Origin of the sequence: Rhodanobacter sp. MP1X3 (genome assembly GCF_014207165.1) — a bacterium.
Classification (GTDB): Bacteria; Pseudomonadota; Gammaproteobacteria; order Xanthomonadales; family Rhodanobacteraceae; genus Rhodanobacter.
The window spans coordinates 1-48,883 of record NZ_JACHCO010000012.1 but is presented as its reverse complement, the minus strand read 5'-3'; the positions used below and the strand labels follow the sequence as shown (position 1 = coordinate 48,883).

Here is a 48,883-nt window from a genome sequence, read left to right as displayed (position 1 = left end):
ACGCCCGCTGAGTACGCGAAACAACTCGCGAGCAAAACCGATAAAGTAACCACCGGATTCTAGAGCCGACCGCTACTGAAGCTGGGGGGACGTCGCACGGATGATTAAGCCGTCTCATCCGGCAGCATCAGTTTCAGTCTATGGGACACGAGTCTGTCGTGGACATATGTCATGTAGCGACTGTTGCAATCGCAAGCTTTGACAACGCAAAGGGGGATGCCCGACGAAACCAAAGCACTCGATCCTCGCGTTGAGGATCGGCTTAGGTGTGACCGGCATTGACGCGATTCTGAATTGAAGGTGCTTGAGCATTAATCAACCTGACGAAGGTCTCCATCTAGTCGATGACCTTCGTGAGGCTGTCTCAGTAGCTCATTTACAAACGCAGTAACAGCTAGCGTACCCAGTGACGAGATGGATGCCACTCATTCCGTATGTCGGTATGGGTTGGCTGATGGCAATTCTAAATTCCGAAACTCTATATAGATGTATCAAGGGGAAGACTAGTGAGACTGCATGCTTGTTGGGAATTCCTGGCTTTGAAATGCAGTCTTGCATGCCATAACGTCGGAACCATCTGCGAGGGCTCCATAAAGGCAGACAGATTACGGACGCTCTCTGTGATGCTTCTTGCGCTGCTGGCATTGGCGAGTGCCCGTCACGCTGATGGTCAACAAGTAGAACCGACACTGCCAAGCTCGCAACGCGACACGATCAATCTCGCCGCGGGCATTCCACAGTACATTGGAGACGCAAGCTCGACGTCGAATGCCCCGCAGAATTCCTGGTGGTTCGAGAACACCAATAATTCGACGTCATACTCAACGTCTGGCTTTAACGAGAGTTCCGATACCAGCGCCACCTGGACTCAAGTGGGCTTGCCCTACGATGCCAATATCTCGCGTACCTTCATCAACCAGGACTCTGGCGGCGGTCAGGGGTCCCTGACGGGAAACTACAACTGGTACCGTCTGCACTTCAAAGTGGATCCGAAGTATGCAGGTCAGAAATTCCTGTTGAACATTGAAGGATCGCACACCGGTATCCAGGTCTTTATAAACGGTACGTTGTTGCCCGGTGTCAGCGCGGTAGCTGCCGATGCGCAGGCCACCCATGTGCTGGGTTTCATCCCGGTGGTCGTCGACCTGACGCCGTACATCAAAGCGGATGGCAGTACCGACAATGTCATTGCCATCGATGTCTCACGCGGTGCTTCATGGTTTGAGACGCCGAACTTTTCGGGTGCGTTCCGTTTCGGCCAAGCCATGGCGGGATTGTTCCGCAATGTGAAGCTATACGTCACCAACCCGGTGCATATTCCGCCAAACGTTTATTCGAATCAGAAGACCTGGGGTACCTACGTCGGAACAGTATCGGAGGTTCCGGCTGCGCAAGGCACTGCCACCGCCACCTCGGCGGTCGTCGAGGTACAAACCAATGTGCTCAATGAGACGACTACGACACAGCAAGTCACGCTAACGACACAGATCGTCGACGCAAAGGGCAATGTGGTTGTCACTGCACCACCGATTACGCAAGCCGTGCCGGCGATGACGCCAAGCACGTTTCCCTCCGGCGCGACGCCGATGTTCGATCAGTCGATTACAGTGCCCAATCCAACGCTTTGGTATCCGAACAACGCGACATGTGGAACGCCGCCGGTATCGTGCGGATCGCCATACCTATACAAGGTCTATCACATTGTCAGCGTGAACGGAGTCGTGGTCGATTCGACTCAGGACACGCTGGGCATTCGCACGATTACGTGGGATGCGAACTTTCCTTACTTCAATGGCCATGCTGTCTATCTGTGGGGAGGGTCGAGCCGTTACGACTATCCGGCGCTGGGCTCTTCGGTTCCCGACGAACAGTGGTGGCGTGACATGGCGCAGATCGCAGCGCAAGGAGGCAACATTTGGCGACCCGGCCACTCGACCAGCAGTGAAGAGATGGTGGAAGCCGCGGATGCCTACGGCATCATGATCGACCAGCCTAGCGGTGATGGCGAGGGTTACTGGAATGCCAGTTCCAATCCGACAGCTGACGACCTGCAGCTAAAGCAGGAAGTGCATCGCGACATGATCATCCGCGATCGCAGCCATCCGTCCATTCTCGATTGGGAGAGAGATAACGGTGGCATGAATCCGCTGCTTGCCGGTGAGCTTGGGACCATCGAGACGACATGGGATAGCGTCAATCCGCGCATGAGCGCCGATCGCACGTACAGTTCCTCATACGGTTTCATCGATGAGTGCGACGGCGCCGGTTGCGAGGTCGGAAACAAGCAGCAGAACCCGAACAATCCAGCCTTTGGCGCCGAGTATTGGGACAACATGGGCACCGGTCGCGGCCTGGCCTACGACTATGAACTCGCGTTTGCGGCGCCGTATCTTGATGATTGGCGGCGGGGAAGGGCAGCCAATGCCTTTGGCATGGCGCAATGGTATTTCGCGGAGTCTCCTGGCGAGGACAGCCTTTGGGCCGAATATCAGACTCAGCCCAACATGGTGAGCTTCGTGCGCTCGTTGGGTTACTCATCGACCGATGCGAATCGTTTCCCCCGATTGCTCTACTACATCTATCAGGCCAACTGGATGCCGTATTCGGTCAATCCAGTCGTTCACCTAGCGCACCACTGGAACCGTGCCTACGAATACACCGCAGGAACTCCGCTCCAGGAGAATGCCTTCAGCAACTGTCCGTCGGTGCGCCTGCTCATCAACGGCGTTCCCAACGATCCGGTCACGGGCACGCTGCTTCAGGATCAGACGCCCAATCCATGGAGCGTCAATTCCAGCACGAATCTGACCCAGAACACCACGGTCATGCCAGGGCAGGTTCACTGGATGGTGAACTGGGCTCCTGGCACGGTCACCGCGCAATGCCTGGATGCGAATGGCAACCCGGTTTCGGGCGTGAGCGATACGCGTACGACAGCGGGAGCAGAGAACCAGATTGTTCTCAGCGTTGTTCCTGAAGTGACCAAACCGGATGGCACAAGTTTTCAGTGGACCGCCAATGGTTCGGATGCCGCCTTTGTGGTTGCACAGGTGGAGGACGCCGCTGGCAACCTTGTGCCGACGGCAGCGGACAACGTCACGTTCTCCGTCACCGGACCTGCCACCTATATGGGCGGCACGCAGCAGCTGGTTGCCGACCCGTCGTGGACCAATTATTACCAGGACACGTTTTCCAAGGCGAACAGCAATGTGATTCAAGGCGTGCCCTATGCCTTCTTCCACTCGCCTGGCGATCCGGAACTGAACTTCGAAGGCGGATTGCAGAAGATCGCCCTGCGCAGCACATTTGCGCCCGGAACCGTGACCGTGACGGCGAGTGCGCCTGGTCTCGTTAGCGGCAGTGTTACGTTGACCTCGGTAGCACCGCCGGCTCTTTCGCAATCGCAGCTTCCGGCCATTATCGTTCCTCCAGTAAGCGAGGCAACCACGTCGGGCTTCCCGGCCACCTTCAGCGTTGTAGCTTCAGGCTCGGGCACACTGATCTATCAATGGTCTGACTCGAGCGGCCCGATCGCCGGCGCAACCAGCGCCACGTACACCACGCCTGCGACGACCGCCGCAAATAACGGCGACACCTTTACGGTGACGGTTGCCAGCAGCTTCGGTACCGTGACATCAACGCCAGTCACTCTGAGCGTCGATGCGCCGGCCAACGTTGTCATCACCACGCAGCCGGCTTCCCAGTCTGTGGTGGATGGCGAATCGGCCACCCTGACAGTGGCGGCGACGGGTTCGCCGACACTCACCTATCAGTGGTATCAAGTTGGCTCAGGCGTCATTGCCGGCGCTAATCAAGCGTCGTACACCACGCCTGTCTTTACAGCGGCTGGAAGCACAAGTTTCTATGCGGTGGTCACGAACGCACTCGGCTCGGTTCAATCCTCTACCGCAGTAGTGACGGTTGATGCTGCAACACCGGTGTCCATTGCCACGCAACCGGCCAGCACCATCGCGCCTGTCAACGAGCCCGTTCAATTTACGGCTGTCGTGGCCGGGTCTGCGCCGTTCGCTTATCAATGGCAGTTCACGCCTGCGGGAGGCACCGCCACCATTCTCACCAGCGGAACGCAACAGTCGAATACGCTGACTTATACGATTCCGGCGGTGAGTGCTGCGAATGTCGGCGCTTATACGGTTACGGTGAACAATGCGGCCGGCGCGCCTGCTACCAGCAACGCAGCACAAATCACGCTCGCGCCGCCCGGCGTCAACGTGGCCTTGAACGCGGCCGCGACTTCAAGCAGTACGCAGAACGCGTGCACCGACGGAACGACAACGCCACCGTACACAGGCACGGGATGCCTGGGGCCGGAGAATGCCGTCGACGGCAATCTTTCCACGCGATGGGGATCGGCGGTCGCCGGCGCACCACCGACGCCGGCGGTTCCCGGCGTCGATCCCTCGTGGCTGCAGGTCGACCTGGGCTCGGCGCAGTCCTTCAATACGGTAATCATCAATTGGGAAAACGCCTATGCGGCCCAGTATCAAATCCTCTATACCAACGCCGACCCTGCGACCAATCCGACCTGGAACGTGGCCTACACCAACAACGCTGGCGTGGGCGGAACGGAAACGCTCAACTTCCCGACGGTCACCGGGCGTTATATCCGCTTGAACGGGATACAGCGCGCGACGCAGTATGGCTACTCGGTCTATGAGTTCCAGGTCTACAACGTGCCGCAATGTTGCAGCGCCACGGATCGATATACCGTCAACGCGTCGAACACCGGCCTGGTGACGGATAATCTGACGGGCTTGACCTGGACGCGCACCGTGATGACAGATACGGAGCCCGGTTCGCAGTTCACCGGCGTGAATGCGCAGAACGCTTGCGCGGGCATCAATATGCGTCTGCCCACACAATCGGAAGCGCTAAGCATCGGCGGCGTCAATAACAACACCACCGCCTTTTCAGGAACCTGGAGTACGTGGACGTCAACGGTCGATCCGAATGATTCCACGAAAACCGCGGTGGTGAGCTTCGACGGCACGTCGGCCTACCAGGTTACCGACAACTATCCTGGTGCCACGCTGTGTGTCTCCGGCACCGACGCCGGGACAGTGCCTGTCATTACGGCGCAACCAGCTAGCGTGGCCGTAGCTGTGGGACAGCCGGCAACCTTCAGCGTGACGGCGACCGGCCTCGGCAGCTTGAGCTATCAGTGGTCTGAAAACGGAACGGCCATCACCGGGGCAACGTCATCCAGCTACACGACACCGGCTACCACGACGGCCAACAATGGCGCGGTCTTCAGCGTGGCTGTCGGCGACGTGTTTGGCACAACCGCGAGTAGCGCGGCCACACTCGCCGTACAACAGAACAACTGCAATGCTGTTCCCAGCACGCCGGGCACACTCGCTGCAGGCGCAAGCGCTTCCAGCCAGGTGAGCCTGACGTGGGGCGCGAGTACGGCGGGAAGTAGTTGCACTGTCAGCTACACCGTCTATCGCAGCAGCGCTGCCGGGTTCACACCGTCCAGCGCGAACCAGATTGCTACGACGTCCGGAACCACCTATTCAGATACCGGCGTGGCTGCTGCCGCTACCTATTACTACATCGTCGAAGCCACTGATGGGGCAGGTGCCTCACCGGCCTCCAACACTGCCACGGTGACGACGCCCGTCTCAACCTGCACGACGAACTGCAGCAGTTCGGATGCCATTGCGATCAGTGCGGGTGGGCCTACGGCAGGCAGCTTCGCCACCGATGAAGATTTCGTAGGCGGCACGGCATCGGGCACCAATGCAACGATCAACATCAACGGGGTGACCAATCCCGCTCCGCAGTCGGTCTACCAGAATCAACGCTTCGGCAACTTCACCTATACGCTTCCCGGTCTGACGCCAGGAACCAACTACGTGGTGCGCCTGCACTTTGACGAGTTCTACTGGACGCAAGCAGGGCAGCGTGTCTTCAACGTCAGCATCAATGGCACACAGGTGCTGACCAACTTCGATATCTTCGCAGCCGCGGGTGGGCAGGACATTGCGATCGTCGAGCAGTTTGCCGCGACGGCCAATGCGCAAGGGCAAGTCGTCCTTCAGTTCGTCTCGGTCAAAGACAATGCCGAGATCAACGGCATCGAAGTTGAAACGCCAACTGCGACGAATACGCCACCCAACGCACCGTCGAATCTGGCGGCAACAGTGGCTTCCTCCAGCCAGATCAACCTGAGCTGGACGGCCCCGACGACTTCGGGAGTGACGTATACGGTGTTCCGCAACGGAACCGCAGTGGCCACTGGCCTGACCGCAACGACCTATAACGATAGCAGTCTTGCATCCACCACCACGTACTCCTATACGGTCAAGGCGATCGATTCGGCGGGTACCTCGATGGCGTCCAACACAGCCACGGCAACCACGTTCGATGTCAACTGCGGCGCTTCTGGGTGTGGCTCGGATGTGCTTGCGATCAGCGCAGGCGGTCCTGCAGCGGGTACTTACGTCGCCGATGAAGACTTCAACGGCGGAGCAGCATCCGGTACAGGCGCGACGATCAATATCTCTGGGGTGACGAATCCTGCGCCGCAGTCGGTCTACCAGAACCAGCGTGTCGGCAACAACTTCAGCTATACGCTTCCCGGCCTGACCGCCGGCGCCAGTTACGTAGTACGTCTGCACTTCGACGAGTTCTACTGGACCAAGCCGGGACAGCGCGTGTTTGATGTCAGCATCAACGGCACGCAGGTGTTGAGCAACTTCGACGTCCTCGCGACCGCTGGGGGACAGGACATAGCGATCGCTGAGCCCTTTACGGCGACTGCCAATGCGCAAGGGCAGATCGTGCTTCAGTTCACCGCGATCACCGATAACGCCGTGGTCAACGGCGTCGAAGTGATCTCGGCCCCCATCGGCTCACCGAGCAACCTGACCGCGACATCCGTTTCCGCCAGTCAGATCAACTTGAGCTGGACGGCCTCGTCAGCGCCTGGCGTGGTCTACGACGTCTTTCGCAGCACGACGACCGGCTTTACGCCTTCCAGCGTAAATCAAATTGCTACAGCAACCGGTACCAGCTATTCGGATACGGGCCTTGCGACGAATGTGACCGACTACTATGTGGTCGAGGCGTCCAATGTTTCCGGCACGTCGGCCCCAACCGCGCAAGCCAGCGCTACCACGATCGCCATTCCACTCGCGCCTTCGAACCTGACGGCAACAGCGGCGTCCTCGAGCGCGGTCAATCTGAGCTGGGTAGCATCAGCGACGCCGGGGGTGACGTATACGGTCACTCGCAATGGTGTCGCCATCGCGAATGGCGGGGCAGGGACCACTTACGTCGATAGTGGCCTGACGGCCTCGACCTCGTACACCTACACCGTCGAGGCAGTTGACGCGGCCGGCACGTCGCCAGCTTCCAACACTGCCATCACGACGACATCGGCGACGTCGACGGTAACGGCGCCTGCCATTACCACGTCGCCAACAAGTCAAACCGTCACGATCGGGCGGACGGCTACCTTCTCCGTTGCCGCCAACGGCGGCTCACTGGCTTATCAGTGGTACAAGAATGGCGCGGCCATTACAGGGGCAACCAGCGCAAGCTACACCACGCCGGGAACCACGGCCGCGGATAACACCAGTAGCTTCACGGTCGCGGTCAGCAACTCCGCAGGGTCAACGACATCTTCGGCGGCAACGCTGAGCGTCAACGTTTCGCCCAGCTACACGGTCGATCCCGGCTTCATTGTCACCGACCTCAATAACAACACCAACGGCGCATGGGCAGACAGCCAGATCTATGTCGAGATCCTCGGTAATGATCCGGTCACCGGTGCGCTCTCCTGGGTTAACTACAACGGCACTGTCACACCAGCCAACGTATCGGACAACACGGCTTCAAACGCACTTGTCGCGCCGAACGGACAGACATATCCCAACTACGCGTTCACGCTTGCCCAGAGCCATCAACTCACGCTGCCGCCGCTGACTTCGGGACGTATCTATATTTCGGAGGGTAGCCCGCTTTATATGTCGATCGTGGCTGGCGCGAACGGTGGCAACAATGGATACGCCGGACCCAATCCGCTCAATACCACCGATCCCAATATCAACGTCCACTACGATTGGTACGAGTTTAACTACGCTGCGACTGGCGGCATCTTTATCAATACCACCCAGGTCAATCAGTTCGGCTTGCCTCTGTTGCTGGATGTGTGGGGGGCCAACGAGACGTACCACATGCAGGTAGGCATCAACGAGTCGATCGCCAACCTCGATCAGGAATACGTCAGCCAAACGCCGGTAGCGTTCAACACGCCTGCGCCGACCAACCTGCGCATTCTCTCGCCCGCAGAAACCACCTTCAATGCCGGTGGTACCAACGGAAACTATTTTGATAATTTCATCGCAAGCGCGTGGGCTCAGTACAGCGCCACGCCTCTGACTGCGACCCTCAACGGCCGCCAATTCACTGGCATGACCTCCGGAACGACCATTACCTTTAGGGAGGTCAATCCGGCTGCGGCCAACGCTGGCGAGACGTTTGTTGTCCAACAGCCGTCCACGCAGGACATCCTGGAATGTGCCGGGACCATGGCCAATGGCGTTGCGGGAAATACCCCGCAACTCCAGGACGAGAACGCCATACAGCTGCAGTTGGAAAACCAGATCTGCGCGGCGACAAACCGTGGCGTGTTGCTCGCACCCGCGAACTGGGCGAACGCGTCGGCCTACTACTCGTCCTCGCCGGCGAACTTCTACTCGCAGTTCTGGCACCAACACTCGGTCGGAGGGCTGGCATACGGCTTCTCGTATGACGACAACAACAACCAAAGCACGACCATCACAACGCAAAAGCCAGAGCACATGTCATTCGGCATTGGTTGGTAGCATGTCCTCAGCGATCTGATCTGCACCAGATGATGACGGACGGCCTCGGAAATTCAACGAGGCCGTCCGCTATCGAGAAGGACGCTCGCTCGTGTGAGACTCGATGACGCTACTGATCAAGAAGGCGAGCCGTGGAGTTGTTGGTGACACCCCGCTTGGAAGTATCCCACCCTCAGCATGAAGCGCCGCCCCAGTATCTAGCCGTTCGCTGATCTGTTGATCTTAGCGACCCTGCAGTTCTGACGCCGCCATGTTTAGGCGGCGTTTTTATATCGCGCCGTATTTATTACTCGCGATCGGCAGACATAAAAGTGCAATGCCGAATAAGTTAATCTGAGATTTCTGCGAAATATGCAACGGGCTTGAACTGATTAGCCATCCGATACGCGCCTACTGAAATTAGCTAAGGAAGGAAAATGCCGAAAATCAACCTTCTCACGCAGACGTTGGTTCGCGTCCTTCTCGCGACTGTTGCTAGCACCCTGATGAGTTCGTTTGCTCTGGCAACAAGTCTTGCCGGACCCGTTACGTTCGGGTCCCCGGACCAAACGTTCGGTACGAGGCGACCGGTTACGGCGGCAGATCGCGCACTCATAGCGGACTATCGTTCTATGTCGCCGATCTTTGCAACGACATTCTCAAAACCTGACGAGCTTCAGTCGGATTGGACGGCTCAAACAGACGATCTGGCGGCCCTCAAATCGTGCCGCCGACCCGGTAACGTGGAGGCATCGAACGTCGGGGCGAGATTCAAAACTTTGGTCGCCGCCGATTGTCATGCCCGCTGGTCTACCGGTTCAATATTTACCAAGGCGCAGTATCCCTACGGCTTCTTTGAGGCCAGGATGAAAATCGCTGACATCAAGGGCATGAACAACGCTTTCTGGCTGACCACTCAAGATCACTATGAGATTGATGTGGGTGAAGTCGAATATCCCAATTACAGCCACCTCGGACTGCAATACTGGCCCACGAGCAAGAGTGAAAAACATGCGGGCGTTGGATTCGGCGCGAAGTTCACCGATAACCTTTCTTATGGCTTCCATGATTACGGCGTTTTGTGGATGCCGAGAGAGCTAATCTTCGAAGTCGACGGAGAACCTATTGCAGCCCTGAAAACCAACGGCACTATCAAAGGTCCGGCGAATGTCTGGTTCTCCGCCGCGCTCGCTGACTGGGCAAACGGTCCCGTGCCGAACCATCCCGAAGGTCACGGCATGGTTGTCCAATCGCTGCGCTTCACCGCACTCAAGTCCAGCGACCGCTGACAGGCAGCGAGCTTGGTCTGTCACGTGCGTCCTGAAACACACGGTCTCTGATTATTTCCGGAGAAATTCATGTCCGTAACGAAGCAATGTCGCTTGCTCACAGTTCTGGGCTTTCTTCTGGTTCTTTCCCTTTTCAGTGGAGCGGCGTATGCGCAGAACGTCATTCGCGGTGTCAACTTCGTTCACCCGTTGCAGTTCGGCGTGGCGGATCAAAATGCAGCCCTCGTTAATCTGAAGACTGCTGGCATCCAGGTCATTCGCTTTGGTATGTATGAGCAGGACCTCGACAAAAGCATCGATTTCATCAGGAGAGCGAATGCTCAAGGCATTGCGACTGTCTTGATCCTGCATGGGAAATACGCGCCCAATGCTCCAATACGCCCCTACCGCCCACGTGAATTTCCGGGGATATGGGCGGGGTCTCCATTTTCATCTTTGAGCCCCGAACTATCCGGACAGTATTTCCAGACGGTGATGGATAAGCTCGACGCTGACGGAATGGTTCTTGCCGGGATCGAATTTGAAAATGAGATCAATATGGCTGGCAACAACCCCGACTTCAGCTTGCCGGGAGAGGGAAGAGTCCTTGGCCTGAACGATCTTTATCATGATCCGGAAGGACAGCAAGTCGCGAAGGGTTACCTGCAATATCTCAAAGCATTGGCTGCGCTAAAGCAGGCACGGGATCATTCGAAACTTAATCGAAAGACGCCACTGCTTCCGACCAGTCTTGTCGATATCGTGCAAGAAGGACCGTGGCCGACGCCGAAGAAATATGACGGGGTCAGCGTTGGCGCGACGATAGCGTTTTTCCGAGCAAACGGGTTGGACAAGCTCGTTGATGCCTACAACCTTCACACCTATCCTTGGGGTGACGGTCCCGGTAATAAGGTCTCCGCAATCCATCGTTTGCGAAGCTTGCAAGGGTTGGTTATGCCTGTCTGCTCTCCCGTCGGTTCGCCGAATGGCAAGTCTTGCTGGATTACGGAGTGGGGATTTTCGAATGCAAATAAAGGCTGCCCTTCAGATGAGCATTCGCGCAACTTACTGGTGCAGGAAATGATGGGTGACTTTGGTCAATTGATCCATGAGCGGCGTCTCACGGCACTTATCTATTATTCCTGGATCGGTGATCCGCCGTTCGATGTCTATCGTTGTGGCGCTCTAACGGAAAGTGGCCGAGTAGTGATCGAGCCGACACCCACCCATTGATTATCAATGGCGAGATGTAGGTAAGAAAGTCATTTGCGAGAACTGGAGGAGGCTTTATGGTTTGGAATTCGGTACGAACAACTTTCTACGGTCTCCTCGGCTTATTGTCCCTCGCAACAGTGACGATTGCCTGGGGGCAGAATTCAAATGTCCCGGTTCAAGTGGAATCCGTAACGGTCTATCCGGGGCCTTCGGATATTTCCCCCTCGCCGCAGTACTCGGTGCAGGTCATTCAGAATGATCACGCGTACGACTCGTTCGTATATCAGACGCCGAATCCCGGCTTCACGAATGGCCAACTGAACGGGCAACCAACCTCTTCCACGGAGGAGCAATCGACTGCCTGGACGAGTTTCTCATTTGGCGATTCGGTCACCGTCTCCATCACGAATCAGGAGCCCTTTACCGCAGCCCGCGTGCTTCCGAGCCATGAGCGGATCCCGGTCACCGTCGACGGGTCAACGATCCGCTTTACCATTCGCCACCCAGGGCAATACGCCGTGGATTTTTGTACCTCCGGCTCAACCTGCACGGAGTCGAATGTCGATCTGAGAAACCCACTTCTCATTTTCGCCAACCCGCCTGAAGCGGATGTACCGCAACCGAGTAGACCTGGCGTCCATTATTTCGGACCCGGGGTGCATGACCTTGGAGCGACTCCTTACGTGATCCAGTCCGGCGAGGTGGTCTATTTGGCGGGTGGTGCTTACGTCAAAGGATTCTTCCAGGTTGCCAATGGCGCGTCCAACTGGGCGATTCGCGGAAGAGGCATCCTCTCGGGGGAGAATCTTCAGAAAAACGAATGCGATCCGAACTGCCCGCCAATGATCTCCGCTCCGAATGAGACTTTAGGACACGTCGAGGGCGTTACGCTGATTCAGTCCCCGATCTATAACATCGCGCTCGGCGGCTATAACAAGACTTTTAACGATGGCAAAGACAATACCGCCACACGCAACGTTATCGACAACGTTAAGGTCATCGCGTGGCACGGCAACACAGATGGCGTTGCCGCCGCCTATGGCTCGGACGATCGCGGCAGCATCCTTCGCAACAGCTTCTTCAAAGTAGGCGACAGTGCCATCCATTTGAATTCTTCGAACCTGCGGGTCAGTGGCTGTACGATCTGGCAACTACGCACTTCGGCTCCATTCGAGATCTCCGATACGATGGGCGGCAACCTCAACATCAACGTTCATGACGTACTCGTCGAGAATTCGGATGTGATCCGCACCGAACAGGTTTTCGCGAGCATGGAAGGGGCGGTCTTTTCGGCTCACCAGGGTGGCAAGGGAACGCTCCGGCATTATCTGTTCGATGACTTGCGCGTGGAGAACGCCAGCTTCCGGCTCTTCAGCCTGGCTGTGCGGCCGAGCCCCTTCTCCAAAAAGAATGGTGATCTTGCTGGAATCGATGATCTGCTATTCAAAAACATCCAGGTAGTGGATGCGCAAAAACTCCCGAACCTGCTGCAGAGTTACGATCGGCAACATCAGCTTTTACATCTACGCTTCGAGAACGTTGTCGTTGCCGGGGCCGCGCTTCCCGAGCACCCCGCCGTGACCTTCAATGCCAACCGCACGATGAGTCTGAATGGAAACGTCACCTATGATCCGTTGTGGAGAAATACTCAGAACCCGATGGATTTCCTGACACAAATCGTTGAGCCGACTGCCGCTCCCTCGCTCCAATATGAATCCGTATCCCTGCACCAATCGAAGCTGACAGCGGAGTTCAAGGAGGAGGCCATCGGTGACTTTTATGGGGACGGCTACGCCAGCGTTCTGTTCTCCCACGATGGGGAATTGGGAGTCTGGAAGGATCCCGTCCATCTGCAGGAGTTGCCCTCAAGGGCGTATTACTCTCCCATTGGGTATACGTTGAAAGCGGATGACCGGGTAGTTGGGGTCGGCGATTTCAACAACGACGGTCGCTCCGACATTCTCATCTGGAACTTCACGACGCAAATTGGAACGGTATTGCTGATGGACGGCGATCGAATTCTCGACGTCGAAGCTGTTCGTCCGGGGAAGACATCAGACTGGAACACAGCGTGGATCGGAGACTTCGATCAAAATGGTTATTCGGACATCCTGCTGCGCAATCCTGAAGGCGATGTGGAGATCCTCAGTTTTGGAGTCGGCGATATGCAGCGGAGCGCGGACTTCAAGCCGTCCGAGCTCTTTGCGAATTCGACGAGCTATTACGACCAGCACTGGGCTCATGTCTCCGGTACTTTTGATTCCAGCTGGGTCATAGCGGGTGTCGGCGATTCGCGGGGATTGGGTTATGCGAATATCGTCTGGTACAAGCCCACCACTGGCGATCTGGGCATGACGGTTTTCTCGCCCGACTTTCAGAACGAGCCAACCGATCGTATTCAGCTGGGACAGATTTTCCTACGACGTCAGCTGCCGTCCACGGGCCAGGTCATCGTGGCGGGTGATTTCGACGCGGATGGAACATCCGACATTCTGTTACAGAACTCCGCCACCGACTTAGGCCCCATCGTGTATACGAGTGTGTGGCTACCCAATGAGTTCAGCCAGGGCACTGGAACAATCACAGTCAGCGCAAACTGGATGTTGCTGAGATAACTATGGGCGTACGTCGAGCAGACCGATCTCATTGGTAGGGACGTCGTGCTCGTGATGACCGGCAACAGTCGCTACGAGCAGGTCGAAGTCGACGTCTCCGCCATATGTGCATTGATCCAATCCGCGAGACTCTGCGACCGGTGCGCTTCGGCATAGATATAATTTGATGCCCCGAGAATAGCGACGAAGATCTGTGCGTTCCATACAGGTCCGACGCAAGTACAAATTGTTTTTGAGACTTTAAGAAGCGAAGATCGATACAGCTTGGCTCGTGTTGTTTCCACGGTAAGCGCGGTGAGCTTCGTGAGCGTTAGCGTCCAATTTCGCTCGATACGATTTTCGCGTACAAACGGCAAACGTGATATCAAGGCTGCTGATGTCCACACGCAATTCCATCGCCGAGGTGCTGACGATGCCGTCGATGGTGCCGGTGAAGTGACTGTTGCGGACGTCAGCGGGAACGGTCTCTCGTCAACTTGTCGCGCACGTGCTGCAGGTCCAGCGGGGTGTCGACGTCGATGCTGCCGAGCGAGGCAAATCGCTCGACGCGCACGGCTTCCCGCTCGATCAAGTCATGTGCACCACGCGGGCCGGAGCATGACATCAGTGCCGCAAAGCAATCCCGAGGAAACAGCACCGGCGGACCCGATATGCCGTTCTGCTCGCTAACGAGCAGGCGCTCCGGTGTCAGCGCATGTCGCTGGAGCATATGCCCTAGCAACGCCGGATCCAGGAGCGGTTGATCGGCCAGACACAGGAGTAGCGCAGAAGCTTGCGGATATTCGACATCCAGGTAACGAACGCCAGCGGCGAGCGAGCTGCCCATACCCTCGAACCAGCCGTCGAATCGGATCAACCGCAACGGCAAGTCGTCGAGTACGGCCTCGACTTGTTCAGCATAGGCACCCGTCACCACGACGACGGGGATGTCTTGCTCCAGCGCGCTCCGCGCGGCACGGCGCACCATCGGTTCACCCTGGATCTCGACCAGTTGCTTGATGTCGCCAAAACGCAGGCTTTCGCCTGCTGCAAGCAGGAGGATGACAGGCGATGCCGGGTTTTCTACGCGGTGGCTCATCCGTGAATCGCGCCTTCGTTGTCGCGCAGTCGACCACCATCACGTTTGTTGATGACGGCCATGATTTCGGCGGCGATCGCCAATGCGATTTCCTCCGGTGTTTCCGAACCGATGTCCAGCCCAGCTGGTGCGTGCACATGCAACCCGGCAAGCGCGGGGTGGTCGCGCATGCGTCCCACGCGTTCACGCGAACCGAGTGCCCCAAGGTAGGCGACAGGCGCGCCATGCAATGCGGCCAGGTAGGCAATGTCCTGTTCGAGGTTGTGCGTCATCACCACCACCGAGCTTTGCACATCGAGCGGCAAGGCGCTGCGCAAGCTGGCTGGTGTTGCGCAAACGGCATGTAATCCCGCCGGCAGGTGCGTTGCCTGCAGGCGTGCTGGATCGTGATCGACCAGAGTGGTCTGCCAGCCAAGAGCCCTGGCCAGCGGCAATAATGCGCGCGCTGCAGCACTGCTGCCGATGACGAACAGTGCATGCGGCGGCTCTATCGATTCCACCAGTACATCGACCACGCCTCGCGTCGATGGCAGGCTCAGCGTGATAGTACGTTTGCTGGTTGCCGGCATGACGGCGTCGATGATCGACTGGGTCAACGCTGGATCGGCGATATCGTCATGCAATACGCCCTGTTCGCACCACAGCATCCGCTGTGGCATTACTACCGCATCATCAACCGCGAAAAGTGTGGCGAGCCGCGCACAGCGCCGCTCACTCAGACATTGCGCCAGGGTGTCGACAAAGTCGATCACATGCGTTGTGGTCAGCGGCTCGATCAATACCTCAAGCTCACCGCCGCAACCCATCTCCAGCAGTACATCGAGGCCCGAATCCGCGTTGTATTGGATCAGGCGGGGAAGCGTGCTGGCGATGACTTCCTGCGCACGCGCCACGATATCGCGTTGCGGGCAGCCGCCGGACAGTTCACAGACCACGTTTCCGTCACCCAACACAAGCATGCGTGTGCCGGGACGGCGAAAGGTGGAGCCGCGGGTGCGGGTCAGTGTTGCCAGTGCCGCCCTGGGCAGCGTATCGCAGCGCAGCTTGCGTAGTGCATCGATCAGGGTGTTCAGCTCGTGCGCCGAATTCATCGATCATGTCGCCAGCTTGGGAAGAGTAAGCAGCAAAACCTGCGGAAGGCTGCGGGCCTTTAATCTGGCTGGACCAGAATAATGTGTCCGCAACCCGCTATCGGGCTGCCCGCTTGCGGATTTCAGTCTAGCGCGACATTCGTCAGTCAGTGCGCCCACCGCGCTATCGCGAGCAGGGGTCTTCTGGTATACGAGATTCTCACGAATGTGTTGCTGAAATGGCGTTTTCAACACCCGTCTGGGAGCGAATCCCACCCGCTGTTTGATACTTGGCGCCCAAGCCTCGTTTCCCGGATTCTCAACGCAGTGCGGAGGTACCTATGCTGTCCTTGTCCGTTAACGGCGAGTCGCATTCGGTCGATGTTCCTGCGGATATGCCGTTGCTCTGGGTTCTGCGCGACGTCATCGGCCTGATGGGAACCAAATTCGGCTGCGGCATCGCGCAATGCGGGGCATGCACGGTGCATCTGGACGGTCAGCCGGTTCGTGCATGTGTGCTCCCCGTGGGGTCGATTGGCAGTAAGGCCATCACCACTATCGAGGCCATCGGCGATACGCCCAGCGGGCAGAAGGTCCAGCAGGCGTGGCTGGATGTGGATGTCGTGCAGTGCGGCTACTGCCAGTCTGGGCAGATCATGTCGGCGGCAGCCCTGCTCAAACGATCACCCAACCCCAGCGATGCGGAGATCGATGCAGCCATGTCGGGCAACATCTGCCGCTGCGGTACTTACGTGCGAATCCGGGCGGCCATCAAGCAGGCGGCAACGGGCAAGCTCGAAATTCTGCAGACGATCGTCACGTCGCCCGAGGGAGCCGCGTCATGAAGCTGAAAACAGGCAGACCTCAGACAACTGACCAGATCGATCTGAATCGCCGGCATGCCATCCAGTCGGGTGGTCTGGCGATCGCCTTTCTATGGCTGGGCGGCAGCGGCATAGCATCCGCTGCGATCAATGCGCGCCGGCAACCGGGCGATGCCGCCGCCGCCCTGGCGGACGGCAATCCGGCCTTCGCTCCGAATGCCTTCATCCGCATTGGCACCGATGGCACCGTGCGGCTGGTCATGCCGACGGTGGAAATGGGGCAGGCGATCTATACCGGTTCAAGCATGTTGCTCGCCGAGGAACTGGGCGTGGGCCTGGATCAGATCAGCGTCGAGCATTCACCGCCCAGCGATGACCTGTATGGCATGCCGCTCCTGGGTGGCCAGATTACCGGCGGCTCCACCAGCACACGCGGCACCTGGCAGGTGCTGCGCGAAGCCGGTGCCGTGGCACGGACACTGCTGGTGACTGCCGCGGCGACGCAGTGGCATGTCGACCCGTCGACATGCACGGTGGACCGGGGCATGGTTCACCACATCCCATCCGGCCGCAGCGTTGGCTTCGGCGCGGTGGCCTCGGCGGCAGGCCAGTTGCCGATGCCGGACAAGGTGCAGCTCACTGACCCCAAGGATTTCAAGCTGATCGGCAAACCGCTGCGGCGTGTGGATTCCGCCGACAAGATCAAGGGTGCCACCCAGTTCGGCCTGGACGTGCGTGTGCCCGGCATGAAGATCGCCGTCGTCAAGGCGTGCCCTACCTTCGACGGCAAGCTCGCTTCGGTCGACGACAAGGCCGCCCGTGCGATGCCAGGCGTCGTCGACGTGATCCGCATCGCCGATGCGGTCGCCGTGGTCGGCGACCATTTCTGGGCCGCAAAGCAGGGACTCGAGGTACTGGTGATCAAATGGGACCGCGGCGAGAACGCCAACCTCACCACCCAGCAACTTCGCGACGCACTCGCGGAGAGTGCGCTCAATGGCAAGTCGATCGTTGCTCGCGAGGTCGGTAGCCGGCCAGCCGATGGGAAAACGGTCGAGTCGGTCTATCAACTACCCATGCTCGCCCACGCCACCATGGAGCCGCTCAACGCCACCATCTTCGTGACTTCCGACAAGTGCGAAATCTGGGTGGGCACCCAGGTGCCTGCACGCGTTCTCGACGCGGCGGCAAAGATCACGGGCCTGTCCAAAGACAAGATCATCGTGCACAACCAGTATCTCGGCGGTGGCTTCGGACGACGCCTGGAAACGGATTCGGTCGAGCAGGCACTGGCCCTGGCCAAGCAGGTGTCGTATCCGCTCAAGGTCGTCTGGACGCGAGAGGAGGACATTCGTCACGATCGCGTGCGTCCGATGTACCACGATCGCATCTCAGCCGTACTCGACGCGAATGGCCGACCAGCCTGGTATGGCTATCGCACCAGCGGCGGCACCGTGCTGGGGCGTTGGGCGCCGATGGCCATGGGCAAGGATGGCCTCGACAGCGATGCGGTCGAATGCGTCGTGGAAGTGCCTTACGAAATCCCGAACCTCAAGGTCGAGTGGATTCGCCACGACATGCCTCCTGGCCTGATCGTCGGATGGTGGCGGGGCGTGGGATCAACGCATAACCTGTTCGTCGTCGAAAGCTTCATGGACGAGCTCGCACATCACGCCGGCAAGGATCCGCTGGAATATCGACGTGCCTTGTTGCAGAAAAATCCGCGGACCTTGGCCGTACTCAACCTGGCCGCCGAGAAAATCGGGTGGGGCGCTCAGCCACTACCTGCACGGGTTGCCCGCGGCATCGCGTTAGGTGAACCGTTTGGGAGCCGGGTGTGTGCCATCGTCGAGGCTGAGGTCACTCCGCAGGGTGAAGTACGTCTGCGTCGTGCCGTGGTCGCATTGGACTGTGGCATCGGGGTCAATCCCAGCTCCATCGAGGCACAGATCCAGGGGGGACTTCTGTTTGGTCTCAGTGCCGCGCTTTACAGCGAGATCACGATCAAGGATGGCGCCATCGAGCAGAGCAATTTCAACGACTATCGAAACCTGCGGATCAACGAAACGCCATTGATCGAAGTCCATCGCATCGAAAATAACGAAGCGCCCGGTGGCCTGGGCGAAGTCGGTACCGCGATCGCGGCGCCCGCCCTGGCCAACGCGATCTTCGCTGCAACGGGCGTGCGCCTCTACAAACTTCCGGTGGACCGTAATCTTCTCGTGCAGGATGCCAACGCACTCAAGCGTGTGGTATCTGCAACCGCCGCCGACCAGGGGAGGAGCGACGCGTGAAACGCTTCCTCATCATCGTGGTCCTCGTGTTGGTTCTTGGCAGTGTGGCGTATTTTGCGCTGAATCGCACTGACAGCTCCGACGGCACGGCGCCGGCAATCGCCGGCGCTCCTGCCACCGCCGACGTGCTAGTGCGCGGCGAATATCTCACCAAGGCTGCCGACTGCACCGCCTGTCACACCGTTCCTGATTCGGGCAAGCCGTTTGCCGGTGGTGTCGCGTTCCGCCTGCCGTTCGGCACAATTTATTCGTCAAACATCACAGCCGACACGCAAACCGGCATCGGCAGCTGGAGCGATGATGATTTCGTTCGCGCGGTACGCGAAGGCGTGCGCAAGGATGGCAAACGGCTGTACCCGGCGTTCCCCTATACCTCGTACACGCAGCTGAGCCGCAGCGATGTCCTCGCCATAAAGGCCTACCTCTTCAGCCTGCCGAAGATTTCGCAGTCGGACAAACCCAATGATCTCGGTTTTCCCTTCAACCAGCGCTGGGCCATGGGCTTCTGGAATGCAGCGTTCTTCAAAAGCCAGCGCTTCGTCGCCGATGCGGCGAAATCACCGCAATGGAATAGCGGTGCCTATCTTGCAGGCGCGCTGGGGCATTGTGCGGAATGCCACACGCCACGAAACGTGGGCTTCGGTCTGGAGCACGGCAAAGAACTGTCTGGTGAGCTATTGCAGGGCTGGCATGCCTACAACATCACATCGGATGCGACACACGGTATAGGCGCGTGGACTGACGCCGAGATCGCTAGCTATCTATCCACTGGACACGCGGATGGGCGTGGATCCGCCTCCGGGCCGATGGGCGAGGCTGTTGATAACAGCCTTCAGTACCTGAAGCCCGAAGACACGGCTGCCCTAGTGACTTATCTGCGCAACGTTCCCGCACGGGAAGGGAAGGACCCGATCACGATCGATGCGAAAGCGGCACCCGCGCTGGCCTCCAGCGACACAGCCCCAGGCGGAGACAGCACAGATGCAAACAGCGCGGGACTAAAACTCTTCGAAAGCGCCTGCGCAAGCTGCCACCAATGGAACGGCCAAGGCCAGGAGACACCGTACGCCTCGTTGCTGGGTACGCGTGGCGTGAATGACATCAGCGGTGGCAATGTCACCCAGGTCATATTGCATGGTTCCAGGATGCGTCTCGATGGGCACGATGTCTTCATGCCGGCATTCGGCCATGCTTACTCCGATACGGAGGTAGCGGCTTTGGCGAACTATGTCATCGCACACTTCGGGAACAAGCAGGGAACGGTCACCCCGGATGCTGTTGCGCAAAGCCGTAAACTCTAGATCGTGCATGCCGGTTTGCGTACCCATTTCGCAATTTGACATAATATACATTATGCGAAATTAGAGATGGGAGGCCATGATGAGTCGCGACCCCGATCTGAGCTTCCTCAAGTATTTGCCGGCGCCAGCCAAAAGGTTCCCCAACAAAACTTGTGACCTGGCGTTCGCAAATGCGCGGGATTCACCCGTTTTGTGGAATCGGCAGACTTCATTGCGCAACAGAGGCAGAAACAGTGTGCAACTGAGGCGCTTAGCACTATGCAACTTGGCCGAGTTTGCCCAACCCCCACCAATGTAAAATAAGGAGAAAAAATCTTATAAAGTAATGACATACAGGATGTGTTTGCGGAATTTTTCGCGGATTTCCTGAACGCATGAACGTGAATGCGCGTCATTGAAATGCCTCAAACGAAACCTCCCAGAGCGACGTAATCGAGGTATTCGCTGAGCGGTCCGGAATCGGCCGCCCGCGATACCAAGCCATGGCCGCGTTTCGCCGTCAGTCCAGCGTGTGATGCGCAGCCGCAAAGGATCATCCCATCGTTTTGAGACGCTCGATTAATACCGCTTGCGTTCGTTCACTTCCCAGCGCATCTTCAGGATGGCAGCACACCACGCGTTCCATATCGCTCTCGGGCCAACCCTCTAGGTCGTCATCGATTGCGAGCCAGCACGCAGGCATTCGACGCAGCGCATCCCTTTTGACCTGACGGTAACGCGATGCGTCCCGCCACCAAAGAAATTCGTCGTAATCGTGCTTGAAGCGACTATGCCAAGTCGCGCCGATAACCCGCTCACGCAGGCCTTCGGGTAAGTGGCGGCACACCCACGAATAGCTTTTCATCCGTACCCAGCTCGTCGAGAGCACGATCCGGAGATCTGGATAGAGAGCCAGCGCCTCCACAAGCACGGGAGCATGCTCAAACAGTTTTCCAGGGCCGCGCAGGTAAACCCGTCCCTTATCGTCCTGATAAGCCTCGTCTGGGTGTAGTACACCGTCGAAGTCGAGATAAAGTACCTTTTCGCGCATCACAGCCTCGGTCTATGCGACGTTCCCGTTGCCCGACACGGTGATCATCATCCCTTGGCGGTATAGCGGCGAATGGACGCTCAGAAACTGGCGGCGCCACGATGGGGGATCTGAGCAAACTAGAACGGGAAATAGTCGATCCTGGTTAGCTTCCAGGAAAGACCGGAAGGCAAACTCCTGGTCACGCCAACGGTCTTCATTCCAACGCTCAAATCTATCGAGCAGCAACACAATTCGCGTGTGTTTTTCATGCCAGTGCGCAGTTGCTCGTTCCAAGGCCTCGTAAAAACGACTCTCATCGAAGTCAATCGGATGAGGTCCCACGTTTTTGATGAGTATTGCCGCTGGAGATTCATCGCTGGGCCCTGCCAGTGATGTCGTGACAGACGTGTATCCCAATTCAGAAATCAGAGGGCCGACGCTGCCCATCCAGTAGTCATGCACGGACGATTTGCTCTTCCAAAGGACGAGTAACGCCTGACTAAGCCGGGTTTCTAAGCATCCGCGCACATAGTCCGCTAACGTCGCCATCTGCAGCTTTTTCCTTGTTTCAGTCAGACGTTCGCTCCTGAAGAATATCTTGGCGCTGATTGCCTTTCTTCACGATTGCATTGGGCTTGCTCACTTTACTGAGCTTATCCAACTTTGTCTGAAGCGTACTTTCCCGTCGTGTTGCGGCTTGTAGGGCCCGCTGAGAAGCTATGAGTGCTGCAGGTAAGCCGTCCATCCGTGCCAATTGCTGTTCCAAGGTTTTAGCCCGAGCCCCTTGTTCGGTGGCCAGGTGCTCTGCTGCGCGAACCGAAGCCACGGCCGTTTCCAGCCGCGAGGCGACAGCCGATGTCTCTTGCTCCTTCTGGCGCAACGTCGCTTGGAGGGTTTTGGTTTCTTCCCGAGCCCGATCGATTTCAGCATGCGCGCGATCCTCTACAGCGCGAACATGCGCCGCCAAGGCTTCACGTTCGGTCGTTACCACGCTTTTGTGCGTGTCGAATGCCTCGGCGAGTTGATCCACCCGTTGCTGCAATCCATCACGTTGCTGCATGAGTTCGGCCAGTTGGCCCGCCTGTTGCTCCACGAGACGTTGGACGTCCGCCAGTCGTGTTTCGGCGACCTCACGAGCTTGACCCGCGCTCTGTGCCAGCCCTTGGGCTTCAGCGACCGCGATCTCCCAAATCTTGCGTTCTTGCGTGAGTGACGTTTGGGCCGCCAGCAGGGCGTTTTGCTCTTGAGCCAGTGATGCCTGAGCGAGGGACTCCGCATGACCCACGGCGAGACGCCATACCTCAGCAAACGCCTGCCCTGCCTCCGCCGGCACGTCGGGCAACGCGAGCACTTGGCCCAACCGCGTCGCGAGCGCGCCACGCCAGGTTTCCAGCATGCGGCTCACGGTGTTGGGCGAGCCCGTGCCGAGCTGCGCACGAATTTTCTCGACCGTGGGCCGCTCACTGGCGGTGACCAGGGCGTCGGCGACGGCGTTGACCTGCTCTTGCGTGATGCCTTTAGGCATATCGGTGTCTCCTTGATCGGCGCCCTACCCGTTTGTTTTGATACCGACGATAATGGATGCTTATCGTCGGTATAAGTATATTATCGTTATATAAAATACATTGTACATATGAAAAATAACGTAATTCTACCTGCCCTATCGAGCTTTCCGCTGCTGGCACCGGACGCGTTGGCCGCCAGCGCCGCCGAAGCGGTACGTGAAATCCTGGCCGAAGCAGCCTCGGTAAACACGACGCGCAGCTATCACAGCGCCCTGCGCTACTGGGCCGCCTGGTATCAGGGGCGTTTTGGGACAGCGATTGCGTTGCCGGTGCCCGAAGCCGCCGCGGTGCAATTTATCGTCGATCATGTGGCCCGACGGTCCAAAGTCGGCCTAGTCTGGGAACTGCCAGCGGCGCTGGATAACCAATTGGTCGCGGCGCGTTTTAAACAACGAACCGGCGCGTTCAAGCTCAGCACGGTCGTGCACCGGATCGCGGTGCTGTCGTCGGTGCACCAACTGAAGAAGCAACCCAATCCGTGCGAACAGCCGGCGGTGCGCCATCTGCTGGCACGCGCGCGACGCGCGGCGGTGAAACGCGGCGAAAGGCCGAGCAAGAAAACCGCGATCGTGCGCACCGGCGTTGAGGCGTTAATGGCCACTTGTGACGACTCCTTAGAAGGGATTCGCGATCGCGCCCTGCTCTACTTTGCCTTTGCCAGCGGCGGCCGGCGTCGTAGTGAAGTGGCCGCGGCGGATATCAGCGATCTGCGTCTGATTGGTCCGGACCAATACGTGTACCGACTGGAGCACAGCAAGACGCAACAGGCCGGCCCAAGTGCGACGTCGACACCCGATAAACCGATCCTGGGGATTGCCGGTCAGGCGATGACCGCTTGGCTCATCGCCAGTGGGCTAACGGAGGGCGCGGTGTTTCGGCGGTTATGGACGAACCGGATCGGCGGCGCGTTATCACCGAAAGCTGTGGCGGAGATTGTGCAGCGGCGGGCGGCAAAAGCTGGATTGAAGGGTAGCTTTGGCGGGCATAGCCTGCGCTCGGGCTTTATCACCGAAGGCGCAAGCCAAGGCGTCGCCCTGCCTGCACTGATGGCGATGACCGAGCACAGCTCGGTGGCGAGTGTGATCGGGTATTTTCAGGCGGGTGGTGTGATGGACAACCCAGCAGCCAGGTTACTTGATCTCAGCGATTCACCTCGTCGGGAAGAGGATTGAAAATCCCTGTGTCGGCGGTTCGATTCCGTCCCCGGCCACCATGTGGAAACGATTGCCCCGTTTAGGTTTCAGCCTTGTGGTTTTTCTGTTTATAGCTGAGCCAAATTCTCCGGGGTAGCAGCGGGAGGCCAAGGGGACTTACCCTGGATCCCACTTCAAAGACCATGTCACGTACATACTTCGGTCTTCCAATTGACCGACGGCCTCTTCCATGAACCTTCCGGCATCCGCAAACCTGACCGCTTGGGGGTCGCTCGTGATCGCCCTGTGCGCGTTAGGGTTTTCGATTCAACAGGGATTCGCTTCGCGAAAGCATGACCGGTTGTCAGTCCGTCCGAAGCTGGACTGGACGTCCTCATGGGTTTACGGAAAAGCTGTTCGCCTCAGCCTGCGAAATAATGGACTAGGCCCTGCTGTAATCGGAGCGATGACGGTTACTTTCGACGGCATTGACTATGTCGTCGATGCGGAGGGTATGGTCTCGGACCTGCATGCTTCGCTGACGATTACCGGATGCAAGCTAGAAGTGCACCTGATGGGCGCCGATTCAAGCCTGACCTCTGGACAGGAGGTCGACTTGTTCCTATTCCCCCAATCAGGCACCGGGAGAGCTGCGCACAACCAGGCGGTGGACGTGCTCAGAAGAATCGGCGTTCGCATCAAGTACAAGTCGATGTACGACGTCACTTACGAACTGCGGCGCCGGGAACTCGTCAGCCCAGATGGGGCCGCCGTCTAAGCATCACCCCGTGAGACGGCAGCCGCCTGTCCTGCGGCCATGCCCCGACAACCCAAGCGCGTCAAACCGATTTAGCAACTGCTGCTGCGTGTCAGTGCCCACCCAGACCTGAGTGGGCAACAGAGCTAGAGGGTACGCACGCCATCACCAAATTTAAGAAAGACGAAGGCAGGAGTTTTGCCGGCCACATTGCTAGTCAGTCAATCTCCATTTGTTCGGAAAGCTTCTTTCGTGCCTCTTCCTCTGCACGCGGCCGAGTGCACTCACCTCCGCCACCCAGTCTTCATAGGGAGTTTGGGTCAGCTCAATGGTTAATACTTGGTGAGCGATCCATTAGAGAGCTTGATACGTAGAACGAACTGCGCAATGTTTCTAGCCCAAGGTTTCCACGGGTAAGCACGCCAGTCAAATTCGAAATCAGCAGATGGTGACTTGTGGTGCATATCCGTCATTACTGTCATTCCTTTGCTCTGTCAGCTTTCTGGTGGTTGTCCGGATGAACAGCTAGTTGGATCTAGTCCACTTGAGCTCACGTAACAGCAACGCAACGAGCTCGACGCTGACCTCCGCATCTTCAAGCGTCAAAGTTCGTATGTTGACTCCAGCGGCGGCTTGAGTTTCCCGCTCTGAGGATTTACCGCGCGGATGTAGTCGACTGCTGATGGATACGGCCCATGTCGATATGAGCATGTTGGCAGGAATGAGTGGAATCACTTTAGCGAGGTCTTTGCCCTGTGCCTCGGCCCCAATCCATGCGGTCAGAATGACCTTCACCGTCTCGCGTGCCACGTCGACGATTGGCGAGGCTTGTTGTTTGTGCAATGCATCCACGAGCGCCTCGAGCTCTTGGGCCACTGGAGCGGCGTCGATAGCCGCGCCTGTTTGATCTTTGATTACACCAGCAAGCTCGGGAAGCGCACCTATCAGCGATACGGAGCGAAGCGTGAACAGAATATGGTTGATTGCGATTTGTTCGATGGCAACAACGCGCCAGGTGGTGCCGATTGCCGTGCTACCCAATCGAATCAATTTGCCGACAATCCTTCCGGGGCTATCGTTCGGTGACCATGCGTTATAGGACCCCTGAGGGGTCCAGGTGTTAATTGCGCCGTGGTAAGGATGATGAAGACCATGGTCGACGCGACCGATCGGCCAGCTGTCGCCGATCGAGCCTCCAACATACAACCGGCCTCGCCGGACTCTGGTGACTGGATCGAAACTATCCTCACGGAACAACACCTCAATACCGCCATAGGTTTCAATGAAGTCACACTTAGCTCGGGTCACAACTGGCGTTGGATGAACCAAGCGGAGATCATTCCCGTCCCCTTCGTAAAACACCCCACGCCACACTGCCAACTTTTCGATCATGAGCGTCGTCCCCTAACATAATTGGCTAATGCTCCCCGATCATCATGATCGTGGCTACCGCTGCCCCATCGTCTCCCGGCCCGATGTGAATTTGCAATTGCGTCAGCCGCGGAGTGCACCCGAGTCTAGCGTTGTCCCCAGGCGATCCACCGGTTGTCCTAAAAGTGCTCGAAGAGCATCGGGCGTCGCCCTGTGATTAAACGGCCATTCCGTGGCGTTTGAAGAGCGCGATGAAAAAGGTTTTGACCAAATCATCCGCCTGATCGTCCAGAAGCTCTGAAGCGCCAAAGCGGAAAACCTCATAGCCGGCGAGGCGTAAGTCGCGGTCTCCATGCATCATGGCGGCGTATAGTTTCGCGTTGGCAATCCCACCATCGGCATAGTGATGCTTCCCATCGACCTCGATCACGATGCGCACGTTGTGCGGGAGCAAGAGTAGAAAGTCCATTCGGAAGCGCAGCATTGCGTCCCTGCCCCTTTGCTTGATGGTCAGGGGATCCCAATGGAGCCAGACCTCGGGCAGCAAGGCAGGAAGCTCTGGGACGGCCTTGGCGAAGCCCCGGTAAAACGCGTCGAACACCTTTCGTTGCGGGGGCGAATTCGTCGGCAAGCAGGATTTCAACCGTCGATACAACGTTTGTTTTGCCTCGACTGGATCGGCGATGCCTTGCTCTGCTGCCCACCAATCCTGGAGTTCAGACCAGCGCAGCCCTTCGGAGCCAATTGGGCGATCGTAGGCCAGCACTTTGTCCGCATTGTTTACGATTTCGACGGTATTATCGATCGCATCCCGAAACCGGATATCGGGCCTGTCTTCCGATGCGAAGATAAGGTTCTTGGGTGTTCCTCGCGCGCCAGCATGAAGGGAGACGAGTTGAAATAGAGGGTAGCCTCCATCGACGCCGGTTTCTCGAAGCTCGACGGCGGCTCCCTTCAACGGTCCGTTAACCGCGGCAACAAACGCGCGTTGATCGGGTTCATCGGGCCGCACATCGGAGGACGCCAGGCCTTCGATAAAGAGCGCGAAACGTCGGTCAGAGCACGTGTAGGCCCCCAGTCGATCGAAGAGGTATTCGCAGTCCCAATCCCCTTGATGGTGATGAACGTGACGCTCAATTTGTGCTCGAAGTGATTTTGAACTTGGACCCATCAGCGCTTCGAATGGGTCGGTGTCGAGCACCCAAAGATTGTCGAGCAACTGGTCAAAGTGGGTTCCATCAAGGAATAACCGAAGTCCCTCAATGGACTGGGCGATCTCCCGACGAATCCGCTTCGAGATCTCAGGAAAGCGATCTTCCCAAAGCAAGTCTTGAAGGATATTCCGATCTTCCGTGTCCGGCGGATAGTGCTGGAGCAAAAGTTCCGCAACGACAGGCAAGCGCCCAATTTCCAGGGCGGCACAGCTGCTCAGCATCCTCTCTTTCTTAGAGCCCTCCTCCACCGGTCTCGGTAATTCCAAGACTGCGCAATAATGAACAAGTGTGGTGTGGGTGTGCTGCCCCGCTCCCTGGGCAACGATCAGTCGCTCTAAGACGTTGCGTAGCCGATCGAAATTCATAAGTTCCCGCCCCTATTGCGCAAAACCCTATTCCCCTAATTATGCCCGGAGGCGATCCCGTCGCTTGGTCGCTGTCGTCTTGTAGTATCCCTTTTCAACTCTGGCCAATTTCGAGGAACGGACATGAAAACCTTATGTCTCGCCCGGCTAGACGTCATGTTAACTGTAGGTCAGTGAACGACGATGGCAAGCACCTACTGACAGATGCTGCTACCCCTTGCTTGAGACGAGGCGGGACATTACGTGGCTAGCCGTTGTTTGGGGTTTCACCGGGTGAAATTACCTTAAAAATATTGGGATCTAATACTGAGGTTTCCCCACGTTTTCATGCCGGCAGACCCAGTTGATCCAGCAGTTGTGAACTGGGGTGTCTTAGCTGATCGATGAGTTCGCTCAAGCGCGTACTCGACCACCGTCGCACTAATGCCTCACGACCCAGTCGCATCAACGAGTAGAGTCGTCGCTTCGATCGGAACGGCGCGAGCCAGTCGTCGATACCGCAGTTTTCGCAGGCCATGCCCACGAGCCAGCTTGCAAAAGCGGCCATCGCGCTTAGTAGCAAGAGCACTTCGATGCGCGCACCTTTGCGCGTGAGGCTGTCTTCAAAACGCTGCCCGTAGCGATGGGATTTCAGGTCTCGGAACGACAGCTCAATTTGCATGCGTCGCCCATATAGCGTGATCAGCTGTCGCGCCGTAAGTTTCAGCGATGGGGAGGCTACCAGCAACCACGGTTCGCTTTCGCGTTGCGCGTTTTTGCGGCTACTGGAATTGCGCGCTGGCGCACCGTATCGATTGCGGTGATTGCGTCCTTTGGGCGGTTTGGCGTGCAACACGACACGCGACGTCAGTGGCTTGCTGCGCGCGACTTCCATGGCACCAAAGTCGCGCGGTCCACGCGCCGCCAGGTCGTACATGGCTTTGCATCTCACCCACTCATCCGGCTCATCGGGCACGTCGATGGGTTTGAGATACGTGGTGTTGCGCACGCGACCTAGCCAGTGCCAGCCCATCGCTTCGACCGCCCTGAACCATGGACCGCGAAAGCCGGCATCGGTGACCAGAATCGGGTGTGCGTCGTCGGGCAACACCTGAGCCAGCCGTTGAAGAAACTGCTTTTCCGCCTTCGGCGAGCCCTGCTGCCCGGTAGGAAACACCATGTCCAGAATCGGCAACGAACGGCCACCCACTGGAATCGCTGCGCGCAGAAGATGCCAGCTTCGGTCGGCCTTCAGATCCGACCAGTCGATGGCGATGGTGGGTTGCTTGTTCCGCACCAACCAACGAGCCATGTCCTTGTAGACATGCTCGCGCTCAATATGCAGATGACGGTTGCCCAACAGTCGATCGAGTGCCTTGAGCGGCGCACGGACGCGCTCAGCGTCAGGCCATGAGCGCGCCAGATCGATCAGCGTCAGGCGGCTGCCGTGGATCATCGCCTCGACGGCGCGCAACAGCACACGGCTACGCAACGCATGCATCGAACCGAGTGCGTCGCGCAGACACTTTTGCGCTACTTCGGTAGCGCGCATGGTGTGGTCTCCTCTGGCTTCGTAACCCGTGAGGAATGACCGCATCATGCGCGCACTGTTCCTTCAATCTTCGTGCAACGTGTTGATTGAGTAAGGAGATTCGTGGGGAAACCTCAGGGTTGGGACCGGGCTTCTCGGGTCTGCAAAATACGGGCTGGATGGCAGTAGATTTGTTCTTTGCATTGAGCGGCTACTTGATCGGTGGACAGCTTCTGCGCCCGTTAAGCCGTGGCGAACCTCTGCACTTCGCGAGCTTCTACAGTCGGCGCGCGCTTCGTACCATTCCTGCTTACGCGGTCGTGCTTGCTCTGTAATTCGTGCTTCCTGGATTCAATTGCAGGTGCTGGGTGCGAATGAACAGCGTGCCGGTTGGATCTGGTCACCTGCGCCGGTTGATGCCGGCATCTGTGCTGGTTCTGGATAGGACTGCTTTTTGCGAAACGCCAGCTACCTGTCTACCTTCGCCACAGCAACTGACCAGCTTCATGTTCAGTCGCGTCGTCGTGCTCGTTCGCCGCGAGAACCGCTCCATGCTGATTGTTCGCCTCGCCTCAACGCGGACGCGCCCAATCGCGAACGTCAGTGCTCAGCTCTCCTGGCTGGAGAAAGTGGAGATGAACACAGGGCCGAGTTATCGCCGCCTGATTGAATTGCCGCTGTTGCGCGCGCACAACCCGCAGCTCGTTTTTTCCTGGACTCTGGTCCACGAAATCGAGGAAGGATCGGCGACGCTTGAGGCGCTGTGCGGTGACGGCGAGTTTCGGCTAACCGTTACCGTCAGCGGGATCGACATGCTTTTGGCGAGCCAGGCGCTCGGCGGGCAAAGCTATCGGCGCGCAGACATGCTGATCGATCACGAGTTCGACGACATGATCGATCAGCACCGACCTGTGCGAATTCGACTTCACCAAACTACATAACGCTCACGCACAACGCGATAAAGCTACATGAATCGATCGCTTCGGATGCTCGCGCATTCATCCACGTGGTTTGGACAACGAAGCAGGCATTTTCCTGCTTCTGTCAGCTTTCCGCACGTTGTTTCAGGGCTTCGTTCATTGCCGCGAAACCGCGCTCAGTCTTCTCGAAGGTAGAGCCCAACAATCCCACGAGGATTCCGCTAAATCGCTCACTTTGTTCGAAGCGCGTTACACCGTTTCGCGCCGTCAGCTCGAACCGATGCTCGCCATCGAATATACCCGGCAGGACTAGCCTACCCAACCAACGAAGCTCCCTATCCGGCTCTATCGCGACTAGAGTGGGCTTGAATGCCATCTCCTTTCCACCGGGCGGTTTGATCTGAACGGCCAACTTTTTGCCGACCACCAGCGTGCCCGACACGGACAGCATGAACGGGTTCCACTCCGGATAGGCCACGAAATCAGTAAGGACTTGCCATACGCGCGCTGCAGGAGCTCTAATTTCAATTGATTTCGATACAATACGCATCGTGTATTCAGTCCATTCCGGTTTAGCGCCGAGCTTATACCGCGCTCGCCATGTTCGACAACCGGGCATTAACTGCAGTTTAAGCCCGGTTGCCGCGAGCAAGAGAGGCTACCAAACGGGCCTGGGCTGATCGTGGATCTTACGAATATGAACTACGCCGTCTGACGTGACATCAGACAAACGCGGCGTGTTGGGAGGGGCAGCCTCGCTCCTGTCGACTCCCCGTAAACTTGAGCCAGGCATAACCAGAGGTCTCCGGGCAAACTAGCCTCAAGGAGACCAAAGATGCGCAAAAGCAAGTTCACCGAGAGCTAGATCGTCACGACCCTGAAGCAGGTCGAGGGTGGTCGGCAAGTCAAAGATGTGTGCCGCGAACTGGGCATTTCCGATGCCACGTACTACGTGTGGAAGTCCAAGTACGGCGGCATGGAGGCGGCCGATGTGCAGCGGCTGCGCGATCTGGAAGCCGAGCACAACAAGCTCAAGCGCATGTATGCCTAGCTGGAGATGGAAAACCATGCCTTGAAGGACGTCATCGCAAAAAAGCTGTAGGTCCGGCGCACAAGCGCCCGCTCATCGAGTGGCTGATAGAACGCCATGGTTGGAGCGAGCGCCGGGCTTGCACGGCGCTCGGTCTGTCGCGTTCGACCGTTCGTTATCGGCGGTGCCCGGATCGAGATGAGAAAGTCATCGCGTTGCTGGCCGAGTTGGCCGAGCGCTTTCCGGAGCGTGGTTTCGACAAACTGTTCCAGCTGATCCGTCGTCGCGGGCTGGTGTGGAATCACAAGAGGGTGTGGCGGGTGTATTGCCTGATGCAGCTCAGTCGCCGCCGTCGCGGCAAGAAGCGCGTGCCGAACCGGCACCCGATGCCGTTGGTGGCCGGCGAACGGATCAACGGCAGTTGGTCGATCGACTTCATGTCCGATGCCCTGTGGGATGGACGGCGCTTTCGCACGTTCAACGTGATCGACGATTTCAGCCGTGAGGCGCTGGCCGTCGACATCGACCTGAACTTACCGGCCGCTCGTGTCATTCGTACCCTTGAACGCATTGCAGCGTGGCGTGGCTATCCGACCAAGCTGCGTCTGGACAATGGCCCTGAGTTCGTCGCGCTGGCATTGGCCGAGTGGACCGAACGCAAAGGCATCACCCTGGACTTCATCGAACCAGGCCGACCGATGCAGAACGGCTTCATCGAACGCTTCAACGGCAGCTTCCGGCGCGGTGTGCTGGACATGCACGTCTTTCGCAACCTCACCGAAGTGCGTGAACACGCTGAGCACTGGCTGGCCGACTACAACCGTGAGATTCCCCATGACAGCCTCGGCGGTCTGACGCCCGCCGAGTTTCGGATGCAAAACGATCCGGCGACCTCTGATTTAGCCTGGCACTGATTTACGGGGAGTCGACACTCCGAAGAGCACGGCCGCGTATTCGCCACGCATCGCGCCATAGTGTCCGACGGTCTAATGGCGGTGTCCGCGGACACACGAGTGCAAGGCGCCGGCGACGGCGAAGCTTTGCCAGGCCTCACTTTTTTGCTTTGGCACGTGGATTGCAGGACCCTGTGCGGGACCGCCAAATGGGCGGTAAGGAATACACCACATGATTCGCAGCACTTCGGAAATCTGGTGATCACGGCCGCCGGCTTCGTGATCGGCGCGGCCTCGGCCATCGGCATAAACCTGTGGAGGGCGATCCCCTTGGAAGTGGATCGACTAACCAGCGTTTACTTCGCCATCGGTGCTGTCGCGTTGCTTCTACTGCAAAGGCGCAATACGGGCTCCGGCCCTGCATGCGTCGCGCCCATAACCTTTCGAAGTGACACGTTAAACATCACGGAGGTTCATTAGATGCTGGTTTATTATTTTGAACTTGGTTTACGCAGCCTCAGACGCAACCCTGCCCTCACCACGCTGATGGTGATGGCGATCGGCTTCGGCGTGGCGGCGTCGATGATTACCTATTCGGTATTTCGTGCGGTATCGGGCAATCCAATTCCGGGCAAATCTTCACAGCTGTTCACGCCGCAGATCGATGGCTGGGGTCCGCAGCAGAATCTGCAGGGCGAACCGGCGGAGGCGCTGAGCTATACCGATGCCATGGCGTTGATGCGCGCGCACCAGGCTAGCCGGCAGACCCTGCTGTATGCGGTGCATGTGTCTGTTCTGCCAGGCGGTAGCCGCAGCCTGCCGATCGGCGCTAACGGTTATGCCGTGTATGGCGACTTTTTTCCGATGTTCGAGGTCCCGTTTCGCTACGGCAGTGGCTGGAGCAAAGCCGATGATGACGGACGCGCCGCGGTTGTCGTGCTCAGCGAAGCGTTCAACCATAAAGTGTTCGGCAACATCGACAGCGTTGGTCATGAGCTAACGTTGAACGGGCACGATTATCGGGTGGTCGGTGTGGCAAGGCACTGGGATCTGCATCCACGTTTCTTTGCAGCGTTCGATGGCAACAGTTTCGACGATCCTTCGGATTTCTATTTGCCGTTTACCCGTGCGATGGATCTGCAGTTCGATACCTATGGCAGAAATAGCTGCCGCGGAAACATTGACTTCTCGACGCGTGATGCGTGGTTGCGCAGCAATTGCGTCTGGGCAATGCCATGGGTGGAACTGGACAGCGCTGCAGATGCGGCGCGCTACCGGCAGTTTCTCGACAGCTACGCCGCCGACCAACAACGTGCCGGTCGCTTCGCGTGGGCGCCTAATGTGCGCCTGCGCAACGTGACGCAGTGGCTCGAGGTCGAACACGTCGTGCCGCGAGAGACGCGTATTTCCCTGACAGTCGCACTGGGGTTCTTTGTCATCTGTCTAGTCAATACCATTGGCTTGCTGCTGGCCAAGTTCATGCGACGCGCCGGCGAAATCGGCGTGCGCCGCGCGCTGGGCGCGGCGCGCAGTGAGATCTACAAACAGTTCCTGATCGAAGCGGCGACCGTGGGGCTGGCCGGCGGCGTGCTCGGGTTGGCTCTGACCGCCGTGGGTATGCTGGGCGTCGGGCTGCTGTTCCAGCCGCAGATCGCGCGACTGGCGCACCTCGATATTTCGCTAATGGCGATGACGTTGCTTACGGCGATCGTCGCCACGGTGCTTGCAGCGTTCTATCCCGCCTGGCGCGCGGCGCACGTGCAGCCGGCCTGGCAGCTGAAGTCGAACTGAGGGCCGCCAACATGCAGATCAAACCAATCCTCTCCGCCATGCGCCACCACAAGGCTGGCGTCGGGCTGATTGCCTTGCAGATAGCGCTGACCCTGGCGATCGTCTGCAATGCGTTGTTCATCATCCAGCAGCGGCTGGCACATCTTTCCGAACCCACCGGCCTCGACGAGGCCAATGTGTTCGTGATCTCCAATCAATGGGCCAACCAGTCGACCGAACAACAGACCCACGCGCAGATACTGGCCGACATGGCGGCGTTGCGCCGGCTGCCAAGCGTACGCGATGTGTCACCCAGCAATTCCTATCCACTGCGTGGCAGCGGCTGGGACGACTACATCACGCTCACTCCTGAGCAGACCGAAAAGACGACCGATGCGAATGTCTATCTGGGTGACGAACATCTGCTCGATACGCTGGGCGTAACATTGTTGGCGGGACGAAATTTTCGAGCCGACGAAGTCGGCCAGATCAGCTCACGCCAAAACGTAGCGTCTCCCGTTGTCATCGTCACCAAGGCCTTGGCTGACCGGCTGTATCCCGATGGCTCCGCACTGGGCAAATCGTTCTACGAGATGAGCAAGACGCCAAGCACGATCATCGGCATTATCGATCTGCTGCAAAACCAGAGCGTCAGTACGTGGAATACCGCGTACGCCTATCAGTCGGTGATACGACCATTGCAGGAGGATAATTCTGATGGCTTGTACTACATCGTACGCGCCAGGCCAGGCCAGCTCGTCGCCGCCATGCGTGAGGTGCCGAAGGCGCTGTATACGCAAAACCTCATGCGCATTATCGATCCCGAAGATGGGGAGCTGAGCTTCGCCGAGGCGCGCGCGCGCGCCTACGATAGCGATCGCGGCATGGCGATCCTGATGGGCATCATCAGCGTGGTGTTGCTGGCAATCACCGCCGCAGGTATCGTTGGCCTAACCAGTTTCTGGGTTGGGCAGCGGCGTAAGCAGATCGGTGTGCGCCGTGCGTTGGGTGCTACGCGTTCGGACATCCTCCGTTATTTCCTCACCGAAAACCTTTTAATCAGCGTGGGCGGCGTGGTGGTCGGCATTGCGCTGGCCATCGGTATCAACCTGTGGATGGTCACCCAGTTCGAGATTGCGCGGCTGTCGCTAGTCTATGTGCTGATCGGTGTCGTAGTGCTTTTGCTGTTAGGGCAGATCGCAGTGCTGGCACCGGCGAGGCGAGCCTCAAACGTGTCACCCATCGAAGCGACGCGATCCACGTGACGAGGCTCCCATAAATTGTTTACCTATTGCCACGAACTTGTTCTGCGCTGCCTGCATCGCAACCGGTTGTTGACCCGGTTGATGATTATCGCGGTCGATTCGGGAGATCGATGTGGTGGGGCCGTGCGATCGCAGGGCGGATTGCTAACCGCAGAACGCGCTGGATATATCGCTCCCGAGCACGGATGCGTGATCACCGCGACAAAGCCGGACCGTCGAGCAGGCGGCTTCAAAGATTGTTGAGATGGCTTTGCTGGGCCAAGCAAGATGGCCCCACAGGCAAATTCTTCTCCGATGAATGAATGGTTCCTTGGTGAATGAGTTTGTAACCGCCAATCAGTGGTCGGCACAATCTTCGATCAAACGTCTTCTGTTGGCGGAGATTTGCTGAAAACCCCCGCTGGTCAGCGCTCTTGGCGAACCCAACCAGCAGCGCTGGTGTAAATACTCATTCGCAGTGGCGAAGGTGGTTAGGTGTCTGGCGCCTGACGTTAGCTTCACATTTTTGGCGTTAGTTGAAAGTGGGGGATCAAACAAGGCCGCAGAACACCGAATGGTCGCTGCATGCATCCAGATCGGCGAACTAACCTATCAACCACCTTCATACGCTTTACTTGGCGTCAGGCGTTACAAATGACAGTCCCCATTCTGGTCCCGATGCAACGTGAGATGTTCAGCGCATTCGCCGCTGGAGCCAACAATTCCTATGCTCACAACCAGGTACTCGCTGGCTGTATGGCCCTAGATGAGGCGCAGGCCAAAGCGGTGGCGATGGTCGCTCAGCTTCTTCCCCAAGGGATCGACACCCCGAATCACTTTTTTTACGAGATACGCGATCCTTCCAAAATCACGGTCGGCTACGTATGGTTTGCAGTTGTTGGCAATGGTGCCGCCAGAGTAGGCCACGTCTACAACATACGTATCAATCCAGATCATCAACGCAAGGGTTACGGCAAGACCGCGCTGCTTGCGCTTGAGTCTATCGCTGCAGAAATGCAACTGCCTGCGATCCGCTTGAACGTCTTTGGCCACAATTCGGCAGCTCAAGCCTTGTATCTGTCGTTAGGTTATGAGGTCACAGCGTCAAGCATGCGCAAACCACTGCACCATGACGCCTAACCGTTCCATCGAGCGGCCTGGCCAAATAAGTCCGCGTACTGAAAATGGAGCGAAGATTTTCCTCGGCGCGCTCGACTAGCTGAAACGATGCGTAGGGCGTCGTCCGATGCAGACGTGTTGATCCATACTGCGCGACGGGTCACAGAGGCTTTAGCGCGACAAGAGGATGAGGAAATTGAACAGCGTAAGATTCCGAGCGTGGTTCTATCTGTTCACGGCTTTCGCGGCGATGGTGGGTGCGCCTGTATGCTCGGAAACCTTGATGCGATTTCCAAGCAGCAGCGTCAGCGAGCTTGCATTTGTCGCACATGGCGATCTGTGGACTGCGCCGCGCCACGGCGGCACAGCGCAACGCATCGTGAAGAGCGCAGGGCATATTGATGCGGCACGGTTTTCTCCAGACGGCCATTGGATCGCGTACACCGAGCGCACGCATGGCGGTCAGGATGTTTTCGTTGTGGCGCCAAACGGCGGCGTGCCTCGCCGGCTGACGTTCGATGCACGGGTCAGTGCCTCCGCCAATCTCGTGATCGGCTGGACACCCGATAGCCGAAAGGTGCTGTTCCTTTCGGATCGAAAGGCCATCGCTGTAGGACAATTGCAAGCCTTCTCCGTATCGATCGACGGTGGAATGGCGCAGCGACTGCCACTAGCACAATCCGGCTCGCTGGCTTACGCCCCCGATGGCCGCTCGATCGCCTACACGCCCACCTTTACCGATCTGTCCAGTCGAAAGCGCTATATCGGTGGACAGGCCGAGGACATCTTCCTCTACGATCCTGTCAGCCACAACCAAAGCCGCATCACGGACTGGAAGGGTACCGATACCGCACCAATGTGGTCGGGGCGCCGCATCTATTTTCTGTCCGATCGCGGGCCAAGTTTTCGCCTGAACCTCTGGCGCTACGGCCTCGATTCCCACGCGACAACGCAGATCACGCATTTTGCGGATTTCGACATCGACTCACCCACATTGGTAGCCGGACGCATCACTTTCCAGCAAGGCGGCAAACTTTGGGCGATCAATCTGCCCGATGAAACATTGAAGCCGATCCAAGTCAATGTGCCGGACGATGGATCCAAAACAGCGCCGCGCACCATGACCGCAGCACGCGATATACGCGCCAAGGATGTGACCAGCGCACCCAACTACGCCATCGCGCCCGATGGCAAGGCAGCGTTTTTCGCAGCCCATGGCGATCTCTTTCGAATGCCGCTGGATGGCGGCACGGCGCAAGCACTCACGGCCACGCAAGGCACGGACGAAGATCATCCCGCCACGTCACCCGATGGCACGCTAATCGCCTATATCACCGAAGATGAGTCGGCACAACAAGTGGCGGTGCGTCCAGCGACAGGTGGGGTCGAACGGCGGCTGACAACCTTCGCCACGGGCGTGTTTTACGCGCCTATTTTCTCGCCAGATGAGCGTTCCTTGATCGTTCCTTCGGCGGAACATGACCTTTGGCGGGTTCCGCTGACTGGCGGCGCAACCCAATTAGTCGCCCACGATCCCATCGCCGAGATTCGCGACGCCACCTTTTCCGCCGACGGCCGCTGGCTGGCTTACAGCACCACGCGCGCCTCGGGTCAAAAGGCACTGCACCTGCGCGAGAACGCCTCCGGTCGTGACGTCGTCATCAGTTCCAACCTCGAAAGTGATCGGCTTCCCGCTTTTTCATTCGACGGCAAGACGCTTTTCTTCGTATCCCAGCGTCACGAGCGCCCTTTTACCTCGGATCGCGGCGACGAAGCGACGCTGTCGACGCTGAACTCGGACGGCATCTACGGCATATCGCTGGCGAATGCCGCTAGCGATCCCGAAGCGATTATGCGCAGCGCGGTCGCCCTGCCCGTACCCGCAGGGCGTATCGTGTCTCTGCAGGTGAGAAACAGCACGCTGTTTTACGAAGCGCGACCACCTGATTTGCTTTCCGGAGAAGATCCCGACCAGGCCGCTACCTTGGACGCGTTCGAGATCGGGTCCGGACACACGCGTGTAGTGCTTCGTGGTTTCGACAACGCAATAGTCGCCGCGGACGGGCGCACCGTTTTATCCCAGCACGATGGAACTTGGCGGGTAAGTAACGTCGACGCGCGCGACGATGGGCATACGGTCGATCTGGCCGGACTCACGGTCACCGTCGATCCCCGTGCCGAATGGCGCGAGATGTTCGAGCATGTGTGGCGGCTTGATCGGGATCTTTTCTTTAGCCGCGTGATGAACGGAAGCGATTGGCAGGCCGTCCACGACGCCTATGCGAAGCTGATTCCCTTGACCGGCTCGCGTGACGACATGTTTTATCTGCTGCGCCAGCTGCAAGGTGAGATCGCCACCTCGCATACTTTCATCGATGGCCTCGACGCCGGAGATATAGGACCACCAGACAATACGCCGATGCTCGGTGCAGATCTGCAAGCGGACCAACGAAGCGGTCGCTATCGTGTCGTACACGTCTATGCTGGTGATCCGACACGACCGCGTTTTCGCAGTCCGCTGAATGCGCCTGCGCTCGATGGGCCGGGCGTGCATGTAACAGCCGGCGACTATATCCTTGCCATCGATGATGTCGATTTGCGCACGCCCACTGATCCAGACAGCCTGCTCGCCGGCAAGCAAGGAACGATTGCGCTGACGGTCGCCAGCAAGCCAAGCGGCCCCGGCCATGAAGTCCGGATCACACCGGTTTCCGAAGATATCGATCTGCGGCAGCACGACTGGGTGGAAACAAACCGCGCACGGGTCGCCAAACTTTCAGACGGCCGGATCGGGTATATCTTCGTCGCGGATTTTAGTGCCAAAGGTTCGCAGGATCTGGTCCGACAGCTGCAATCGCAGCTGGATAAAGACGGCCTCATCATCGACGTGCGCTGGAATCGTGGCGGCTACACTAGCCAAGCTGTACTGAATATTCTTCGCCGTGTGCGCGCTGGAACATTCGTCAACCGCGAGGGTGCCGTATCGCCGCTGCCGCTGTTCGTCGCCCCGCGCGCCATGGCGGTAGTGACCAACGCCGAGTCGGCGTCGGATGGCGATCAATTTCCGTATTTTTTCCGAATCTTCGGTCTTGGACCGGTCGTCGGACAGCGAACCTGGGGCGGCGTGCAGGGCATCAATGGAGACTTTTCGCTGATCGACGGCACTGAAATCACCATCCCCAAAGACTCACTCGCCTCGACCGACGGTCATTGGCTGATCGAGAACGCTGGCGTCGTTCCAGACATTGCCGTCGACCCGGCCCCCGACGAAGGCCAGACCGGAAAAGACCGACAGCTCGAGACGGCCGTGCGCGTCGTGATGGCCAAGCTTGCAGCCTCCCCTCCTTCCTCGCTAAAAGCACCAGCGCCGCTCCCAGCATACCCATCGCTCGGAAACGTCCCGGGAGCGACATTCGGAAATCGAAAATAAGCGTCATCGTTGGCTCGATACTTGATGCTCAACAATAACGACAACGGAGATTATCTCTGCCACCGTTCTCACGCGGTTCTTGGGCGACTATAATTCGATTACAAGCGCACGCTGCCACACTCGCTCTCCACATGAAAACGATTGATCGCCGAACTTTCTTGAAAATCAGTGCACTTGCCACCGCAACTCTTGCGCTATCCCCTTCGATAGGTTTCACGACTAAGGCAGGCGGGCATGATGCAGAGAACCAGTTAAAAGCGCTGGAGAAAAGGAGCGGTGGCCGCTTGGGAGTGGCGATTCTCGATACCAGTACGGGAGCGCGCTTCTCCTACCGTGGTAATGAGCGTTTCCTGATATGCAGCACCTTTAAGTTACTTTTGGTGGCCGCTGTGATGAAGCGCATCGACGATGGAACAGAGCGCCAGGATCGCAGCATTGTATTCGATCGAGCGAAGATCCTGAGCTGGGCGCCAGTGACAGGTCTCAACATCGGGCCGCCTGGCATGACGGTGCAGGAGCTATGCGAGGCGGCGATGATCATGAGCGACAACACCGCGGCCAACCTGCTACTGGACACTCTCGGCGGCCCCTCGGCAGTAACCGCGTATGCGCGCAGTCTCGGCGACACCATGACCCGGCTTGACCATTACGAGCCTCTCGATGGCCATCAGCAGGGTGATGACGACACGACCACGCCGTGGTCGATACTCGTGACCATGCAGAAGATCCTTTTGGGTGACGCGCTCTCGGAGGACTCTCGGCAAAAACTGGCAAGCTGGTTCGCGCTTAACCAGACCGGTGCGCAGTCGCTTAAAAGAGGGTTGCCATCTAACTGGCAAATAGGCGACAAGACCGGTGCCGCCAGTAACGCCAGCAATGACATCGCCATCATCACGCCTCCCGGTCAGAATCCCTTATTGGTGACCGCGCTTTACATGAGCAAATCGTCGAATGCCGCTGCCAGCAAGGCAGTCCTCGCGGATGTGGGTCGAATCGTCGCAACGGTTCCAGCGACCAAACATTAACTGCTGCCGACGAAACACAGCGGACGAACGGTAGCGCCGAGGCCGGGCCGATAACGGCTGACTCATGGCAAGGTGCGGCAAGTGAGACCGTGTGAAACGACGTTCACTGCAGCCGAATTCGGCACAAGGGCCGCAGAAAACTGGATGGTCCGCACGCGTATCTAAATCAGTGAACTAGCTTTTTGTCGACCTTCATGGTCAGGCGCGCCCTCTGATCTTCCCAGTGCTGAGCACTCTACTTTAGGTCGTTACAATATGGCGATAAGGTCACGCATCGAGATGGCAGTTCGCGAACCGGAGGCAGCTCCGGCGGCGAATATCCCGGCTCCTGTGCGAGGCAGTTACGCTTGAGTTTACGCCTTGAAAAACTCTCGCATCGCCCTCGCTACGGTGTTCGGTTTCCCTCCACGGTCAACATTCCATGGGCCCGAATGATTGAGTCCATTGAACTCGATTCGCCGCGACTTCGGTAGCACTCGCTCAAGAGCGATGGACGATTTGCGAAGATACGCTGGGCTCTTGGTATCACTCAGCAGCAGGACGTCACTCGTCAGCGATCTGAATGTCTCGAACGTGTTCTGCATTCCACTAACCACGCTGAAGTCGTAACGCATCGTCAGCACCAGATCGCGCAGAGGTGGATATTTCCGCATCTTTTGCCGAGCATCTCGGCGGAGGACGAGCGCGATCGCGGGCAGTTGACGTGGCATGACTGTCTGGTGCTGGTGTCCACATTTTTTGGTTTTACTGTCCAGAAGGTGGGCGTTTAGCATAAGGAAGAAGGCGTCTTGGCAGTTAGGACGAAAATCGAGCGATGCAACTCACCAACAATGCCTTTGGTCACCGAGATGATTCTGACTTGCCCATCGCAGCGTCCCACCGCCGAACCTTGCCCAAGCGCTCACTGAGAAAGTCCACCAGTGCATTTACCCGAGGTGCGAGGTGCCGGTTGTTGGGATAGAGAGCGTTCAAAGGCGCGGCGGGAATCGCAAAATCCGGAAGTATCCTTATCAAGCGCCCGCAGGCAATGTCGTCGCCCACATCCCAAATCGATTTGCGCGCGATACCTGCACCTTCCAGCGCTAGCGTATGGGCTGCGCCGCCGTCGTTGGTGGTGAAGGCGGCTACGACTTGCACGGAAAGATTTTCTTCTCCTGCGAAACGCCACACGGCCCGGCGGTGTTCGCCGATCAGAATGCATTGGTGATGGACCAGTTCTGCCGGATGCGTCGGCACACCGAATTGCTTCAAATAAGCCGCCGAGGCGCAAAGCACTCGAAAATTCGGGGCTAGCAGGCGTGCGATCAGCGATGAATCCTCCAGGCTGCCAAAGCGGATGGCCAAGTCCACTCCGGCATCGAGCAGATTCATCACCAGGTCGGAAAGCAGCAGTTGAATGCTCACGCCCGGATGCTGTTGTTGGAACGCAGCGACCGCAGGCGCGATCCATTGGCGGCCGAACTCGCCAGGCGCCGTCAACCGTATCGTCCCATCGATCGCCTTTGTTCGCCCGGACATCACCGTTTCGGCCTGGTCGATCGCCGCTAGGATCCGCGTGACTTCGGCGTAGAACAGCTCCCCTTCTTCCGTGAGTACCTGCTTGCGTGTGGTGCGCTGAAGCAGGCGCACGCCTAGTTCTTTTTCCAATTGCATTAGGCGCTTGCTGACCACCGCCAGCGAAAGATCCATCTCGCGCGAGGCCGCCGACAGGCTACCCGCCGCGACCACCTGCGCGAAGGTCCGAAGGCCGGGAAGGTTATCGATCATGGCCGGATTATAGAAATAAAGGAAAGGATCTATCCATATCTTGCCCGTATTTCTTTCTATTTTGGCAATACATCATAACCCTCCAGCCGGCCACGACCGTCGGCGTCACTGACCATTTAAAGGAAAAGCCCATGAACGCTACACCGCAAAAAAACTCTCGTCAGGGCGTCCGTTGGCTCTCGGCCATGCTGCTGGGTGCAGCCGTCGTCGCCCCCGCTTTCGCCGGCACCGACGAATTAGTGAAGCCGGATGTGCTGGTCGTTGATCACAGCCTACCGAAGCAGGCGCTCGCCGCGCAGATCCTCGCCGCCCGTCGTTACGACACTTTCTGGAATACCGGTGACGAAGCAATGGCCCTCGCAGCACTGTGGTCGAATTTCTTCGACAACACGCTGCCCAACGGTCGGCCGCAAGGTATCGACGGCGTATTGAAAGCATCCAAGGCATTTCGTACCGCCGTGCCGGATCTGCATTGCGACGTTCGCCAGATGATTGTCGCGGGCGATCGCGTGGTGACGCATCTGCATTTCACTGGTCACTTCACCGGAAGCTTCATGGGCAAGCCGGGTCAGGGCCAGGTGATCGACTTCATCGCCACCGATATTTATCGCGTCGCCGATGGGCGCATCGCCGAAGACTGGCATCTGGAAGACAACCTGACGTTCCTGCAACAAGCCGGCTTAGCCGCGAAATAAGGGACACCAATCGTGCGCACCTCTGACTCCCTCGAGTCGACCGACCTGCAGGTCAGTCGCCGCAAGTTTTTGATCCGGACAAGCACAGCGGCGGGCGACATCGCTGCCACGGCGCTCACCGCCTCCCGCACCATCCACGCGAAAACGGAGCATCCCATGTCCACGCAAAACACATCCTCATCCGCTGTAGGTAAATTCTGGCCCGGCGATGCGCGCCTGGTAATTTCCATTTCGATGCAGTTCGAAGCAGGCGGCCAACCGCCCAAAGGCACCGATAGTCCTTTCCCCAAAGTCGATTTCCCGGAGAGCGTGCCATCCGACGCCGCTACCAATACCTGGTTCGCCTACGGTTATCGCGAAGGTATTCCGCGCATGCTCGATCTATGGGATCGCCACGACGTGAAGGTGACCTCGCACATGATCGGCGAGGCGGCCAGGAAGCATTCGGAGCTAGCGCGCGAGATTGTTGCACGTGGCCACTCAGCGGCGCTTGGCGGCGCGGCCATTGGTACGGCTGCGGGTGGCATTGTCGGCGCGCTCGTTGGCCTAGGCATCCCCGAGTTCGAGGCGAAGCGCTATGACGCCAAGATTCGCGAGGGAAACATCCTGATCTCTGTGCATACCGAAGATAGAGCGCAACGCGATATCGCGAAAGATGGGTTCAAGCGCAACAACGCCGATGATATTTCGAGTGCGTCCGAAGCAAGCGCACCCTGAGACGTATTTCAGAAAAAGGCCGGCCTTTTCGCCGGCCTTTTTTTTCGCTTTTTTGAGTCGACGTTGAGCGAACTCATTTTACTTAGGCGTCCGTGCCAGGAAGAGTAACTTCCTGATGGTGAGAGTTACCCTTCCTGACACAGGATCTTGCGGCGTATCCATTGCGCTTGAATACGGACACTTCTTACTGAAATGATCTCACTGGGTCACTAGGCTGAGGCTGTAGGCATGCAATACCGATCCCATTGTTACTCCGACCATTACCACTTGTCCGGTAGAATCGTAAGTCTTGCCCACATGTAGGCCAATTATGACGGCTTTGTGGGATCCATTTAGTACATAGATCGGTGCTCCGGAATCGCCGGGCTGGGTAAACGTACCGCAACAGTACGTGAATCCGGTATTGTCCGAGACGCACGTTGGTTGTCCGGCGGGGCAGTAGTTGATGTTGAGCTGCTTGATCTGGCGACCACCCTGATTGAAGGTTGTCTGCCCACTTGTGTAGATGTTGGACTGCCCGGCATACGGGTACTGCGAACCCGCGACAGCCACTGTTGCTGGACTGGTTTTGTAGCCTCCAGTCCAGATGAAGCCGTTATAATAGGAAACTAGGGGATAAGGATTAGTATAAAGTAGTTCGGTGTCCCGGTTAGTATTACGGTACGCGACAGTTCCAACATAGTTGTTGTTGCCGTTGATGGTAATTGACTCGTTCAGCTGGAAGCAGTGTCCGGCGGTGGTCATGTACCTCTTGCCAGAGTTGTCCTTGACGGCAACCCCAGCTGTGCAGACAGCGTTGCCGTCGGTGACTGAGGCAGCACCATAGAACGGAGCTTGGTCATCGAAGCGGCCCTCTGCTTCTGACTTCGCCCATTTGGTAGTAAGTTGACCGGGATGTGCGGCCATTAGTGGGACGAGGACGCTAGCCGGGGCGTCTGTCGCGATCAGGTACTTGTCCGTCGCCGCGTCGTAGGACATCAAGAACCCATACTGTAGGGGAATGTGGCTTCCTGCCCGTGTTCCGAGTTCCTCTCCCAGCCTCGCCAGCCCGTCGGTAGTGAACTGGCTCAGCTTGACGTCAACCAGCCCGCCTGACAGTTCCGTCCGGAGCTTCGTTTCGATATTTCCCCGGGCCGCTGCCATTTCTGCCGGCAGCATCACGACATTGCGAGTGTCCGCTCGAAATGCGCCGATTCCTGCGATTTCGCTCGTCAGCTGCTGGACCTTCGTGAACTGGTCATTCGCAAGTGTCGTCAAATCTGTCTGACTGGGAATCGCCTGCGCCTGCGCCTCACCGGCCAGGCCCACGGTTGTCACAATGACGGCGATCAACATCAGCCGCCATCCACACCTCATCGGTCGTTTCATGACTCGCTACACCCCTGTTTATGTGGTTATAACGCACCGTAGTCGGCGCGCCGCCGGCGATTATTTATCATAGTGATTACAATGCGCTTACAACATCATTACCTTGCCCATGGCCGCGCCGATCATTGAAAGTCGCGAGATCGCACATTGAGCTCGCCGAGCGTGGACGTCATGTCCAGCAGGCGTGCTGCTAGCCTTTCGAAACCTCGCGTAGCCTAGTGAGCGCGAGGGCTTTTACGGCGCCTGAAGCGCTCACTGCATCCGAAAGTGCGCGACGTAGCCGCGCATTCTCCATTTCCAGATCCGTTAGGCGCTTGGCCTGGTCTACCTTCAGGCCCCGTATCCCTTACGCAAACGAAAATAGGTTTGCTCGGTGACACTCAGCTGCCTACTTATCTCAGCGATCGTGCGGCCTTGTACTGACAGCACCTCGGCTTCCCGCAGCTCGTGAATGATCTCTTCGGAACTGAATCGCTTCTTGGGCATGGTCCAAATCTCCTTGGTCATAGTTTATGAACAATCGATCTGGATCAGTTTTTTTCAGGTCGGCTCACGAGCGCCAAGGCTTCGATCGCACACCATGGGCGTGAACTTGAACAACTCTTTCATGACGTCAATCGCTTGGTCGTAGAACGGGGAAGCGTTCATGGGGCAGGTGTCGTCGAACTCTTGCCATGCTTTCGCTACCGCTAACTGATTCGGGATCCACGACCATACGCATCCAGCGGCCGAGCGGGCCGTCGTATCGAAGTGACTTCGAAAAAGCGGGCCAGGTCGCGGTAGGGAAAACCGGACTTCGGCAAGCTGGAATTGACGCGGACACCCCAAGTTGGAAAAATATGAATCGCCTTACGCGATTTCATAATTGTAGGTGATCTTTCGGCATCGCAGGATGCGCCAGATCGATGTGGGGGACATCGCAAGCAATCGCTGGATAAGAGCAAAGGTCAGAGGCTCCGAACCGAAGTTCGGGACTCTTGATGCCTTGGCTTGTCGCAGGACTCCCCTGACATCTTTATTGAGAAATCTAGGTCAGGGGACGAGCAGATGAAGCACATTGTCGGTGGCGGCTATGACGGTCGGCGGTTGAGAGAAAAGTCCGGCCATGGCGAGCCAGTCAGAAAGCGACTTGCAGCGATGCTTGGCATAGCCTTGGCAGCTACCAGCGTCGACGCGTTTGCCCAGACGACAGTCAACGCACCCAGCTCCGGCGGCGACATTACGGCGCTTTTACAAGCCGATGCGGGAACCGACAATATCGTTCTTCAGGGACCTGCCTATTCTGTCGCCTTGCCGAGCGGGACCACCACGTATAGCGGCGTTCTATCGGGCACCGGCACGCTGACCGTCAATGGCGCCAGCAACACCTTGGTGTTGACCGGCACCAATACGTTCACCGTGCCCAACCCTACGGAGACCACGGCAGCAAAGGGTTACTACAACGATAATTCCGAAATTTACGACGGCATTGCGGGAGCCCCGTTTCGTGGCTGGATATACAACCTCGTCAACCCCAATTCGCCAGAGGTTTTCATCAACAGCGGCGCCACCTTGCAACTGGGCGGTGACGGCGTAACGGGTTCGCTGGGTGTCTACGCCAATATCGAAGACAACGGCACCCTCGCCATCAATGCCGCGAACGATGGTTCTGCGTTTTCGCTCGGCAGCATCAGCGGCAGCGGTTCGCTGCACCTGATAACCGGTTCGCCCTACCTCGCCAACGTAAGCACCTATACCGGTGCGACCATCATCGAAAACAACCAGACGCTATTTTTGGGGACCGATCACACTTACGGTGCTATCCCCGATTCGTCGTTCGTTTTCAACAACGGCTCGTTCATTCTGAACACGCCAATCAACGGCGGGTCTGGCAATCCCGGTGTCATGTCGGTGTCTCAGAACGTATGGCAGAATCATTACGGCAACGATATCAACATCGACGGGAATGGTGGATTGATCGTATTGTCGGGTGTCTACAGTTACACCGATAGCGGAGTAAACGCGAAAACCGATCCATCGCTGTCGAATTCGAGCCTGAATTACACCATCATCCGCGGCAGTGCCAGCACGCGCGGTTTCAATATCGAAGGCGGCGTGGTCCAGTTCGGCGATGGCACCACCGACAAAATCTTCCTGCCTGGCAACGAATACACCAGCTACATTAACCTGCACAACGGCGGCATTCTCGCTTTCGACTACGACGGCACAGTCACTCTGGATACACCGATCGGCGGCGGGATCTATCACGACTCGACGTCCACCCCCGGTATCGGATCGGTGGTGATTACCGGCAACGCCAGCAATGCCAACCATGTCATCTTTACCCAGCCCGGGGATTACAACGGTCTGACGCAGATCGATGCGGGTACGATTCTGCAGCTGGGCGACGGTACGGTTGGCAACTCCATCGGCACGCCAGGTCAACTCGGTTATTTTTCCAGCTCGCGCGGCGACAGCAGTTTGCTGACGGCCGAGAGCTCCGATGGACTGAGCACGGATCGCATCACCGACAACGGTACACTGCTCGTCGACAACGTCGTCGGCGCGCAAGATGGCATTACTGCCGTGTCGCTCTCGAACATCAGTGGTAGTGGCGCACTGACGCAGATGGGTGCGCTGCCGCTGACCTTGTTGGAAAACACCACCTATACCGGCGCCACGACGATCGGCACCGGCAGCACACTGTATCTCGGCACCAACAGCAGTGGCATTGCCGGCAGCCTTGCGTCCAGCAGCGGTGTCGCCCTGACCGGTACCGGTGCCACGCTGGATATCTCCCAGGCAAGTGCGGAGACGTTGCAGGATCTCAGCGGCGCCGCCGCTAGTGTCATTGCTTTGGGCAGTCATGCCCTGACCGTCGGCACCGCGGACTCCACGGTGTTTGCTGGCGCCATCACGGATGGCGGCATCGGCGGTGGCAGTGCAGGCAGTCTGATCAAGATCGGCAGCGGCACGCTCGTGTTGAGCGGTGCCAATACCTACACCGGTGGCACCACGATCAGCGACGGTACGCTGCAGCTAGGCGCTGGCAGCAGCAGCGGTAGCGTGCTGGGCGATATCGTGGATCAAGGCATCCTCGCTTTCGATCGCTCCGATAACGCCATCTTCAGCGGCGTGATTTCCGGCAGTGGCGGTCTGTTGCAAGGCGGTAGCGGCACCACGGCGTTGACCGCCGTCGATACCTACACCGGCGCCACCGAGGTCGCGTCCGGTGATTTGCAGGTGGACGGCACGATCACCAGCGACGTGCAGGTCGATGCGGGCACAACACTGTCAGGTACCGGCCGGGTGGGCGGCATCAACGTCTTTGGCAACCTGCTGATCGGCGATGCGGCCGCCGCCGCGAAAGTGATGTCGGCCACGCATAATGTCACCTTCAACCCCGGCTCGCAGTTCCAGATCTATATCGATCCCACCGGTGCGCACAGCTTGCTGCAGGTCAACGGCAGTGCGGTGCTCAAGGGGGGCAATGTCAGCCT

At 58.0% G+C, this 48,883-nt stretch carries 29 protein-coding genes and 4 pseudogenes; 20 read left to right on the top strand and 13 right to left on the bottom strand.

The window, feature by feature from the left end; all coding sequences use genetic code 11:
- The first annotated feature begins 623 nt into the window (after positions 1 to 623).
- From HDE79_RS21400 to HDE79_RS21385, 4 genes are all read left to right on the top strand, one after another.
- Complete coding sequence (locus HDE79_RS21400; protein ID WP_184605209.1) at positions 624 to 8,855, top strand: beta-1,3-glucanase family protein; 8,232 nt, start codon at positions 624 to 626, stop codon at positions 8,853 to 8,855.
- Positions 8,856 to 9,271: 416 nt separating this feature from the next.
- Positions 9,272 to 10,123, top strand: a complete 852-nt coding sequence (locus HDE79_RS21395) for a glycoside hydrolase family 16 protein (RefSeq protein ID WP_184605207.1) — start codon at positions 9,272 to 9,274, stop codon at positions 10,121 to 10,123.
- Between the two features lie 69 nt (positions 10,124 to 10,192).
- Complete coding sequence (locus HDE79_RS21390; RefSeq protein WP_184605205.1) at positions 10,193 to 11,335, top strand: hypothetical protein; 1,143 nt, start codon at positions 10,193 to 10,195, stop codon at positions 11,333 to 11,335.
- 56 nt (positions 11,336 to 11,391) lie between these two features.
- On the top strand, positions 11,392 to 13,932 hold the full coding sequence (locus tag HDE79_RS21385) for an FG-GAP-like repeat-containing protein (RefSeq protein WP_184605203.1): 2,541 nt from the start codon (positions 11,392 to 11,394) through the stop codon (positions 13,930 to 13,932).
- A 451-nt stretch (positions 13,933 to 14,383) separates the two neighbouring features.
- Here HDE79_RS21385 and HDE79_RS21380 read toward each other — a convergent pair whose 3' ends face one another.
- Together HDE79_RS21380 and HDE79_RS21375 are read right to left on the bottom strand one after the other, a co-directional pair.
- Entirely contained in the window at positions 14,384 to 15,010 is a 627-nt protein-coding gene (locus HDE79_RS21380) for a nucleotidyltransferase family protein (protein WP_184605201.1), read from the bottom strand.
- Positions 15,007 to 16,101 carry an XdhC family protein gene (locus HDE79_RS21375; protein ID WP_184605200.1) on the bottom strand — a complete coding sequence of 365 codons (1,095 nt, stop codon included), beginning with the start codon at positions 16,099 to 16,101 and terminating at the stop codon, positions 15,007 to 15,009. Before HDE79_RS21375 ends, HDE79_RS21380 begins: the two co-directional genes overlap by 4 nt.
- 320 nt (positions 16,102 to 16,421) lie before the next feature.
- On the opposite strand from HDE79_RS21375, the gene HDE79_RS21370 reads away from it, so the two are divergent.
- Genes HDE79_RS21370 through HDE79_RS21360 form a run of 3 tightly spaced genes read left to right on the top strand, consistent with a single transcriptional unit; the run spans position 16,422 to position 20,499 of the window.
- Positions 16,422 to 16,925, top strand: coding sequence for a (2Fe-2S)-binding protein (locus HDE79_RS21370; protein ID WP_184605198.1), 504 nt, complete (start codon positions 16,422 to 16,424; stop codon positions 16,923 to 16,925).
- Positions 16,922 to 19,198: a molybdopterin cofactor-binding domain-containing protein gene (locus HDE79_RS21365; RefSeq protein WP_184605197.1), complete on the top strand. Its 2,277-nt coding sequence runs from the start codon at positions 16,922 to 16,924 to the stop codon at positions 19,196 to 19,198. Before HDE79_RS21370 ends, HDE79_RS21365 begins: the two co-directional genes overlap by 4 nt.
- Complete coding sequence (locus HDE79_RS21360; RefSeq protein WP_184605195.1) at positions 19,195 to 20,499, top strand: cytochrome c; 1,305 nt, start codon at positions 19,195 to 19,197, stop codon at positions 20,497 to 20,499. Before HDE79_RS21365 ends, HDE79_RS21360 begins: the two co-directional genes overlap by 4 nt.
- Before the next feature lie 532 nt (positions 20,500 to 21,031).
- On the opposite strand, the gene HDE79_RS21355 is transcribed toward HDE79_RS21360, so the two are convergent.
- From HDE79_RS21355 to HDE79_RS21345, 3 genes are read right to left on the bottom strand one after another with little or no spacing between them, the layout of a single operon-like run.
- Positions 21,032 to 21,529 (bottom strand): HAD domain-containing protein, encoded by a 498-nt coding sequence (locus HDE79_RS21355; protein ID WP_184605194.1) that lies wholly within the window; start codon positions 21,527 to 21,529, stop codon positions 21,032 to 21,034.
- Between the two features lie 12 nt (positions 21,530 to 21,541).
- Positions 21,542 to 22,060 (bottom strand): hypothetical protein, encoded by a 519-nt coding sequence (locus HDE79_RS21350; RefSeq protein WP_184605192.1) that lies wholly within the window; start codon positions 22,058 to 22,060, stop codon positions 21,542 to 21,544.
- 19 nt (positions 22,061 to 22,079) lie between these two features.
- On the bottom strand, positions 22,080 to 23,036 hold the full coding sequence (locus tag HDE79_RS21345; protein ID WP_184605190.1) for a DNA-binding protein: 957 nt from the start codon (positions 23,034 to 23,036) through the stop codon (positions 22,080 to 22,082).
- Positions 23,037 to 23,144: 108 nt separating this feature from the next.
- Between HDE79_RS21345 and HDE79_RS21340 the strand changes: the two genes are divergently transcribed.
- Together HDE79_RS21340 and HDE79_RS21335 are read left to right on the top strand one after the other, a co-directional pair.
- On the top strand, positions 23,145 to 24,248 hold the full coding sequence (locus HDE79_RS21340; RefSeq protein ID WP_184605188.1) for a site-specific integrase: 1,104 nt from the start codon (positions 23,145 to 23,147) through the stop codon (positions 24,246 to 24,248).
- 211 nt (positions 24,249 to 24,459) lie between these two features.
- The gene (locus HDE79_RS21335; RefSeq protein WP_184605186.1) at positions 24,460 to 24,987 is read left to right on the top strand and encodes a hypothetical protein; all 528 of its coding nucleotides are present in this window, start codon (positions 24,460 to 24,462) and stop codon (positions 24,985 to 24,987) included.
- A 504-nt stretch (positions 24,988 to 25,491) separates the two neighbouring features.
- On the opposite strand, the gene HDE79_RS21330 is transcribed toward HDE79_RS21335, so the two are convergent.
- The 3 genes from HDE79_RS21330 to HDE79_RS21320 all read right to left on the bottom strand — a co-directional run bounded on the left by HDE79_RS21330 (position 25,492) and on the right by HDE79_RS21320 (position 29,447).
- A complete protein-coding gene (locus tag HDE79_RS21330) occupies positions 25,492 to 26,358 on the bottom strand; it encodes a hypothetical protein (RefSeq protein ID WP_184605184.1) in 867 nt (288 codons plus the stop codon).
- A 196-nt stretch (positions 26,359 to 26,554) separates the two neighbouring features.
- Complete coding sequence (locus tag HDE79_RS21325; RefSeq protein WP_184605183.1) at positions 26,555 to 27,916, bottom strand: hypothetical protein; 1,362 nt, start codon at positions 27,914 to 27,916, stop codon at positions 26,555 to 26,557.
- Positions 27,917 to 28,241: 325 nt separating this feature from the next.
- Positions 28,242 to 29,447 (bottom strand): IS4 family transposase, encoded by a 1,206-nt coding sequence (locus HDE79_RS21320; protein ID WP_184605181.1) that lies wholly within the window; start codon positions 29,445 to 29,447, stop codon positions 28,242 to 28,244.
- Between the two features lie 116 nt (positions 29,448 to 29,563).
- Between HDE79_RS21320 and HDE79_RS22140 the strand changes: the two are divergent.
- Positions 29,564 to 29,758 (top strand): annotated as a pseudogene (locus HDE79_RS22140) (acyltransferase); the annotation flags it as partial.
- Positions 29,759 to 29,800: 42 nt separating this feature from the next.
- Positions 29,801 to 30,367, top strand: coding sequence for a hypothetical protein (locus tag HDE79_RS21315; protein ID WP_184605179.1), 567 nt, complete (start codon positions 29,801 to 29,803; stop codon positions 30,365 to 30,367).
- 103 nt (positions 30,368 to 30,470) lie between these two features.
- On the opposite strand, the gene HDE79_RS21310 is transcribed toward HDE79_RS21315, so the two are convergent.
- Positions 30,471 to 30,896, bottom strand: coding sequence for an SRPBCC domain-containing protein (locus HDE79_RS21310; RefSeq protein ID WP_184605178.1), 426 nt, complete (start codon positions 30,894 to 30,896; stop codon positions 30,471 to 30,473).
- 315 nt (positions 30,897 to 31,211) lie between these two features.
- Between HDE79_RS21310 and HDE79_RS21305 the strand changes: the two are divergent.
- From HDE79_RS21305 to bla, 6 genes and pseudogenes are all read left to right on the top strand, one after another.
- A pseudogene (locus HDE79_RS21305) lies at positions 31,212 to 32,290 on the top strand (IS3 family transposase).
- Between the two features lie 459 nt (positions 32,291 to 32,749).
- Positions 32,750 to 34,060 (top strand): ABC transporter permease, encoded by a 1,311-nt coding sequence (locus tag HDE79_RS21300; protein WP_184605176.1) that lies wholly within the window; start codon positions 32,750 to 32,752, stop codon positions 34,058 to 34,060.
- Between the two features lie 11 nt (positions 34,061 to 34,071).
- Positions 34,072 to 35,304 (top strand): FtsX-like permease family protein, encoded by a 1,233-nt coding sequence (locus HDE79_RS21295; protein ID WP_184605174.1) that lies wholly within the window; start codon positions 34,072 to 34,074, stop codon positions 35,302 to 35,304.
- 633 nt (positions 35,305 to 35,937) lie between these two features.
- Entirely contained in the window at positions 35,938 to 36,423 is a 486-nt protein-coding gene (locus HDE79_RS21290) for a GNAT family N-acetyltransferase (RefSeq protein ID WP_184605172.1), read from the top strand.
- 262 nt (positions 36,424 to 36,685) lie between these two features.
- The gene (locus tag HDE79_RS21285) at positions 36,686 to 39,832 is read left to right on the top strand and encodes a S41 family peptidase (protein ID WP_184605170.1); all 3,147 of its coding nucleotides are present in this window, start codon (positions 36,686 to 36,688) and stop codon (positions 39,830 to 39,832) included.
- A gap of 131 nt (positions 39,833 to 39,963) precedes the next feature.
- Positions 39,964 to 40,857 (top strand): class A beta-lactamase, encoded by an 894-nt coding sequence (bla, locus tag HDE79_RS21280; RefSeq protein ID WP_184605168.1) that lies wholly within the window; start codon positions 39,964 to 39,966, stop codon positions 40,855 to 40,857.
- A gap of 840 nt (positions 40,858 to 41,697) precedes the next feature.
- Here bla and HDE79_RS21275 read toward each other — a convergent pair.
- Positions 41,698 to 42,624, bottom strand: coding sequence for a LysR family transcriptional regulator (locus HDE79_RS21275; RefSeq protein WP_184605166.1), 927 nt, complete (start codon positions 42,622 to 42,624; stop codon positions 41,698 to 41,700).
- Between the two features lie 131 nt (positions 42,625 to 42,755).
- On the opposite strand from HDE79_RS21275, the gene HDE79_RS21270 reads away from it, so the two are divergent.
- A complete protein-coding gene (locus tag HDE79_RS21270) occupies positions 42,756 to 43,319 on the top strand; it encodes an ester cyclase (RefSeq protein WP_184605164.1) in 564 nt (187 codons plus the stop codon).
- Between the two features lie 12 nt (positions 43,320 to 43,331).
- Positions 43,332 to 44,036 carry a polysaccharide deacetylase family protein gene (locus tag HDE79_RS22135; RefSeq protein ID WP_343206016.1) on the top strand — a complete coding sequence of 235 codons (705 nt, stop codon included), beginning with the start codon at positions 43,332 to 43,334 and terminating at the stop codon, positions 44,034 to 44,036.
- 198 nt (positions 44,037 to 44,234) lie between these two features.
- Here the strand turns inward: HDE79_RS22135 and HDE79_RS21260 are convergent, their stop codons facing one another.
- The 3 genes and pseudogenes from HDE79_RS21260 to HDE79_RS22130 all read right to left on the bottom strand — a co-directional run.
- On the bottom strand, positions 44,235 to 45,371 hold the full coding sequence (locus HDE79_RS21260) for a hypothetical protein (RefSeq protein WP_184605162.1): 1,137 nt from the start codon (positions 45,369 to 45,371) through the stop codon (positions 44,235 to 44,237).
- A 292-nt stretch (positions 45,372 to 45,663) separates the two neighbouring features.
- Positions 45,664 to 45,890, bottom strand: a pseudogene (locus HDE79_RS21255) (transposase); the annotation flags it as partial.
- 78 nt (positions 45,891 to 45,968) lie between these two features.
- Positions 45,969 to 46,137 (bottom strand): annotated as a pseudogene (locus tag HDE79_RS22130) (arsenical resistance protein ArsH); the annotation flags it as partial.
- Between the two features lie 314 nt (positions 46,138 to 46,451).
- On the opposite strand from HDE79_RS22130, the gene HDE79_RS21250 reads away from it, so the two are divergent.
- Positions 46,452 to 48,883 (top strand): autotransporter-associated beta strand repeat-containing protein (locus HDE79_RS21250; RefSeq protein ID WP_184605158.1); only part of this gene is annotated, 2,432 nt, incomplete at its 3' end.

What these genes read in the sequence shown, in the direction of transcription:
- HDE79_RS21400 (WP_184605209.1), top strand. Translation starts at nt 624, where the DNA reads ATGCTTCTTGCGCTGCTGGCATTGGCGAGTGCCCGTCACGCTGATGGT.
- HDE79_RS21395 (WP_184605207.1), top strand. Translation starts at nt 9,272, where the DNA reads ATGCCGAAAATCAACCTTCTCACGCAGACGTTGGTTCGCGTCCTTCTC.
- HDE79_RS21390 (WP_184605205.1), top strand. Translation starts at nt 10,193, where the DNA reads ATGTCCGTAACGAAGCAATGTCGCTTGCTCACAGTTCTGGGCTTTCTT.
- HDE79_RS21385 (WP_184605203.1), top strand. Translation starts at nt 11,392, where the DNA reads ATGGTTTGGAATTCGGTACGAACAACTTTCTACGGTCTCCTCGGCTTA.
- HDE79_RS21380 (WP_184605201.1), bottom strand. Translation starts at nt 15,010, where the DNA reads ATGAGCCACCGCGTAGAAAACCCGGCATCGCCTGTCATCCTCCTGCTT.
- HDE79_RS21375 (WP_184605200.1), bottom strand. Translation starts at nt 16,101, where the DNA reads ATGAATTCGGCGCACGAGCTGAACACCCTGATCGATGCACTACGCAAG.
- HDE79_RS21370 (WP_184605198.1), top strand. Translation starts at nt 16,422, where the DNA reads ATGCTGTCCTTGTCCGTTAACGGCGAGTCGCATTCGGTCGATGTTCCT.
- HDE79_RS21365 (WP_184605197.1), top strand. Translation starts at nt 16,922, where the DNA reads ATGAAGCTGAAAACAGGCAGACCTCAGACAACTGACCAGATCGATCTG.
- HDE79_RS21355 (WP_184605194.1), bottom strand. Translation starts at nt 21,529, where the DNA reads ATGCGCGAAAAGGTACTTTATCTCGACTTCGACGGTGTACTACACCCA.
- HDE79_RS21350 (WP_184605192.1), bottom strand. Translation starts at nt 22,060, where the DNA reads ATGGCGACGTTAGCGGACTATGTGCGCGGATGCTTAGAAACCCGGCTT.
- HDE79_RS21345 (WP_184605190.1), bottom strand. Translation starts at nt 23,036, where the DNA reads ATGCCTAAAGGCATCACGCAAGAGCAGGTCAACGCCGTCGCCGACGCC.
- HDE79_RS21340 (WP_184605188.1), top strand. Translation starts at nt 23,145, where the DNA reads ATGAAAAATAACGTAATTCTACCTGCCCTATCGAGCTTTCCGCTGCTG.
- HDE79_RS21335 (WP_184605186.1), top strand. Translation starts at nt 24,460, where the DNA reads ATGAACCTTCCGGCATCCGCAAACCTGACCGCTTGGGGGTCGCTCGTG.
- HDE79_RS21330 (WP_184605184.1), bottom strand. Translation starts at nt 26,358, where the DNA reads ATGATCGAAAAGTTGGCAGTGTGGCGTGGGGTGTTTTACGAAGGGGAC.
- HDE79_RS21325 (WP_184605183.1), bottom strand. Translation starts at nt 27,916, where the DNA reads ATGAATTTCGATCGGCTACGCAACGTCTTAGAGCGACTGATCGTTGCC.
- HDE79_RS21320 (WP_184605181.1), bottom strand. Translation starts at nt 29,447, where the DNA reads ATGCGCGCTACCGAAGTAGCGCAAAAGTGTCTGCGCGACGCACTCGGT.
- HDE79_RS21315 (WP_184605179.1), top strand. Translation starts at nt 29,801, where the DNA reads ATGAACAGCGTGCCGGTTGGATCTGGTCACCTGCGCCGGTTGATGCCG.
- HDE79_RS21310 (WP_184605178.1), bottom strand. Translation starts at nt 30,896, where the DNA reads ATGCGTATTGTATCGAAATCAATTGAAATTAGAGCTCCTGCAGCGCGC.
- HDE79_RS21300 (WP_184605176.1), top strand. Translation starts at nt 32,750, where the DNA reads ATGCTGGTTTATTATTTTGAACTTGGTTTACGCAGCCTCAGACGCAAC.
- HDE79_RS21295 (WP_184605174.1), top strand. Translation starts at nt 34,072, where the DNA reads ATGCAGATCAAACCAATCCTCTCCGCCATGCGCCACCACAAGGCTGGC.
- HDE79_RS21290 (WP_184605172.1), top strand. Translation starts at nt 35,938, where the DNA reads ATGACAGTCCCCATTCTGGTCCCGATGCAACGTGAGATGTTCAGCGCA.
- HDE79_RS21285 (WP_184605170.1), top strand. Translation starts at nt 36,686, where the DNA reads ATGCGATTTCCAAGCAGCAGCGTCAGCGAGCTTGCATTTGTCGCACAT.
- bla (WP_184605168.1), top strand. Translation starts at nt 39,964, where the DNA reads ATGAAAACGATTGATCGCCGAACTTTCTTGAAAATCAGTGCACTTGCC.
- HDE79_RS21275 (WP_184605166.1), bottom strand. Translation starts at nt 42,624, where the DNA reads ATGATCGATAACCTTCCCGGCCTTCGGACCTTCGCGCAGGTGGTCGCG.
- HDE79_RS21270 (WP_184605164.1), top strand. Translation starts at nt 42,756, where the DNA reads ATGAACGCTACACCGCAAAAAAACTCTCGTCAGGGCGTCCGTTGGCTC.
- HDE79_RS21260 (WP_184605162.1), bottom strand. Translation starts at nt 45,371, where the DNA reads ATGTTGATCGCCGTCATTGTGACAACCGTGGGCCTGGCCGGTGAGGCG.